The sequence below is a fragment of the Nostoc sp. NMS9 genome (assembly GCF_017114995.1).
Taxonomy (GTDB): domain Bacteria; phylum Cyanobacteriota; class Cyanobacteriia; order Cyanobacteriales; family Nostocaceae; genus Nostoc.
Window position 1 is genome coordinate 57,672 of record NZ_JABXKL010000080.1, and the last position, 57,671, is coordinate 115,342.

Below are 57,671 nucleotides of genomic sequence, written 5' to 3' on the forward strand. Positions count from 1 at the left end.
CGTTTTTTCCGATTGAATAATCCCGACATACTTATTCCTGTTACCAGCAGACTAATCAGTCCCAATCCATTAAAAATCGGATAAATTGCTTCTAAATGTAATATTTCTCCTGTATGAATTCTTAACAGCAAACTAGAAGAAAAACCAGTACTAATTGGCCATTCCTTAACAATAGTTGTCAATATTCCCGTCAATACAGTTAACATTAAAGGTAGACAAATTATGATGCCAATCGTGCGATGATACTTACGAAATGATCGTTTCATAGTCATTTTCTAGAAAGGTTATTGTTTTTATACTAGTGGTTATTAAAGTTAGGCGTTGCTGAATTATGGAAAAATCATGTTTTTCTCCTGCATTTTTGAGTTTTCGATGTATGTTTTTACCTTTGTCAACTTATTCTATAAATAAGTATAGGGTTAAGTGATATATTTATCTAGTAAAGACTAGCCCCATAAATATTGCTATTAATGCTGGCAAGCAGCAGACTATTCACTTTCGTCAATTACAGCTTAATAATGAATCGAGGAGTTTTACAATGAAGCGTTTTCAACTAATGTCGAGCGTTGTGGGTATAAGCTTGTTAGCTTTGGTAGGCTGCAACAGTCCTGAACAACCTACTACCCAAACTACCCCAGCGGTGACTCCTAATGCTAGCGCAGCATCAGCCCCAGCGACAACATCCACTACAGGTAATAGTAGTTTATTAACTATAGTATCCAAAACTAAAGCCGCAGTTACATCTGGCAACTTTGTTGAAGCTAAAAAAGAATTTGACAAATTTGAGGATGCTTGGAAAGAAGTTGAAGACGGTATCAAAGTTAAATCTCCTAAGAATTATGAAACTATAGAGACAAATATGGATCAGGTTACAGGAGAACTTAAAGCTTCTAAACCCCAAAAAGACAAATTATTGACAACATTACAGTCATTAGAAAAAACTATTACTGCTGTTTCAAAATCTTAACTAAATACCCATTGAAATCATTTTGAATGCATCGCGGCTCTCGCTACCCTGAATGTACTCATAGGGTAGGGATAAGAGCAGTAAATTGAGTGTACCACCAAGCTGTATGAGCAAACGTGGTGAGTTTGAGAACCCAAGCAACCAGGATATTAAGGCGCTCGATGTCTTAAGAATCTCCATCGCTGAAGCCTGGAGAGTGTCAAATCTAAGTTCTATTTACTTCAGAACCTCAAATCTCCTAATAGTCTATGCCCGTTTCTCACTTCCTTTTAAAAAAGATCCAGTATCTTGAGAAAAGGTAATTCTTCGGGTGTTGTTATACGTAATACTAAGATATTCTTGCTTTCTTCGCCAAGATTGTCATGGTTCAATTCGATGAACAGCTACGCCGCTTAGTTACAGAAGCCTGTGGACACCAACCTGGAAGCCCTCAGCGTCAGAAGCTGCTCACGCAAATTATTCGCTTGACAGCAAGTAGACTCTGGAGGGAACCTACTCCCTACTATCAAGACGCACTACAACAAACTTGGTTGTATTTCTGTCGCAATGTTTGTGAAGGCTTGACAGGCCAAACCTACGATCCCAATTATGGCACTGTGATCACCTGGCTGAATGCTTACCTAAAACGGAGACTACAAGACTTTTACCTTAACCAGAACCGAGAACAAGCCACAACAGTCTCTCTGAGAATTCGTCAGTCTACATCTGGTGGAACAAGTGAAACTATTGATCCTGTAGATAACCTACCGGCTAGCCCCCAAGCACCTCCGATTTTGGAAGACTTGGAGATATGGACGAAGACAGATTCGGATGGGGAACTGCGCGGTACTTACATTAAAGGGCGTCCAGATGTGAATTGTCAGGTGTTAATTCTCAAACGCTTACCCCCAGAAGTTAGCTGGAAAGATTTATCTGAGGAATTTGGGTTGTCAATTCCGACATTAAGCAGTTTTTATCAACGCCAATGTTTACCGCGTTTGCGTAAGTTTGCAGAATTGGAGGGATTATTATGATCGGTGCTGATAGCGAATAGCTAGGGTTGAGCCAGTGCTGAGTCAGAAGTAGTACTGATGAATTTTCTCACTTTCAGCCGAGGTATTCATTCCTCGGAATTAATTTTATGCCTAAGCCTAGTTAATTTTACTTTTTACTCAGCACTATTTCGGTAGGTTTTTGTTTAAGGTTTACGATCGCCTTTTAACTATACTTTGCTAATCAAGTTTCACTGCGATCGCAACAAATAAGAAGATTGTGGAAGCTCCAAGATTGGTGAGGGATGGGAATGGTAACATTACCCTGTTAGCCTAATAGTTGATCCTATGTGTTTCTGGTTATCACCTACCTCTCGTCATGCTTATGCCTAAAACAACTAGGATTTTTGGCACGAATTCTCTAAAGTTTAAAAGCAGGGGTCGGGAAACGGCAAGGACGCGCTGGCTCACACCCCTAGCTCACTTTTTACGTTTGCCTTTGTACTTCCTGGCCGCTTTGCTATGCATTGTCGGTTCACCAGTGCTAGCAAAAGTTCCTAGCTCAATCAATTCTTCATCCCAACTGCCAATAAACAGTCTGACATCGCTGGCTGTGCCCACTGATGCCGCTTCACTCCTACAGCAGGGCAAAGTTTTATACAGTAATGGCAACTTTGCCAAAGCTGTAGAAGTGTTACAACAGGCTGTCCAAATATATAAGCAGCAAGGGGAGAGCCTTGCACTAGCAGTGACACTGAGTAATCTTTCCCTAGCTTACCAGCAACTCGGTGCATGGAGTCAGGCGCAGCAGGCAATTACAGAAAGCTTAAATTTACTCAAAAGACAGGATAAAAACCAAAATCTGCAAATATTTGCCCAATCACTAGATATTCAAGGTCGTCTGCAATTGGCAATGGGACAGTCTGAGGCGGCTTTGGCAACTTGGCAGCAGACAGAAGAAATTTACAAACAAGCAGATAATCACAGTGGCGTGGTGCGATCGCTAATTAATCAAGCACAAGCGTGGCGCACCCAAGGATTTTACCCGCGAGCGTTCAAAACACTCGATCGAATAAGTCAGACGTTAAAATCTCAACCAGATTCTATAGAAAAGACAGTGAGTTTGCGTTCGCTCGGTGATGCCCTTTTGGTATTGGGCGATTTGAAAAAATCACGCAAAGCCCTAGAAGAAAGTCTGATAATTGCTCAAAATCTACAATCAAGCACTGATATTGGGGCTAGTCTGTTCAGTTTGGGGAATAATGCCCGTAAACAAAACCAAAAGGAACGGGCGATCGCCTATTATCAACAAACAGTCGCAGTATCTCCCTCACCTCTAACAAAAGTTCAAGCACAACTCAATCACCTGGGACTACTGATTAAAGATAAAGAATGGGCAAAGGTTCAAACTCTTTTGCCGTCGATTGAGTCCCGCCTCGACCAAGTCCCCCTCAGCCGTGCGAGTATTTACGCTCAGGTTAACTTTTCGCAAAGTTTGGCAAAAGTCAAGAGTGGTGTATTACAAGCGTCCAGTCAGAGTTTTTACTCAGGATTAAGTATAAAAGACTCAGCAAAATTACTCGCTAGTGCCATCCAGCAATCCCGCAGTTTAGGTGACAAGCGGGCAGAGGCTTATGCTCTGAAGAGTTTAGGCGGCTTGTACGAAGAAACCAAACAGTGGTCAGAAGCGCAAAACCTGACCCGGCAAGGATTAGCTTTGGCACAGAGTAGCAATGCACCAGAAATTACCTATAGCTTGGAGTGGCAGTTAGGTAGATTGCTTTGGGCACAAAAAAATATTAATGGTGCGATCGCCGCTTATGATGCTGCTGTAGATACTCTTGAGTCTCTCCGCAGAGATTTAGTAGTCAATAAAGATGTAGTGAACCAGGATGTGCAATTTGACTTCCGGGACAGTGTAGAACCCGTCTACCGCCAGTCAGTAGAGTTACTGCTGCAATCTCAACAGGGAAAACCAAATGAAAAAATATTGGAGAAAGCACGCCAGCGGATTGAAGCACTCCAACTAGCAGAATTAGACGACTTCTTTCAGGAAGCTTGTCTGCAAGGTCAGAAAGTAGCCCTCGACCGAGTAGTAGACAAAGATAATTCCAAGGCTGCCATCCTTTATCCAATTATTCTTCGTGACGAACTCCAGGTAATTGTCAAAATTCCTAAACAACCTCTGCAAAGTTACAGTACTAAGATTTCCCAAGGGGAAGTAGAGAAACTTTTAATAGAACTGCGAAGAAATCTTGTCGATCCAACTGCTACTAAGATCGTCCAAACCCAATCGCAAAAAGTTTACGGCTGGCTGCTTAAACCCATTGAGTCACAATTGCAACAAAGTCGCGTCGATACCTTAGTCTTCGTCCTAGATGTCCCATTACGCAATTTACCAATGGCAGCTCTCTACGATGGTAAACAATACTTGGTAGAGAAATATGCGATCGCCCTGAGCGTCGGTCTACAACTTCTCGATCCGAAACCGCTGGTAAAACAGCAGCTTAGAGCGCTAACCGCAGGACTGACTCAGCCACCGCCAGGATTTCCCAAGTTTGCACCATTGCTGGCGATCAAATCTGAATTTGACGGTATTGCTAAAGCAGGAGTTTCGACAACCAGCCTATTGGATGGAGATTTTAAGAAAAAGAATTTGGAAAGTGAAATTAATGCTGCTTCATTCAACATAGTACATTTGGCAACCCACGGTCAGTTTAGTTCCCGCCTTGAAGACACTTTTATTTTAGATTTCGATGGTCAGATCAATGTCAAAGATTTTGATACTCTCTTCCGCAGTCAGCGTAAAACCGTAGTAGAATTATTGGTTTTGAGTGCTTGCCAGACAGCAACAGGAGACAGCCGTGCAGCACTCGGTCTAGCAGGAGCATCTGTCCGAGCTGGGGCACGTAGTACCATAGCTTCCCTGTGGCAAATTGATGATGAATCAACAGCGATGTTTGTTAGTGCCTTCTATCGAGAACTCAAGAGTGGCAAAATCACCAAAGCCGAAGCAGTCCACCGCGCCCAGCTACAACTGCTGAAACATCCCAACTACAGAGCGCCAAGCTTTTGGTCTGCCTATGTATTGATTGGTAATTGGTTGTGATTTGGGAGCTAATCTTCGTAATCGATCGCTCAAATTGTACGCTCAAAATTTGGCAAACTATTTGCTAGTTGATAAGCCGCTTTTAGCAGCTTGAAGCTATCTTGAGAAAAGTATAAATACTCAAAAGCTCTATCTCATATATCATTTCAATATACAATCTTTTAATTTTATGGGATATTTTTACCTAATCCCCAGTCCCCAATTCTCTTTTTCCAGTATTCAATTTTGTGGCATAAATTTATTGAATGCGGGTGATATATACATAGCAGCATTGAACCCTAGAAATTGACTTATGAATAACTCCACCTATCAGCTAGATGATTTCGCTTTAATATTGCCGATTTCCCAAACAGCTCGCATAACTGCCCAGCAATTTGCTAACCAGCAACCAAATCCTGAAAAAGCAGAGCAAGTCCGGCTGAATACTTTAGCTGTATGGGTGGTGAATGACTACTTGCAGATGATGGATATTCCTACCGATCTTCAAGCTAGTGACAGTTGGAACCCCATCATGCGCCTTTGTGGGGATGTCGCTGATTTAGAAGTGCCCTCAATTGGCCGTCTGGAGTGTCGCCCCGTCCATCTGCATCAGCAGATATGTTCTATTCCTCCAGAAACTTGGCAAGAACGGGTGGGTTATTTAATAGTTCAATTTGATGAATCACTCGAAGAAGCAAGGCTGCTTGGTTTTATCACTAGTGTGGTAACTGAAACAGTTCCTTTAGCACAACTGCAACCATTGGAAGCGTTTATTGACCACATCTGGCAGTTGCGTCAATCCCCAGTTAATTCATTAGTGAATTTGAGTCAGTGGTTTGCTGGTATATTTGAGACTGGCTGGGAGACTATTGAATCGCTGTGGAACGTGCCGAAACTCAGGCCAACTTATGCCTTTCGCAGTATTGAAACTTTGGAATTAGATGCCCTCAAACAACCAGAATCAATTACTAAACGGGCAAAAGTGATTGATTTAGGTATCCAAATCCACAACCAACCTGTGATGTTGATTGTGGAAATCAGCCCCAAAAAAGATCAACAAACTAGTATTCATCTCCAATTGCACGCCACTGGAAATCAAATCTACTTGCCACCAGGAGTTCATCTCACTGTTATAGATAGTTCAGGAGCAATATTTCTCGACGCTCAATCTAGAAAATCAGACAACTACATTCAGTTGCAGTTTCGTGGTGAACCTACAGAGGAATTTAGTGTTAGAGTAGCCTTGGATAATACCAGTATTACCGAATATTTCCGAATTTGAAATATGTAGCGATCTTCCTTCTTTGTCGGTAATTTATTAAGTGATAATTCATTAATTAAAAATTAAAAATCCAAGCCAGCTTTTGGGGATTTTGAAAAAAATCTGTAGACGCTTGTGAAGCTTGCGATCGGACATTAGAACAGGACACGATCTTGCATGGGGAGATAGCGACGGTTATGGGTAAATTAGTGGCGATCAAATTTGGAGAGGGTAGTTTTGAGCAGGGGTTTGCTGTCACCCTCCAAATTGGTGAAGAACACGAGCGTGCTGCAACAGAAATCACCGGGAGACTACCTTCATTCCCGGAAATGCCGCTCTATTATAGTCATTGGCAGTCTAGTTATCGACAGATAGGCAATCGTTATCGCCTCCATGCTGACCAAATGCAGGTGACGAATGTATCGATGGTTCAAGACTGCGAAAACGCTTCTCATATTTTGCGGGCACGCTTTAATACCTGGCTGCGAGCAGAGGAGTTTCGCCCTTTGAGGGAAAAATGGTTAGAAAGATTATCGTCCAGCGACGAAGTACGGGTGATTCTGCAAACAGAAAATAGCCAATTGCAGCTATTACCCTGGCATCTGTGGGACTTATTAGAACGCTATCCCAAAGCGGAAATTGCCCTTTCTTCACCATCTTACGATCGCATTCCCAAGCCACGCACTCTCAATCAATTAGTCAATATTTTGGCAATTGTGGGCAATAGTAAGGGGATTGATACCCAAGCTGATCAAGCTTTACTGCAACAGTGTAGTAACGCAGAGGTGAGCTTTTTGGTAGAACCACAACGTAAGGACTTGACAGACCATCTCTGGGGAAAAAACTGGGATATTCTTTTCTTTGCCGGACACAGTTCCAGTCAGGGAAATGGAGAAAGTGGACGAATTTACCTGAATAGAACTGATAGTCTTACCATTGGTGAGTTAAAGTACGCTCTTAGGAAAGCTATTGAAAATGGCTTGCAATTAGCTATATTCAACTCCTGTGATGGATTGGGATTGGCGCGAGAATTGGCTGATTTGCAAATTCCTCAAATGATTGTCATGCGCGAACCTGTCCCAGACCAGGTTGCGAAGGAGTTTTTAAAGTATTTTCTCCAAGGCTTTGCCGGTGGCGAGTCTTTATATCAAGCGGTACGCCAAGCGCGGGAACGCTTGCAAGGACTTGAGGATAGATTTCCTTGTGCAACTTGGCTACCAGTAATTTGCCAAAATCCGGCGCAGATACCACCGACTTGGAATGAATTAAGGTCTACAAAATCTGAAGATGAAGATCAAGCAAATTTACCTTTATCTAACAGACGCAGATTTAAAAGAATTTTGTTATTCAGCTTGGCAGTTACAGCTTTGGTTTTTGGCGTGAGATTGCTGGAATTGCTAGAAAATCCAGAGATTCAAGCCTTTGACCTGATGATGCGATCGCGCCCCGCAGAAGGACTCGATCCCCGACTGTTGATCATCACAATTGACGATGAGGATCTGGCGACTCAAAGACAAAATGGGGAGTCCTTGATCGGAGCTTCTATTTCCGAAAAATCTCTCAATAAACTCTTAGCAAAACTGAATCAATACCAACCCCGCGCAATTGGTTTGGATGTCTACCGTGATTTTAAGGCCAAAGAGCCAGATTTAATTACTCGTCTCCAGCAAACTCAGAACTTGGTTGGCGTATGCAAGGGGAGTGATAGCTCAGGAAATATTAAAGGCATTAAGGCGCCACCAGAAATCCCTCCAGCAAATTTGGGATTCAGTGACTTTATTCACGATCGGGATGGAGTTATTCGTCGGCATCTTCTGTTCATGAAGCAAGAGACGACATCATTGTGTTCTACTCCATATTCCTTCAGTTTCCAACTAGCATCCTTTTATCTGCACCCTTTAGGAATTCAAACAAAGTTCACCCCTGAAGGAAATTTGCAGTTGGGTAAGACTATTTTTCCGAATCTGAAGTCTCGTACTGGTGGCTATCAAAATATTGATGCTAATGGCGGTCAAATCTTACTCAACTATCGTTCTTCAAAAGAAATAGCCGAACAGGTAAAGCTAACGCAATTTTTATCTAGTCCAATTAACCCCAACGCCATCAAAGACCGGATTGTTCTGATTGGTGTGACTGCAAAGGGGGATTCTCCAGACACCTGGCCTACACCTTATGGCATTCCTTTAGATGAGCAAATGCCAGGAGTACTGGTACAAGCTCACATGGTCAGCCAGATCCTTGGTGCAGTTCAGGATGGGCGGCCCTTGCTGCGGGCTTGGTCATGGTGGGCGGAGGTCGCCTGGGTTTGGGGCTGGTCTTTGATTGGGGGAGTCCTAGCTTGGCGCAGGCTTTCCTTACCCTGGTTGGCATTGGCAATCGGTGTTACTTCTAGCGTTTTGTATGTACTTTGCTTTGGTCTGTTAATTTCGGGTGCTTGGGTGCCTTTCGTACCGTCGGCTTTATCACTGGTAGCTATGGGGAGTTTGATGTCAATTTATAATAATTCAAAAACAAAAGTGCGGGTGGGGAATGGGGAAGAAGCAAGGGGGCAGGGGGCAGAGGGCAGGGGAGCAGGGGAGAAGTTGCAGTAAGTTTTTTCCCCTCTGCCCCTCTGCACCTTTTTATTGCCGTAACGCACAGCGCAATCACGAGAAGTTTTTTCCCCTCTGCACCTCTGCCTCTTGTGCCCAATCTAAAATCTAAAATCTAAAATCCTATCAGGTCAGGTTTCTATGAATTCAAATTCACAACCGATAAAACTGTTTTTAGTAGTAGCTTTTAGCTGTACAAGTTTATTAGCTAGTCTGACTCCAGTACTGGCGAAACCAACCCCTAATCGCTCTAATGCTAAAACGGTCCTTGCTCAAGCCAAAACCTTTAATCAACCTCCAATTCCAGCTGGCTCCCCTCCTGGAGGTCGCGTTCGTGGTGGAGCGAAGCGTGGGGAACCTGGATGTCCTACACCTAAAATTGACTTGACTGCTTTAGTGCCCTTTACTCAGGAAGCTAACTCAGTGATTAATGTCTGGGGACAAACAACAGTAGAACATCCAAGTTGGTTTTTCTATGTGCCATATAACAAAGATTCACCATATACAGTTGAATTTGTGCTGCAAGATCCAGACGTTAATGAGGTATACAAAAAAGCGATCGCTCTCCCAGATAAGCCAGGAGTCATCCGCGTTTCTTTGCCTACCACTGCACCCGGTTTAGCAATAGACAAACAATACCGTTGGTTTTTCACCATTAACTGTGACAAGCAAAAGAACTCGCCTCCAAGTTTTGTTGAAGGGGTAATAAAACGAGTTAATCTGAGTCAAGCAACAGTCAAAGAAATAGAAACCGCAGAACCTATAAAGCGCTATGCTATCTATGCCCAAAACGGGATATGGTACGAGGCACTGACGACGTTGGCTGAACTGCGTCAAAAAAATCCTCAAGATCCAGCATTGAAAGCAGAGTGGCAAAATTTGTTAGGCAGCATCCGCTTAGATGATGTTGCCGAAGAACCCATTCTTCCAGGAACACCTTAAACTAGGAAAAAATTTTCAGTTAATACCAATTTGAAAAAGAATGCAACAAATAGACCATTTGTAGAGACGCGATTCATCGCGTCTTTACTTTACACAAGGATGTGTTGCAATCATTAATTGAATTGGTATAAGCAAAAATTGATGTAGAGAGGTTACAATACAACATCTCTACAGATGTGTTGTTTAGTTTGCAGCAGCACTTACTAAACCATTGTGCCTGAGCAAAGCGATCGTACTTGGTTCACGACCCCGGAAAGTTTTAAACACCTCCATTGGATGCTTGCCACCACCGAGTGCTAGCACCGTATCCCGATAACGCCGACCTGTAGCTTTTATAGCTTCTTCATTTTCTAGCCCAGCTTCTTCAAAAGCTGCAAAAGCATCAGCACTAAGTACCTCAGCCCATTTGTAACTGTAGTAACCTGCTGCATAACCACCCTCGAAAATGTGCCCAAAAGAACACAACATTGAATCTTCTGGAAGTGGTGGTAAAACAGTAGTAGTCTTGGCTATGCGATGACGCACATCTGCTGGAGTTTCATTGCTACCGGAACGATAGCGGTAGTGTAGTTCTAAATCAAGACTGCTAAGGTGAATTTGCCGTAACATACCAGTACCACTCATATAATTACGCGCCGCTAGCAGTTTTTGATAATAATGCTCTGGTAGGGCTTCTCCAGTTTCGTAATGTTTAGCCATGCCAAACAAAGTGGGTCGCTCATAACACCAGTTTTCCATAAACTGACTGGGTAGTTCCACTGCATCCCATTCTACATTATTAATACCTGCGGCTCCAGCATAGTCAACCTTGGTAAGCATGTGGTGCAATCCATGACCAAACTCGTGGAACAAAGTCTCTACTTCATAGAAAGTCATCAAACTCGGCTTGCCATCTACTGGGGGAGTTTGGTTACATATCAAATAAGCCACAGGCAACTGGATGGCAGCACCATTTTCAGTTTTGGCACGATTGATGCATACATCCATCCAAGCACCACCGCGTTTTTCTGCTGGACGGCTATAGGGGTCTAAGTAGAAGTAAGCGATGGGAGAACCAGTTTCATCGGCTATTTGGAAATAACGGACATCCTCATGCCATACTGGGGCTTTACCATCGGCAGGGGTTACTGTAACACCAAATAGCCGCTTAACAAGTCCAAACAAGCCATCTAGCACTTGGGGAAGGGGAAAATAGGGACGTAATTCTTCAGCCGTAAAGGCAAATTTGGCTTCTCGTTGGCGTTCTGCCCAAAAGCTGATGTCCCAATGTTTTAAATCTTGATATTCTTCTCCATAAGATGCAGCAAAAGCTTGGAGTTCTTTTAAGTCTTTGACAGCAGCATCATAACTGGCCTGGCGTAGTTCTTCTAATAGTGCTTCGACTGCCTCAACATTAGGAGCCATTTTACTTGCAAGGCTCAACTCGGCAAAACTCTTAAAGCCAAGTATATCTGCGAGTTCTTGCCGTAACTCCAAAATACGTACAATTAACGGGTTATTATCTAAATCGCCACTAGAAGCGCGAGTGATATGAGCTTTGTAGAGCTTTTCACGCAAATCTCGACGAGTGCTGTGTTGCATGAAAGGACCGTAGCTGGGGAAGTCTAAAGTAATGCGCCAAGGGCCATTTTCTGGTGTGGCGTTCTCTTCTTTTGCCGCACGTGCAGCTTGGGCAGCTAAACTCACCAAACTTGGTGGTAAACCGTCAATTTCCGCTTTTGTTGTCAGGGTTAAGCTAAAGGCTTTCGTGGCATCAAGTACATGGTTAGAGAATTTGGTAGAAAGTTCTGCCAACTCCATCTGAATGGCGTTAAAACGCTCTCTTACCTCTCCTTTTAAGCCAACACCAGAAAGTTCTGCATCTCGAATGGCGGCTTCTACAATGCGCTGTTGGGCTAATTCTAAAGTTGCCCAACTATCACTGCTACGGAGTGCCTTAAAAGCATTGTAGATGGGTTGGCTTTGACCGAGTTTGTTGATAAATTGTACAACTAGTGGCTGTACGATTTCATGAGCTTCGCGCAGTTCCGGGCTATTTTTAACACCCATTAAATGATTTACCGCCCCCCAACTCCAGGTAAGCCGTTCTGTCAGCTTTTCTAAGGGTTCTACTAAACCACTCCAAGTCGGCTGTACGCTAGCCTCTAAGGTGGCTAGTTGCTGGTCAAGTTCTGCTAGCAACTGATGGAAGGCTGGTACTACTCGTTCTGGTTTAATCTCTGCAAAGGGAGGTAAACCAGTGCCTTGGAGTAAGGGATTATCGGAAATAATGGTACTTGCACTCATGATTTTGTGTGAACTGGGAACGAAAAAAAATCATTGTTGATTTTTATTTATATATCTTCTAATGTAACGATCGCTGTGCTATTTAGTATTGCCATTCTGGCAAAAAGGTAAAAAAAACGATAATTCCTCACAAAAGTATCCCGATATGACCATTTTGTTTAGTTTATGAACACTTGGCATCGGGAACAGAGTGTATTCACCTACCTGAATCTGACTAAAGGCGATCGCAAAAAGACGCGATGGTGTATTATGTCAAACAGTTAACTCGTCCGTCAGCATGGGCGTTACCTTGAAAGCGCAGTTTCAGGCGAAGAATTCCACGTTTTCAAGGTGTGGAAGCATACAAATTAACTGAGCGTCAGCGAGTATCCTTACCAAACCAAAAAAGAAGGCTCCATATTTCCATATTTATGATATTATTTGGCAACTCATCTTTTTACTCGTAAAATCGAAGACAAGATCAAGGTCAGTAGAAAAGAGTCCCTAAATTAATGAATACGTTAATCAGTCAGGGTGGAAAAGCTATCACTAAATTTCAGGTGGTAGACCGGATAAACGATATCGCTTGGCAAGCTCACCAAGGCAGCGTTGCGGCGATTATTCAGCTATTGAACGAAAAGCTAGCCCAGTCTTGTGTCAGAACTAGAGCCATTTTTTCTGATGGTGTCTTACAAATTCTGTGCGAGGCAGCTAAAGTAGAGCAACTAGAGCAATCTCCCCTGGTAGAACAAATCCAGCAAATTCTTGAGTCTATCGCCCCGCGTCACATTCGCCGCGTCAAGATCAACAGTCGGATTGTTCGAGAACAACAATTGCTGTGGTTAAAAGAAATAGATAGCGATCGCGAGAATCAATTGCTTTGGTCACAAGAAATTACATTAATTCAGCCAAATATTGTAAAGCAATTAATTAAAGATTTCACAGAAGCTCAAGCTGAACTAGGAAAACCAAATTATCCTAAAACTCAAGTCTCTCGTCCTTTAGTACTCATTAACAAAGAAAAATACAAAAATAAACCTAAAACAAAGATATTAGCAGCAGCTGGTTTATGCTCACTGTTGTTGCTTAGTTGGGTTGTTTATGCCCAGCTAGGTAATAAACTGAAAAACCTAATACAACCAGAAACTTCCAAATCTTTAGCTACAGAAAATACTAACGATAGGAAAGCCCAAACACCATACCGCGCTCCTAACAATAGCTTTTCTGAGCCATCTGACGATCCATTTCAAATATCTGTGCGAATTGCCAACCAAGCTTCTGCATCTGGCAAAACAGCTACAACGTCAACTCAGTGGTTAGAGATTGCTGCTAAGTGGCAACGGGCTTCAGATTTAATGAGTACTGTACCACAAACCTACAGCCGTTATCAAGAAGCTAAGATTCGTACTCAACTTTATAAAAAATACAGTGAGGCGGCACAGAAAGAAGCCGATAAGAGCAAATCTTAGTTTTTTCTGATTGGAAGACTTCGATTAGTGATTAGTATTCCAATAGTAGGCAATGGATTATTTACTTTACTTATCACGCTTCATCCAAGCGCATAAAACGAATTTCAATGGCTAACGTTTTTCTTAGGGAATAGGAGCAAATTCCCCGCTTGATAATATTAGTTGTACCACCGAATAGGCGCGAAAGGGTTCTGGATAACACATATTTAATTTCTGGATATGTCTATAAAAAAATCGACCTTATTGTGAATAAAGTCGATTGAATCAAGCTGATTCATCCTGTGGTCAATCTAAAATTTAAAATCTAAAAGGTGTATATCCCCTAACTCAGGAGTTCTCCTGTTTCTTGCAGGGAGTGCAAGCGGCGGTAAATACCCTCGTGACGCAAGAGTTCATCGTGGCTACCCACTTCTACAATCTTTCCTTGCTCTAGAACGACAATTTTATCAGCTTCCCTGACTGTGCTTAAACGGTGGGCAATAACGATGGTGGTGCAAGTGCCCTGAATTGATCGCATCGCTAGCTGAATTGAACGCTCAGACTCATAATCTAAACTAGAGGTGGCTTCGTCAAAAATCAGTACGTCTGGTTCCACTAACAACGCCCTAGCAATTCCTAAGCGTTGTCTTTGTCCTCCAGATAACCTGACACCTCGTTCTCCCACAATGGTGTAATAACCTTGGGGTAAGTGCTGCACTACTTCATCGACTCTGGCAATTCTACAGGCTTCCTTAACCTGCTCCAAACTGGCATTCGTTCTGCCATAAGTCAGGTTATCCAAGATAGTACCGTTGAAAACGTCTACTTCTTGGTGAACGATCGCTAGCCTTCGTCTATACTTACCTACATTCAAAGTGCGAATATCTTGACCATCAATCAGAATTTGACCTGCTTGAGGTTCAAAATATCGCAACAGCAATTTCACTAAAGTAGATTTACCAGAACCGGAACGCCCCACTAATGCGACTGTTTGGTATGGCTCAATCAACAAGCTGATATCTTGCAAAACTTGACGGCTGGCATCATATCCAAAACTGACGTGTGACAACTCAACTTTTCCAGTAAATTTATAAGGTGATTCTGTCTGGTTGCTCTCTTCTAAAAGACTAGCTGAATCAGATGCAGTTGGCTCTTGGAGAAATTCGTGAAACCGCAGCATCGGAGAATAACGACGGGCAAAAAGTTCTGCCAAATTGCTAATAGGTTCTAATTCGGCATAAGCCATGCTAGAAAGAGTTAAAGTCATGACAAAATGACCGAGAGAAATTCTACCGTCTACTGTTGCTGCTAGAGTCATACCCAGAATAGTAAATACGCAAAACTGAATTACAGTCCTTTGCCAAGTAGCCAGTTTCGTATAACCTTTGTGGACACGATACTCAACCACCGTTAGTTCGCGATCCAAACGTTGCTTTTGTCGCTTCAGTTCGTTTGCTTCTGTGGCAAATGCTTTCACCGTTTTGATGTTGGTGATCAGTTCAGAATTGCGGCTTTCAGTATTCTCTCCATATTTATCCAGAATAGTTTCGTGCCAAATCAGCTGCTTTAAATCCTTCAAGGTAAAGCTAAGAATAACTACAAAGGAAATCAGATACAAAATTGCAATTCGCCACTCAATTACTAAGATAAAAGCGAAAATTCCCAGCACCCGAACTAGTTTAGGAATCAACTGTCCAGCAATTTCGGGGTATGTAAAAGTGTGGTTAGAAAGACCTCTAGCTATTCTTCCAGCAATGCGTCCAGGGTTATTTTCATCATAAAACTCTAGTGGGAGAGTGAGAATTTTTTCTATGGCTGTTTGGGCTTTCTGCCGACGTAACCTTAAGGTTATACCCCAATGAAACCAATGGGTTAACCAAGGTTGTGTTGGCGCTCTCACCACGGTGACAACGAAAACTAAACCCAGTAATACACTCAAAGATAGAGTTTTAGTAACTGGATAATTAGTGATGTCCGAAAAAGCTGCGATCGCACTTTGAAGTGGTTTATCCAAAGCTTGACCAGACAAAACGTTTAAAATCTGCCCGATCGCATAAGGAACCACCAAATCAATAATTTCGTAAATGCCGGATGCTGCGATACTAAAAACACCCAGCTTCCATTCAGAGCGAAAGTAATTGACAATATCTTGAAATTTGGCCATGATGCACACCGTCCAAGAGCGCGATCGTAAACTTGGAATTTATATACTACAAACGTATTACAAAGTAGTCAAGAGCTAGATGACAAATCACTCTTTGGGAGTAGTTGGTAGTTCTTGAGGGAAAAATTCGAGGCGATAGCGGTAGAGAGCAACTGGTCGAGAATTAGCTTTAAAGTAATCTGGATCTTGGGGTGAAAGATAGACAGCAGTAACTTGATCTGCCTCAATCACTGGATTGGATGTTGAAACTTTATGATAAGCCGTAGTAGATTCTACAGAGTTGAAATAGGGGCGTGAACCGCCTTTAAATAGTTGTTGAAACACTTCTGTAGTGATGAACTTGCCATTAGGGGTAGTTTCTGTGGCGCGTGCAGTCACAATGGAAACTAGTTGGCGACTGCTACGCAAAAACGTAATTTGACGATTAGGTGAATCTGGATCTACTTTGACTAATAACACTGCTTCATCCCCTAAATAAGCTCTTGCCAAATTCAAACTATTAAATGCTCTATCCGCTACTAAGTTTGGGGATTTGTAATCTATCTGAGAAAGTATTTTTAACCTAGCAATAGATGGTTGCTTTTTCACAAATCTTACTACAAAACTCACAGGCTGATTTAGTTGTCGACGATTACCTTCAAACCCTGGTGTTACAATCTCTGGTGCTAAAGGCGCAGCTAAATCTACTAAGGTACTTGTAACTTTCCAATTACCAGCCATCCATTCAGGGTAAACTAAATCACCCGAAGCCGGTTGCACTGAAGTTAGTTTTTCCCATTGGGGAAAATTTGCTAACCTTTGAGACAACTCTCCTGCAAAAGCTTCACCACCCCACAATAGGAAAAAGAACAGCAAGCAAAAACTCCAAATTACCTTCATTACAAGCATTAGCAGTTTTGTATTTAACGTTTATTATTTATCGATTAAAAATTAAGTAATTTTCTGTAAAAAATTAAAACTTTGTAGTGGGATAATTAGCCCTATCCCGAATTATAGTGACAGCATGACATTGGCATTAGGCATGATTGAAGTTTATGGCGTTCCCACTGCTGTGGAAGTGGGAGATGCTATGTGTAAAGCTGCCCGTGTAACCCTTGTTGGTTATGAAAATACTGATTTGGGACGAATTACCGTGTTAATTCGAGGAGTTATAGGCGAGGTGAATGTAGCAGTGACAGCAGGATTAAAGGCGGTGCTGCGAGTTGACGGTGGCGAGGTACTTTCTAATCACATTATTCCCCATCCTCACGAAAATTTAGAATATATTTTACCGATTCATCGCAGCGTTAATATCGAGCAGTTCAGTGCAGATATCCGATTTCCTCCACCCCTATCAGTTTAGCTGTATTAAATTTCTGCTGCTAAAGGTTCCCAAACTTCACCATACTTCTCTTTTAAAGTTTCCCAAGCTTCCACTTGTCCTAGTTCATATTCTCCCGGTTTACCCCATTGTAAAAAGAGGCTTAAAGCAGGCTCCTGTTTATCATCTAAAAACCGGATGGCATAGGTTGTAAAATTACCTCTCTTCGCTTCACCTGTTTCAAATTTCACCTGAGTGATTTTATCCATATTCAAGTGAAACTCAAAGCCTTCGGTGTGCATATTCGCATATTTACCTTTAGGCAATTCTGCATAAAATAACTTTTCTACTTTGCCTCGTGCTTCTAATACAGCAGCGCTGCTAGTAACAATTAAACGCAAAGTTCCCAAAGTCTCGCAAGCTGTTAAAAATTCTTTCAATGTTGTGGTCATTTGTCATTTGTCCTTTGTCATTGATTAAACGATGATTCCTAACTAATGCCCAATGCCCAATGCCCCATGCCCCATTCCCTATTTTTCATATTGTTCATAAGCAGCAACAATACGCTGAACTAGAGGATGGCGCACAACATCTTTTTGGGAAAATTCGCAAAAGGCAATGCCTTCAACGTGTTTTAAAATTTGTAAAGCCACTCCTAAACCCGATTGTTGGTGAAGTGGTAAATCAGTTTGTGTCATGTCGCCTGTAATCACCATCCGCGAACGGAAACCCAAACGAGTCAAAACCATTTTCATCTGAGCGGGTGTAGTATTTTGAGCTTCATCGACAATTATAAAGGCGTTATTGAGAGTGCGTCCCCGCATATAAGCGAGTGGTGCGACTTCAATCACACCGCGTTCCATTAAACTGGGTACTTTTTCTGGGTCGATGAATTCATAAATAGCATCGTAAAGTGGGCGAAGATAGGGATTAACTTTCTGTTGTAAATCTCCAGGCAAAAAACCAAGTTTTTCACCAGCTTCGACGGCAGGGCGAGTTAAAATTAGCTTTTCAACTTGGTTGGCAAGGAGTGCTTGCACGGCGACAACAACAGCGAGATAAGTTTTACCAGTACCAGCAGGGCCAATTCCAAATGTGAGATCGCGTCTGCGGAGTGCGTCGATATATTGGCGCTGGCGGAAGGTTTTGGCACGGACTTGTTCACCCCGGCGACTTTTGGCGAGGACATCTCGCTGTAAATCTTGCAGTTCCCCTTGCCGATCGCTATCTATGGCTTGACGGGCTGTTAAAATATCGGCACTGGAAATAGTATTGCCTTTAATCCAGAGGTCTTCAAGCGATCGCACTAATCGAGAAGCCAGATCAATTTGCCCTTCAGTACCAGAAATCACTAATTCCTGTCCGCGTAGCACTAAAGTAGCTCCTGTTTGCCGAGATAAAATTTTGAGATTTTCTTCTCCATCTCCGCCAAGAGCGATCGCACTGGTAATATTCGGCAGCTGAATTGTTAAGGCACCTGCCATAGTATTTCTTAATTGGTGAGGATCTGTATTTGACAAAGGTTAATTTTTTCTCGCTAACGGCAAAATTATGCTTTTATTACCTACATCTTGAAAAATATTTGCGACAAATTAATCGTCTGTAGGGGGATACAGCTTGCCCATTGGTGTCAACTTAAGGTAAAACTCCTTTAAAACCTCGTTTCCAGCCTCTTGCTGGAAATGCTGCTCTGCCGCGAGTTCGGGAGGCGGCAGCCCCAAGGACGGCATTCCCAGTCGGAGCAGGGGAACGAGACAATATCTAAAAGCTTGTTCTAGGCTAGCTTTCACGTTAAGTTGACATCAATGACAGTTTGCCCTCATCCCCTAACCCCTTCTCCCTATAGGGAGAAGGGGAACTGGAGAATTTACTCCCCTCTCTCATGTTGAAAGAGCAGGGTGGTTTCATACAAGCAGAGAAAAACTAAAACTGGGTTTCAAAGCCTCTCTCCCCGTGGCGGAGAGGAATGGAAGTGAGGGAAAAAACCTGGACACAAAACGAGAAATCAAGACTTATGTATTTTTCTTTTTTCGTATGAAACCACCCTGCCTCTCCCATGTTGAAAGAGGGGCTGGGGGTGAGGGAAAGCTGTACGCTCTTACTGGTGAAGAGTTCAAAAAAAGATTTTTAAATCTTTTTGCTACTTTCCATCTTTATAAAAATTCTGAGCGGAGGTAACAACAACCGCTCAGATTTACTCTCTAGTTTCAACCTAGCGGAGGCGTGGCTTAACAATGGGTTTAGGCCCATCATTTGCACGCGGTTCTCTCTTAGTCGGCGGTGGCGATCGCTCTTCTGTGTCTTCATCAAAAGACATACCCTCGCGGCCCGGCGTGGTGCTGCCGTAGATATCCAGGTATGTTGATTGTCCAGCTGCGGCTGCGGCTGCGGCAATTACTGTGCGAATCGCCTGAATATTGCGTCCCCCTCGACCAAACACTTTTCCTTTATCTGTGCTTTCAAAGGCGATGCGAACCCAAACCCGGTTGAGGGCCTGAGAAATTTCACAATCGACACTTAATGTCTCTGGAGATTCCAAAAACGGCTGCACCAAAAACCGAACCAGCTCAACATAGTTGGGGCTAGCTGTTGGGAGTTTTGTTCCGAAATTATGATGCGGCTGTTGCACTGACCTGCTCAAAAACATTAGCTTTTACTAGAATCCGACGAACGGTGTCAGTGGGTTGAGCGCCTTGTTGTAGTCGCTTGACGATGGCGGGAACGTCTAGTCGCACTTCATCAGTTCTGGGGTTATAAAATCCCAACTCTTCTAAGGGACGGCCATCGCGGCGAGCGAGGTTGTTAATGGCGACAATGCGGTAACTTGCTTCCCGCTTTTTACCGAATCGTTTCAAGCGCAGTTTGATCATGGTTGAAGAATCATTCTCCTAATTGGTAAGTATGCCGAAATGCTAATTTTAGCACTCGTCTAGCCTTTGCTGCTATTAGTCATTAGTCATTAGCAAATTACCAATGCCCAATGCCCAATGACGCCAGTCGCCTCAAGTCGGGAAACCCGCCCACAGCGCTGGCTCCCCAATGCCCAGTAACTAAAGATTGCCAAAGCCTTTTTTCTTTTTATCTTTGGGTTTTTTCTTTTTCGTAGCTGGGGCACCATCATAACCTCGCCATCCGGGGGCTGGGGGACGATTACCAGCACCTGCGAAGGCGTTGCCCATACCCCCACCGCCAAACATTCCCGGCATTCCAGGGAAGCCACCTTGACCCATTTGCTGCATAAGCGATCGCATTTTTTGGAAATCACCCACCAGTTTAGTCACATCTGACTCTCTATAGCCGGAACCAGAAGCAATCCGCCGCCGCCGACTGGGAGAACTAGCTAATAAATCGGGGTCGTGGCGTTCTTGGCGAGTCATGGAGTTAATCATCGCCTCACAGCGCTTTAACTGAGTTTCTCCCTGCTTGAGTTGATCGTCTGAAAGCTTGTTCATCCCTGGAATCATCTTGATCAAGCCTCCCAGAGAACCCATGTTCTTCAGCATCCGCAACTGCTTGAGAAAGTCTGTAAAATCAAACTTCGCTGACAGGATTTTCTCCTGCATTTTCTCAGCATCGGCTAAGTCAAACTCTTCCTGGGCTTTTTCTACCAGGGTTAGCACATCGCCCATACCGAGAATCCGCGATGCCATGCGATCGGGATAAAACGGTTGCAGTGCCTCGACTTTCTCACCCACGCCCACAAACTTGATCGGCGCTCCCGAAATCTTTCGCACCGAAAGCGCAGCACCGCCACGGCTATCACCATCTAACTTGGTGAGAATCGCGCCAGTAATGCCGATCTGTTCATGGAAGGTGCGGGTAAGATTTGCGGCCTCTTGACCAGTCATCGCGTCCACCACCAACAGAGTTTCATGGGGTTGGACGGTTGCTTTGATGTGGGCTAATTCCGCCATCATATCTTCGTCAATTTGCAGGCGTCCAGCAGTATCAATAATTACTGTGTTGACACCTTCTGCCCTAGCGCGTTCTACACCTTGTCGGGCGATTTCTACGGGATCGGCATCGCTTCCTAGTTCAAATACTGGTACGTCAATTTGCTTACCCAACGTCACCAGTTGGTCGATCGCTGCTGGGCGATATACGTCTGTCGCCACCAACAAGCAGCTACGCTCTAATTTTCTCAGATGTAAGGCTAACTTCGCTGTAGCTGTGGTTTTACCAGTACCTTGCAACCCAGCCATGAGAATAATAGTAGGCTGTTCCTCGGCTTCTGCGATGGGAACATTTTCTTCTCCCATCACCTGCACCAGTTCATCATGAACAATTTTGATGAACTGTTGGTCAGGTCGCACGCCGGAAATCACCTCGGCTCCCTGTGCCTTGGCTTCGACTTCGCTAATAAAATCTTTGACTACCTGGAGATTGACATCTGCTTCCAACAGGGCGCGGCGCACTTCGCGCAATGCATCTTGAATGTTGGATTGAGAAATTTTGTCCTGTCCCCGCAGTTTTTTCCAGGCGGATTCTAAACGGTCAGATAATGCATCAAACATAATGTAATTACAGGTAGTTCGCCAATGGAGAATTCTAAACCGCCGATAAATGCGATTTGGAATTTTCGCTAAAGTTTTAACGTGCTATCTACCAGCTTAGTATTTTTCACCGCGACTGTAGCAACCAGATACGGATTGGGGATTGGGGAAGAAGCAGGGGAGCAGGGGAGCAGAGGAGCAGAGGAGAAGTTGCAGTAAGTTTTTCCCTCAGCAAGAACAGCACCCCGCCCCTCTGCCTCTTTTCTATAGTGGGAATTGGGGACTCTGATGATTGAATATTGGCTACTGCTGCGATCGCTAGTTCGTAATATTATCAGTTAGGTAGCTATGGTAGCCAAGATGTCGCAGCGAATCAAAGTATACTCATACTCGATATACCACTCGTCAAATTCATATATTGGTATCGCTCTTGCCGAAAAAGCATTGCAGGGTTTACCTGTTGATATTGAACGACGACCAATCTATATACCGAAGGAACGCGGGATAAAGGTAGCCGACTTACAAGGACGAAGTGAAAGCGCCCTATTATCGTCGTATCACAAAGAAGATTGTCTGCGATGGGCAAAAAAGTACGGTATTGAAATTCGGCTCAAGGAACTTGAAGAATTTGGTAGGTGGATCAAGCGCTGGGAGAAAATGAAGTTTGGTCGTGAAGAACTTCCCGCGAGAGCGTATTACGCTGCTTGTGGAACTGGGAAAGAGCATCTGCTTGATGCCGCCTTCTTTCGAGCGTCGTATATTGACCTACTTGATGTCAACGATGAGTCTGTGATTAAGAAAGTTGCAAATGATGTTGGGCTGAATGGCGATCGCATTCTTGAGTTAATCTACGGGGAAGCAGCTAAACAAGCAGCAATGGCAGCTTTGGCAGAATATGAGCAGTTTGGTTGTCCTGGAGTACCAACCTGGGTAGTGGAAGGTGAAAGATTTTGGGGAAAGGATCGTGTCGATTGGGTAACTGAAAAGGTAAAACAATTATGTAATACTGCCGTGACCAAAACAGTAATAAATGCTGAGTAAAAAAGTGATAATTTTCAGGTTAACTGGTAAAAATCATCACTTTAAGTCTTCGCTTATACTTGGTCTAATATCATGTCCGGTTAAAGACTTATCATTAAGACCGCTCCAGAGGCAGAGGGGCAGAGGTGCAGAGGGGATGGGTTTTTGGGCTTTCTGCATAGAGAAAGGGAATTATAACTAATTAGCCGGACATGATATAACACCTGGACTATTAGAAGCGCACAGCTAACTGTGCGCCCCTATGAATCACCTATATTCCACCCTACAAAAGATATCGGGTTATGAAATCCAGATTATTTAGTAATGATTTAGGTTAATGCCAGCTTCTTTTGCCATTGCTTCTAACCCATTAATTTGTAGGGTTTTAATTGCTTTGGTAGACAACTTTAATCTCACCCAGCGATTTCCAGCTTCCCACCAAACCCGCTTGTTTTGCAGATTAGCGTGCTGAAGGCGTTTAGTACGGCGGTGGGAGTGGGAAACAGCAAAAGCGTTATTTGCCTTCTTACCAGTTAGTTCACAGCGACGGGACATAGCAAGTATCTCCAGATTGTTATTTTAATACAGCCTTTCCATTTTAGGTCTTAGGCAGCAGAAGTAGGGAATGGGGAGTTGAGGGAGATGGGGGAGATGAGGGAGCATGGGAAGAATAACTATTAAACAATTCCCCATGCCCAATGCCCAATGCCCCACTCAGCACTATTTACTTGCTTGTTCCGTCAGCTTGGTGAGTACCTCATTCGATCGCTCGACGAAGGATTTCATTCCCTCAGCGTCAAATCCTTTCTGAGACATCAGCGCTAAATCGTAAACGTGTTGGCAAATCAAGTTGACTAATTGATCTGTAGGCGATTGACCATCACCTTGAATAATACTACCTTGGTTCAGATTTGCCAGATTTTGAATCAGCGGGTGAGCAGTATTCACCAGCAAAATGTGGTCTTCGGGGAACTCTGCTGACTGCTGCTGCATCATGGCGTTCATTTCGCGCAGGCGGCGGAGAATCTCTGGTAAAAGCACGATCGCAGGTGGCGTTCCTTGAGGATCGTCTGATTTCAAAGCTTCGGTACGGATGTTGAGTTTGGGTTTGTTGAGAGATTTCTCAAATAACTCTTTAATCGTCTCACTCCGAGTTTTGTTCGTCTTAGGATCAACAATTTCCGTAGCTTTGTCTTGTTCTAGCAGGGTATTATCTAAATCTGAGTCTACTCGCGTAAACTTGACATCCTGATATTCCCGTTCTAGGAAGTTGATAAAGTGGGTGTCAATGAAGGAGTCCATAAACAGGACTTCCAAACCTTGATTTTTGTGCAGTTCTATGTATGTAGCTTGGGTTGCTCCATCGGTGCTGTAGAAAACCCGGTTTTCGTGGCGTTCTTTGTTACGTTCTAGATACTCTTTCAGCGTAGTATAGGGAGCGCTGGGTGCTGAGTTCTCAGAACTGGGTGAAGGAGTGACATCTTGCCAAGCATCCCCGTCTGAAGACTGGACTTCAACCACTGGCGTTTCAGCAGCAACTTTTTCTGTCAACTTGGCGGTGGTGCGGAAGACGATGATATCTTCGATTTGTTTTTTGAATTTTTCGTCGTTGAGAACGCCGAATTTTACAAAAGTACCAAGGTCTTTCCACGCGCTAATGTATTGTTCACGATTATCGCGGAAAAGTTCTTTGAGGCGATCGCCTACTTTTTTGGCAATGTAGTCACCAATTCTCCGCACGGTGCGATCGCCTTGCAAGGCACTGCGCGATACATTTAGGGGAATATCGGTGCTATCAATTACACCCCGCATCGGCATCAGAAATTGCGGGATAATTTCTTCGCAGTTGTCGCTGACAAAAACTTGATTGCAAAATAGCTTGATCTGTCCTTTCGTAACATCTACATCCGGTTTCATTTTCGGGAAATACAGAATCCCATTGATGATAAAGGGATAGTCAGTATTTAGATGTACCCATAACAAAGGTTCTTCCTGAAAAGGATACAGATAGCGGTAAAACTCTAAATAATCTTCTTGAGTAAGATTACTCGGAGACTCTCGCCACGGTGCTTTTTGCTTATTTACTACTTCGCCATCTAGTTTAATCGGGACTGGCAAAAAGTCACAGTATGTCTTGACAAGATTCTTAATTCGTGCAGATTCGAGAAATTCCTCTTCTTCCCCTTGCAGGCTGAGAGTAATAGTAGTACCGCGAGTTGTTCGGGAAGATTCTTCGAGAGTGAAAGCTGGAGAACCATCACAAGACCAGTGAACCGCCTGCGCCCCTTCTTGGTAAGATAAGGTATCAATTTCTACCTTTTGCGCCACCATGAAGGAAGAGTAGAAACCAAGACCGAAGTGGCCGATTATCGGTTGATCTGATTTGCCTTCATACTTATGAATAAATTCTTCAGCACTAGAGAAGGCAACCTGATTGATATATTTCTTAACTTCATCTGCGGTCATCCCGATACCATTATCGGAGATGGATAGGGTTTTCTTATCTTTGTCAATGGCAAGTTCAATTTCTGGTTCGCCAATGTCTCCAGCATAATCGCCAGCGCGGGATACCATTTTTAGCTTTTGGATGGCGTCTACAGCGTTGGATACCAGTTCCCGCAAGAAGATTTGGTGATCTGAATAGAGCGACTTCTTAATGATCGGGAAAATATTCTCAGTATGAATACTGATAGTGCCTTGTTCTAGCATAATTGGTAGTTTTCGATGTTAGTATCTGAAACGATGATAGTAGGTAATACAACCTAGCCATCTGTTTTCCAGGATAAACCCGGAGAACACAGAAGGGCATGATACCAATTAGGATTTTAAAAGCATAGCTTAGGCGAGCGCTCGTTTTTTGAGCATTGTTTGCCGCCATTTTCTGATTCGGATTCCCCTACTTACGACTCCCCACTCCCCACAGATTGCTGTTTAAGTATTACTAGAATTCTTTTCCAACACCAAAAAATAATGGTATGGATAAGTGGGATCGATAAATTCTTGCTTAACAGTTAACCCAGCTTTGGCAACAGAGTTTAAAATCCGCGTTTTCGGATATCCTTTTAAACCCATTTCCCAGCAGTGTTCGTCACAGACTGGCGTTGTACTCCAGAATTTTGGGACATTGAATAGTAAATGCCTTGGTCTGCCAGAGAAAGAGGTTTTGACCTGAAAGGAGAGGTATTGAGTGCAATAGGGAATCGAAATCACCAAAAATTTCTTGGTTGCAATAGCGAGTTTTCTCAATGCTTCTTCTGACTGTTCGTAGGGGAAGTGTTCCAGAACTTGAAACAGGACAATTGCATCAAATTTATCTTTTGGTAAGGAAAAATTTGTAGTCAAATCCAAAATTATTTCTGGCTTGAGGCTGGGGTCAACATCAGCAGTAGAGACGTTGTATCCATTATTCTTCAAAATGTCTGTTAACAGAGAATTAAAAATCCCAATTTCCAGAACGTTTTTTACCTGATTACCCAGCGAAAAAATTAGACGCAACTGGTGATGGTAACTGATGAGGCGATTTTTTGATAAATATTCTGAATTTCTAATATCTAACGAGCTGATGAGTTGCATAAATAAGCCTACCTAAGCTGAGAGATTAATAAATTTGGTGGGTATACAACTACAGGATTCCCGGAACAATCATCAAAGTAACAGTACCTTGTTTCGTTTGTATACAATACATCTCCTAGAAGGCTACGGTGTACACACATCTTGGTAATGAAGCCCAAACCCTGGATTTACCCGCCTTAATCCCCCCTTGTAAAGGGGGGAAATATCCGGTTCTCCCCTTTGCTAAAGGGGGAAACATCCGGTTCTCCCCCTTAGCAAGGGGGAGTTAGAGGGGGTGAGAAGGACTTGTTTGTATACACACCGTAGCCTAGAAGGAGAGAGGCTTTGAAGGGGGATCTTCGAGGGCAAAATATCACTAACACCAAGCGTATTGGGTTAACGAGTAGGATTCTACGCGCTAAAGTATTTGGCTAACGGGTGATAGGTAATAATCGCAGTGGTAGACTGTTCTGGATAAAGTTGTTCGCTTTCATCCATATACAAGTTAATCCTGTCAGTCTGCAATAACTCCAGTTGCTTGTACTGGTCTTGAATATTTGGACAAGCTGGATACCCAAAACTATACCGCGAGCCACGATAGCGTTGTGCTAATATATCCCGAATATTGTCAGGTTCTTCAGCAGCAAAACCTAACTCCCGGCGAATTCTGGCATGTGTCCATTCAGCTACAGCTTCCGCCACCTGCACCGCCATGCCGTGGAAATACAGATAATCGGTGTATTGATTGGCAGCAAACAGCTTTTGAGCGAACTCTGTGGCAATTTCCCCTACAGTCACCGCTTGCATTGGGAAGACATCAATAATTCCCGACTCCTTCGGTGCAAAGAAATCTGCTATGCATAGCCGCCTTAACGACTTTTGTCTGGGAAACTCGAAAGTTGCAACCTGTTGTGATTGGTTCTCTGAGTCATATATATGTAGAGAATTCCCCTCAGATTGACAAGGGAAATACCCATAAATCACCTGGGGATGTAACAGATTCTCTTCAATAATTCGCTGTTTCCAACTTTCTAAAACTGGGTAGACTTTCTCAGCTAAGAAATCCTGATATTCTTCCTTAGATTGTTCCTTTGGTTTGCGGAATTGCCACTGTCCAGCAATTAAAGCTTGTAAATCCAAATGCCAGAATATTTCCTCAATGGGAATATCACTAGGCTGCAATAACTTCGTTCCCCAAAAAGGCGGTGTGGGACGTTCAATATCTACAGCCACAGCTTCGGAACGTCTCGTATCTACTACTTTTGGTTCAGCAGATGTTTCTTCAGCAGTTGTAGCTTTTGGTTCTTTGTTACCATTTGTCGAAACTTCAGCCGTTTCGACTTCGTTCAAAAATCCCTGCAAATCTTCCCAGTTATTAGTTGCCTTTGCTGGCATTAATTTATCCATGAAGTGCAAGTCAGAAAAGGCATCTTTGCCATAAACAACTTTACCTTTGTAGGTATTTTGGCAATCTTCATACACAAACTTGGGAGTCAGCGCCGCACCACCTAAAATTACAGGGACACTAATTCCTTTTTCGTTGAATACCTCCAAGTTCTCTTTCATGAAGGCGGTGGATTTTACCAGCAAACCACTCATGGCTATACAATCAGCTTTATTCTGTTCGTAAGCATTGATGATGTTTTCGACTGGCTGCTTAATTCCCAGGTTAATCACCTTGTAGCCGTTGTTAGACAAGATGATATCCACCAAGTTTTTACCAATGTCGTGGACATCGCCTTTAACTGTGGCAATGATAAAGGTTCCCTTAGCATTGTTGCCTGATTCTGATTTTTCCATGAACGGTTCTAGAAACGCTACCGCCGCTTTCATGGTTTCCGCAGATTGCAGAACGAAGGGTAGCTGCATTTGTCCAGAACCGAATAATTCCCCGACAACTTTCATCCCATCTAGCAAGAAGGTGTTGATAATTTCTAAGGGGGGATGTTCTTCTAAGGCTTTTTTCAAATGTTCTTCTAAACCTATGCGTTCGCCGTCGATGATATGGCGTTTGAGACGTTCTGGGATGGGGAGACTTTCATCTAAGGAGCGATCGCGTTTTGTTGTCACTCCAGCAAAGGCTGTGGTAAGCTCTCCCAAGGGATCATAAACGCAAACATTACCATCAAATTTCCGTTCATCATAAATCAACTGACGACAGATTTCTTGATGGCGTTCGTCAATCTTTGAGAGCGGTAAAATCTTGTTAGCGCTGACAATGGCTGCATCCATTCCCGCCGTCGTCGCTTCGTGCAAAAAGACTGAGTTTAGAACCATCCGCGAGGCTGGATTCAAACCAAAGGAAATATTGGAAACACCCAAAATCACATGACATCCAGGTAATCCTTCACGAATCCGCCGGATGGATTCAATGGTGGCTTTACCGTTTTCTCGGTCTTCTTCAATCCCGGTAGAAATTGGTAACGCTAGGGTATCAAAGAATATTTCTGTGGGTGGTATGCCAAATTCTACAGCTTGACGGTATGCACGCTCTGCGATCGCAAACTTTTTGTCTGCTGTCCGTGCCATTCCATCTTCATCGATAGTACCAATGACTATACCAGCACCGTACTTCTTCGCCAACTCCAGCACTTTCAAAAAGCGCGGTTCCCCATCTTCGTAGTTGGTGGAATTCAGCAAACACTTACCACCGGCAACCTTTAAACCCGCCTCCATCTTTTCCCATTCTGTGGAATCGAGCATTAAAGGCAGTGTGACATTATTAACAATGCGCGAAACTAATTCGTGCATATCCCGTACACCGTCACGTCCCACATAATCGACGTTGACATCAAGGATATGTGCGCCTTCTTTTACTTGCGCCCTCGCCATTGAAACGAGTCCATCCCAATCTTCGGCATTTAGCAAATCGCGGCACTTCTTGGAACCACTGGCGTTAAGACGTTCGCCAACAATCAAGAAGGAATTATCTTGGTCGTAAGGCTGAGTGGTGTAAATTGATGCTGCCGCTGGTTCTAAGCTAGGTTGTCTAATTTTTGGCTTCAGGTCTTTAGCAAGTTCTGCCAATTGTTGAATGTGTTCTGGACGCGTCCCACAGCAACCCCCGATCACTTGGACACCCAAATCTTCAACAAAATGCATCAATGACATCCGTAATTCCAACGGTGTCAAGCGGTAGTGCGCTTGACCGCCGACGTTTTCAGGTAAACCCGCGTTGGGAATACAGGAAACGATGAAAGGTGAATGTTCTGCCAGATACTTGATATGTGGTTTCATCAAGTCTGGGCCTGTGGCGCAGTTTAGACCGAGAATATCTATTGGGTAATGTTCCAGAATTGTCAGCACAGCGCTGATTTCTGAACCAACCAACATTGTGCCCATGCTTTCCATTGTCACAGACACCATCAACGGCCGGCGATCGCCTTTTTTGGCAAACACTTCTTCAATACCATTCAGCGCCGCCTTAATTTGCAGCACATCTTGGCAAGTCTCCACCAGAAATAAATCCACACCACCATCCCACAGCGCCTCTGCTTGTTGAGCAAAAGTAGCTTTCATGGTGTCAAAGTCAATATGTCCCAAGGTAGGGAGTTTCGTTGTCGGGCCGATGGAACCTGCCACAAACCGGGGTTTTTCTGGCGTGGAAAATTCCGCAGCCACACGCTTGGCCAATTCGGCGGCTGTCTTGCTGAGGTAGTAGGCTTGGTCTGCCAAGTCATATTCTGCCAGCACCAGGGACGTACTACCAAAGGTATCGGTTTCAATCACATCAGCACCAGCAGCGAGAAAGTCGCGGTGAACCTTAGCGACAGCTTCGGGGTTCGTGTGGACTAAGTATTCGTTACAACCTTCATACTGTGGGCCACCGAAGTCTTCAGCAGTCAGGTTTTGGGTTTGGAGGTTGGTTCCCATCGCCCCGTCGAAAACGAGGACTGGGCTATCTGGACTACGCAGGCGTTCAAGGAAAGGATGAGTCATATTTTCCTAGAATAAATGAGGAAATCAAGTGAGTCTTGTGATACTCCACTTACTTTATTATTTTCTCAAATTGTGATATTTTGGGCACCTTTTAATAAAGTCAGTTTTGCTGAAACTCACCATTCGCTTATTTTGACCTGATTTATCAAGGTTGGCGACGACAGAATTATGCAAAAGCGCCCTCATATCATGTCTGCTTGATTGCTTATTAAACCCGAAGAACCCCACCCCGCCAAAGCTACGCTTTGTCTCCCCTCCCCGCAAGCGGGGAGGGGTTGGGGGTGGGGTGTAATGACTGTGGTTAGCATAACTAAATTATGCGGGTATGATATCACTCTAGAGTCGCTGGCTCACAAACAAAGCCATAAAAATGTTGGGTTGAGGAACGAAACGCAACCTACATTGGAGTTATTTTTTAGGCAAAACCTACATAGTATTGACATAGGTGGGGTTTCACTGAATTCTACACATAGTCAGATGAAATACTTTCGCCAAGTTTCCTATCTTAGGATCACAACTTAGAGTTGTCACTCCGTTCAGCTCAAAGATGGAAAAAACACCAGGAGTATAACTTGAGTCCTACTATGGATTTAATTTCTTTGTTCAATCTAAATACATTTATTGAATTATTACTGGGGATTAGTTTGAGCGCGGCGGCTGGCTTTCGAGTATTTGTACCACTGCTAGCATTGAGTGGGGCTTCAGTTTTTGGACATTTAGATTTGCCGACTAACTTTGATTGGCTGGAAACACCTCAAGCTGTAATTGTATTTGCAGTCGCTTGTTTGCTGGAAATTACCGGTTATTACATTCCTTGGTTGGATCATCTGCTGGATATTGTTGCCACACCTGCGGCATTTATCGCCGGGACAATCGTAACAGCATCTGTTGCTCCAGAGATGAATCCACTCGTGCAATGGACGTTAGCTTTAATTGCAGGTGGTGGAACCGCAGGATTAACTAAGGGATTAATGAATACATTGCGGATAAGTTCTACAGGCGTTTCAGGTGGATTAACTAATCCAATTGTGTCAACCATTGAGTTGGTCATCGCAATTGCACTGTCTGTGCTGGCGCTAGCTTTACCAGTGGTAGCAGGAGTGATTGTGATTGGTTTTCTAATAATAGCTATTCAAAGAATCTGGAATTTCTTCTTCAATAAACCATCTTCTCAAATTAATGAAACTGTCTCTCCATCAAGAGAATTGGGATAAGTACTTATGGATTTGTTTTATAGGTGCTTAGGCGTAGCCCGTCGTAGACATCGCAATTATAAAGCGATCGCTATTAGTGTTAGTGCCAAAGTTCAGGAGAATCGTAGGTTGGGTTGAGGAACGAAACACAACATCACCGCGCTGTAAGTTCATCAGCAAATACTTCGTCGTAAATGTCATTCTCAGGACTTACCCAATCCTGATAAGCCTGAGATTCAACAGTAGGATTAACAGATTTTTCCCCATTCTTGAAAGAAAGAGCTAAATCTAGCAATGCTGATAACTGCTCATCATTCAGTTGTTCAATCAAACTTAGAAGTTCTTGACGAATACTCATGGAATTACCGACTGCTAACTATATTCAATGTATGTCATAAGACGATCGCCTGTAGCGTTAATGGTGCGTAGGCGTAGCCCGTTGTAGACATCGCAATTATAAGATGGACAATGTGTATCAGGCTGTCTCACTCGCCTGAGAAGAAAATTTAGTCAGCATCCAACATTTTAGACTTGAAGTAATGGAACATAGTTCAGAGAAGGGATAAAATCTGGAGGTTGCCTTGAGCATTGTACAAACTGCCACCGAAAAAATGCGGTCACTCCCACCAGAGAAGCAACAAGAGGTTTTAGATTTTATTGAGTTTCTACAAAGTAAGTTAGCACAACAAAATATTAACCAAGAACAGCAGGAGCCTATTTCATTTTTGACAGCTGCTCAACAACTTGCTGGTTGTGTTGACGGTGGCCCCGGTGATTTGGCTACGAACAAACAATATCTTGAAGGTTTAGGAAGTGAATGAAGCAGCGAGTCATCATCGATACAGGGCCATTAGTAGCATTTATTAATCGCAGAGAGCATTTTCATGCCTGGGTAATCAACACCTTAGCTACAATTGGGCAACCTTTACTTACTTGTGAAGCTGTAATTGTCGAGACTTGTTTTTTGTTACGGAATATTTACGGTGGTCAAGAAGCGGTGATGTCTTTGCTCAGTGCCGAAAACATCTTAATTCCAATGCGCTTAAGTGAGTCACGTCGCTTCGCTCCGAATTCAAAATTCAAAATTCAAAATTCAAAATTCTTATCCCCATAAATAAATTTAGGGGCTTGAAATAAGGACACATTATTTCTCGTGCTTCGCATCTCGAAATAAATCTTTTTTCTTGTCCATAAATTAATTTAGGGGCTTGTATCATGAGTCTGTTTTGGTCAGCAGCAGAGATTGAAGAATTATTGCGGCGATATCAGTCGGTTCCAATGTCGTTAGCAGATGCGTGTTTGGTGAGGATGGCACAACTGTATCCTGAAAGTGAATTGCTCACATTTGATAGCGATTTTAGGATTTATCGCCAGAATCGTAATCAATTGATTTCTGTGATTATGCCAAAGGATGTGTGAGCAATCGGGGTAAGCTAAAATGCCTAAAGTCACGAGAATGCATTCTTCATGAGCGAATTTTGAATGAGCAAATGCGAACAAGATTGTTGATTCGCTAACGAGTCTTTAATACTCGTGAACGAGTCTTTTAGCTCTGTTAATGTTTTATACTCGTGGACGAGTATTTAAACTCCGTTAATGAGTCTTTTATACTCGTGGACGAGTATTTGAACTCCGTTAATGAGTCTTTTATACTCGTGGACGAGTATTTGAACTCCGTTAATGAGTCTTTTATACTCGTGGACGAGTATTTGAACTCCGTTAATGAGTCTTTTATACTCGTGGACGAGTATTTGAACTCCGTTAATGAGTCTTTTATACTCGCTGACGAGTCTTTTAGCTCCGTTAATGAGTGTTTTATACTCGTGAACGAGTATTTGAACTCCGTTAATGAGTCTTTGATACTCGTGGACGAGTCTTTTATACTCGTGAATAAGTGAATGTTATTGCAAGGGTTGCGATATCTACGACGGGCGTAGATGCAGCACCCTGCTAATTTAAACATTACAGCCGTTTTTACGCAGATAAACACACTAATTCAGTCTCTAAAACTTGGTTACGATATACTACTTTAGTAAATATCACTACAAAGTTGGTGAGGTTTGCAGGTGACAAACGAAGAAGTGTTGCAAATTATTGAACAAGCTGCTAGGGAAAAAGCAACGGAGCTATATCTCAATAACAATCAACTCAGCAGCCTGCCGCTAGAAATCAGCCAACTCTCCAACTTGAAAACGCTATCTCTCTATAACAATCAACTCAACAGCCTACCGCCAGAAATCAGCCAACTCTCCAACTTGACAAGGCTGTACCTCGATAGCAATCAACTTAGTAGCCTGCCGTCAGAAATCAGCCAACTCTCCAACTTGACAACGCTATCTCTCTATAACAATCAACTCAGCAGCCTGCCGCCAGAAATCAGCCAACTCTCCAACTTGACAACGCTATCCCTCTCTAGCAATCAACTTAGCAGCCTGCCGCCAGAAATCAGTCAACTCTCCAACTTGACAACGCTATCCCTCTCTAGCAATCAACTCAGCAGCCTGCCGCCAGAAATCAGCCAACTCTCCAACTTGACAACACTACTGCTCGATAGCAATCAACTCAGCAACCTGCCGCCAGAAATCAGCCAACTCTCCAACTTGACAACGCTATCCCTCTCTAGCAATCAACTCAGCAGCCTGCCGCCAGAAATTAGCCAACTCTCCAACTTGACAACGCTATCCCTCTCTAGCAATCAACTTAGCAGCCTGCCGCCAGAAATCAGTCAACTCTCCAACTTGACAACGCTATCCCTTTCTAGCAATCAACTCAGCAGCCTGCCGCCAGAAATCAGCCAACTCTCCAACTTAACAACGCTATCCCTCTATAACAATCAACTCAGCAGCCTGCCATCAGAAATCAGCCAACTCTCCAACTTTACTGAGCTAAACCTCGATAACAATCAACTCAGCAGTCTGCCGCCAGAAATTAGCCAACTCTCCAGCCTGACAACGCTATCCCTCTTTGATAATCCACAATTAACCTCGCCACCGCCTGAGATTGTCAAGCAAGGAACGCAGGCAATTTTAAACTATCTTCGGAAACGGTTAGAAGGTAGCCAACGGCAGTGGATTTCTAAACTGCTAGTCGTCGGTGAAGGAGGAGTGGGTAAAACATGCTTATTAAGAGCATTACGCGGTAAAGAGTTCGACACCCAGGAATCCACCACTCACGGTATTGAAATTAAATCCCTGCAATTAACCCATCCCACCGAAACCAATGTCACCATGCAGCTGAACACCTGGGACTTTGGCGGACAGGAAATATATCATGCTACCCATCAATTCTTTCTCACCAACCGTTCCCTATTCTTACTCGCCTGGAATGCTCGACTAGGATTTGAGCAAGGTAAACTCTACTATTGGCTGGATACTATCAAAGCCTTAGCCCCAGAATCCCCAATTTTACTCGTCGCCACCCACATCGACGAGCGAGATGCAGACCTTCCCCTGGCTGAGTTACGCCGCAAGTACCCCCAGATTATTGAACACTGTAAAATTAGCTCTAAAATCAGTCTTGGCGTTGAAGAACTGCGGCAAGCAATTGCTGAAGCAGCCGCTAAGTTACCCCTAATGGGCGAAATCTGGCCTACCACCTGGCTAAATGCTGCCAATGCCATCCGCACCCAGCCAAAAAAACAAATCACACCTCAACAATTGTGGGAGATCATGGCTGAGTCCCAAGTTGCTGACATCAGCAAGGAAGTGCTGGCGCGATGGCTGCATGAATTAGGTGAGATTCTTTACTTCCAAGACAACGAAGAACTTAACGATACCGTTATTCTCAAGCCCCAGTGGGTAACTGAATATATCAGCAAAGTGCTGGAAAGCGAAGACGTAATTAACCGCAAGGGCATTTTCACTCGTCAAGAAATGGCTCAACTTTGGCGCGACTTAGAGCCATCCATGCACGACCACTTTTTGCGCCTCATGGAGCGTTTTGACCTTTCCTACCGCACTCAAGAAAAGCGGGAACCCAGTCTAGTTGTGGAACGTTTGCCCCTCGATGCGCCTAATTATGAACAGAAATGGCAGCAAATTAAACAAACAAGTAAGTGCCATGAAATTTCGATGAAATTCCAACTCAATACCATTCCTGCGGGTATTCCCACTTGGTTTATTGCGCGTCAACACCGCTTCACAACTGGCATTCATTGGCGTAACGGTGTCTTATTTGCTTATGAGCAAGAACATTTAGCATTAGTGGAAGCTGTTAAAAGCGATAGATATTTACAATTAACAGTCCGGGGAGCATACCCCCAGAATTTCTTTGCATTACTCAAAGATGGTATCGAACTACTTCTGCGAAGGTTTCCCGGATTAGACATTCAACGCAAAATTCCCTGTCTTGGTCATAATGGTCAACGATGTACCCACGAGTTTGACTATGAACAAGTACAACAGCGATTCCAAAGAAATAAACTAACAATTGAATGCCCAAAAGCTACAGAAGATGAAGATGTATCAGTAATAGAACTCTTGCAGGGATTAGATTGGACAAAAGGAGATGCAATTTTAGACAGCCTGAAAGATTTAAGTAATAAAGTTGATAAAAGTAATGATGAAATGAAAGATAAACTAGATAATCTTCTAAAACTGACGCAACGGGAATTTACCAAAGCCTTCCGCCGCGAACAAGCAATCATAGATTCTCATTGTCCCAATGTCTTTGTGCTGCGTCCTCATGGCTCTAAAGCTTGGCAAAAGAATCTAACTGGACAGAAATTAGATTTACAACTCTATTGCCAAGCACCGGGCTGTTGGCATCCCACCCAAGAAGGCGGTTTATATGAAATAAATGAACCTGCCAAATGGCTGAGGGTAACTGCACCTTATATTGGTAACTTATTCAAAGTCTTGAGATATGCCGCACCGATAATTGGCCCTTGGCTGGGTGTGGTAGATCCCAAAGAATATGAAACACTATTTAAAAACGATTTAGAACTATTTAAAGAACTAGCAGCAAAATTACCTGAACTCAAAGAATCTGAAGATTTAGAATTAGTAGACAAAATTGCTAGAGGTGAAGATTTAGATCCAGAACGCGCTGATGGTGCAGCTTTGCGTGCTTTGCGTCAATTTTTAGAAGAGAAAGATCCCCAGCAGCACTGGGGTGGATTAAAGAACGTTTTGACTCCAGAGGGACATTACCTGTGGCTATGCGAACACCACGCATTAGAGTATAAACGCTAACCATATTAGATTTGAGATTGCGATCTTGAATTGTAGAGAAACAATTCATCAACTATTCCCTAAACCAGTAGCAATAATTTTGAAAGCATTTAAATAGTTCCCAAGACAGAGGAACCATCTAAAACAATTACTTAGGATTCCCATATATACTAATAGCGTATATTTGACTAGAATTAAGGTATTATAGCGATTATTATTTGGATACCATAAGCGGTAGGGGTTTACAGAAGTGCGCCTCTACGACTGACACGCCAGTTTAGCTATAAATTAATATCTACGGTTTTACGGGTATTAGAAAAATGAAGTTTACAGACTGGGTGACTAGGGTGCTACTAATCTGGCTGATGTTCGCCACTCTAATTGTAGTGCTGCTAATTGGACGAGCAACAAAATTACACAACAATCCGACAATATCCCGTACATCCAATCCACAGGTTACAGCTTTCAGTCAATATCCCCAGGCGCAATTCCAATTAGCGAAAGAGCCAGAGAAGAAATTTCAAAATGTTATCAAGTCCCCAGTCAAGACTAACAAACCTGTAGCAAGGTATGTAACCACTCAAGCTTTTGCACAGTACAGACCTAATTATCAAGTTGCTTCGGTTGACCCAAGTAACTATGGAGAACGGTACGTTCAAGATGTTAACGGCGTAACTCTCCACAACCAACCGATTATCGTCCTGCATGAAACTGGTTATTCTGCTTCCAGCGCAGTTAATTTCTTTCAAGTAGCCCATAACGATGAAAGTGTGCAAGCAAGTTACCACGCTTTAGTCAAGTTAGACGGAACAGTAGTTTATCTAGTACCGCCAGAAAAGCGGGCTTTTGGTGCAGCTAACTCAGTATTTGAGAGTTCCGAGGGAGTGGAAACTGTGCAGACTAATCCGAATTTGCCCGCGTCTGTGAATAATTTTGCTTATCACGTTTCTTTGGAAACACCGCCAGATAGTTATGACAGTAGCAGCGAACAAACCCATAGCGGCTATACGGAAGCTCAATATCAGTCTCTTGCTTGGTTAATTGCTCAAAGTCAAGTCCCAGATCATCGCATCACTACACACCATTTAGTAGACCGTTCTGGTAAAAAAGTTGACCCGATAAATTTTGATGGTCATAAATTTCTCAGCTTACTTAATACTTATCGTCAGGTTAGACCAATCTATCGAGTTAGTAAATAATTTATTCAATCTTGTAGGGTAGGCGTCTTGCCATATTTTGCCCTCACCCCCAGCCCCTCTCCCAAGTTTGAGCTACGGTGTATACACAAGTCTGAAATAGTTTACTCACCTGGTTTTTCGCGTCAGTTTTACCCCACCCTAACCCTCCCCTTGGAAAGGGGAGGGAAATAGATTCCTGTTTCCACCCTTTCCAAGGGGGGATTAAGGGGGGTAATTTGACTTGTGTATACACCGTAGCTCCCAAGTGTGGGAGAGGGGAGCAAATTCTCTAGTTCCCCTTCTCCCAGTCTTGGGAGAAGGGGTTAGGGGATGAGGGCTGTCTTTAATTTTGAGTTGTTAACTTGCCCAAGAAGGCGCGATCGCGTCAAAATAAGAGTTAAGACGCTGTAATCTAACTTAACAATGACCATAACGCAGCTTGAGCAAACTCTTTCCCCTCAACCAATACCGCCAAATGAGCTGGGATATGAATATGATTTGGTAATTGTCGGCGGTGGGATTATTGGGTTAACTCTAGCCTCTGCTTTAAAAGATTCTGGTTTGAGTATTTTGCTAATTGAGGCGAAAGTGGCATCAGTGGCGGTAGCGAAGGGACAAGCTTATGCAGTTCATCAGCTTTCGTCGCTAATTTATCAAGGAATTGGTGTTTGGGACAAAATGTTGCCGCAAATCGCCAAGTATTGCCGAGTTCGTCTTTCGGATGCCGATTATCCCGATGTGGTGGAATTTACCACAGATGATATAGATACAGCAGAGTTGGGTTATGTGGCGGAACACCAAGCGCTGTTGGAGCCGTTGCAAGAGTTCGTCCAAGATTGTCCAAATGTGACTTATCTGTGTCCGGCGGAAGTGGTAAATACGCAATACCAGCAGAATATAGTCGCCATTGATATTAAAATTGCCGATCAATTAAAGACAGTCAAGAGCAAATTAGTTGTAGCCGCAGATGGATCGCGATCGCCAATTCGCCAAGCTGCTGGAATCAAAACCTCTGGCTGGAAATATTGGCAATCTTGCATTGTCGCCATTGTCAAACCAGAAAAATCCCACAATAACACCGCTTACGAAAGATTTTGGTCTAGCGGTCCCTTTGCGATTTTACCTTTACCGGGAAACCGTTGCCGCATTGTCTGGACAGCGCCCCATGAAGAAGCAAAAGCTTTGTGTGCCTTAAATGACGAGCAATTTTTGGCAGAACTAAGCCGCCGCTATGGCGATCAAATGGGAAAACTGGAATTACTAGGCGATCGCTTTGTTTTTCAAGTGCAACTCATGCAAAGCAATCGCTACGTTCTCCCCCGACTAGCATTAATTGGTGATGCGGCGCACAATTGCCATCCCGTCGGCGGACAAGGTTTAAATCTGGGTATTCGGGATGCAGCAGCTTTGGCGCAAGTAATTCAAGCAGCGCACAAAGCGGGTAAAGATATTGGTGACATTCAGATTCTCAAAGGTTATGAACGCTGGCGCCAGCTAGAGAATCTGACAATTTTAGGTTTTACCGATTTGTTAGATCGGATGTTTTCTAATAATTTCTTCCCTGTGGTGGTGGTTCGTCGCTTGGGTTTATGGTTCTTGCAGCGAGTACCTATATTAAAAGTATTTATGCTGAAATTGATGATTGGCTTAAAAGGGCGGACTCCAGAATTAGCAAAACGATAAGGCTTGAGAACGCGATCGCTGATATGTTTACTTTATTAAATTTGCAAAAAGTTAGCGATCGCCTGCGGTAATGGCAGAATAATTACAATCAACAAAGCCATTGCCAGTAATCCCCAAACGTCACGTTTGTTATCCAATTCAGTGACATCATTCAGTGCAGGTTCATCAATCAACGGCATAAATAATAAGATAATCGCCCACACCAAAAATTCTTCCCTAACTAAAGAAAGTAACAGCAACAACACACGAGCAATTTGACCAATTACGATCGCAGTTCGTTGTCCAAACATCGCATGGACAATGTGACCTCCATCTAATTGTCCCACAGGCATTAAATTTAACGCTGTGACAATTAGTCCCAGAAAACCTGCTACTGCAACTGGATGCAAGTCAAGGGCTGATTTTGCTGTTAACTGACTTCCCAAAGCTAACTTCGAGAGTAGCGCTAGTAAGATGGAATACTTAGGATTGAGAGCATCAGGATTTAAAAGTCGGGTTTTTTCAGTCAGGGAAACCACGTCAGAATGAGCCAAGCCCCATATTAGTAATGGCAAAGTAACAACAAAACCTGCAATTGGCCCAGCAATACTAATATCAAATAAAGCTTTGCGGTTAGGAATGGGACTACGCATCTGAATAAATGCGCCAAAAGTTCCTAAGAAGAAAGGTACAGGAATAAAGTAAGGCAACGTCGAGCGAATCTTGTAAAATTTAGCTGTCAAATAATGCCCAAGTTCGTGAATGCCTAAAATAGTCATCAGTCCTAATGCATAAGGCAATCCCTTGAATAAAACATCTGGATTAGATAGAAGCTTGAACAAAGATCCAATTTGCCAGATAGGCGGCAGAGTAACACCAGCATTTTGCACTCCCACCAAGGTAGTAGTGATCAAAGTAGCTGCTAGCAGCATCAGCGCTAATCCTGGTCGAGTTAACCGTTCCTGGTTGCGTCGTGGTGTATCTGTCTGTTTCGCAGCTTGAGTATTGGGAACCAGGACAAAGAAAGGTTTGCCATTGAAGCCTTCTTGAAAAATCAGCAAGAAGCGATCGCCAAATTGTGCTTCAATATTAGTTTTAATCTGCTGGTAAGCGTTGCTGGCTTTAGTTCGCAACTGACCCCGGCAAATCACAGATTGTGGTCGATACTCAATATTTTGAACGTAGTATACAGACCAAGGAAAACAATTTCGTAGTTGGGTTTCTTCCGTTGGTTCAATGGGACGCACTATTGGTTCTGGGGTAGGCTGGATAGTCGGCTGTGATTCTGAGGCTTGGGCTTGGGCTTCGGTCTGTGTATCTCTTGGGACTTGACGCCCCCATTGAAACAACACCCAGTACAAGACTGTGCAAACAAATACCGACCAGAGGATCAGCTCTGGCGGTGGAGGTTGTTTCGCCCCGTAGATTAGCGTCCATCCACTCAATAGAAATGCTGGTATCATTAAAACCAGCCACAACAACCATACTGGTGTTCGGGTGATGTGAGCGACGCTGCGCTGCACCATGAGATAAGTAGCTAGCCCCAGCAGGAGGATAAACAGAAACCAAAATGCCATATTCTCTTCAGTAATTTTGACAAAACGCCCCACCAGTAGCTTCAGCACCATAGCATTAACTACAAGGCAGACCTCAAATCCCAATTTTTTTCACAACGGTTAACAGTGCTGATGAACGCTCAAGTTTCAATTATTGAGAATTTCCACACTGTAATCAAATTGTCCACAACTCATCAGTTTCGGTTCTTTGATTATGTGCCCTTTACCTCAACAGCCAAGTCATACAACTAAGCCGCCACGGGCTGTCTTCCCTGACGAAGTTCTCAGCGGAGGTTCTCTGCAATCGGACTTCGCACAAGAGAGCATTTTTGCCTTTCCACCCAATCGGGACACATTAGGGGGAACCTCTTATTTTATTGTAAGAAATGAAGGCAATATCCTCATAGATTGCCCTGCACTAGAAAAAACAAATCAAGATTTTTTGCGATCGCATGGAGGCGTGGGTTGGTTATTTCTCACCCATCGCGGCGCCATTGGCAAGACTGCTGAATTTCAGCAAGCCTTTGGCTGCGAGGTGCTGATCCAAGAGCAAGAAGCTTATTTGTTACCAGGCTTAACCGTAACTACCTTTAGGGAAGAATTTACTCTTGATGCCGCAACACAAGTAATTTGGACATCAGGTCATTCTCCCGGCTCATCTTGTCTCTACTACAGTGAACTTGGGGGTATATTGTTTTCTGGTCGCCATTTACTCCCTAACCAGCATGGTCAAGCAGTACCATTACGGACAGCTAAAACCTTTCACTGGCCAAGGCAAATTCAGAGCCTTCGATTATTGTTAGAACGTTTTACACCAGAAACTCTCCAGTATATTTGTCCAGGAGCTAATACAGGCTTTCTTAGAGGTAAGCGGATCATAGACCGAGCTTATCAACACCTCGCCTCTCTGGATTTACCAGCTTTGCTAAGGATACAACCCCTTTAGAGGTAGCAGGGCTTGTGAACGCCACAAGGGTAAAATTTGGGACTTCCAAATAAAAAAATATCCCATTGCTCTGATGGTAGGGGAGCAGGGAGCTTTCTAGCAGGAGGAGAAAAAGTCGTTTTGATGGGCGTGAAATTGGATAATTTATTTTTTGGAATTCCCTTTTGTCAATATCATTAAAAATAAATCTTTGGGCTTGAGTGATGAAAAAAGGTTGTATAACTCGATGGATGGGCTGAGGTACGAAGCCCATCCTACCGCGCTTGAGTGCAAACGAGATTCTTATCTCTGTTTGCAGCTTGCGGTAAGTTCTACATTGTAGAAAGTCCCTGATTTGGGCTTAATTGAACGCAATTCCTGAATAAAAGCATTAAATGTTGTATTGCTTGTGCCGAAGCCAGCTTCAGCACAAGCAGATAAACCTCCTTCGATAGGAATAGGAGATCCTGCCCTGGGACTATATACAATGAATTTATCGACGGTGCTAGTGCCGACTGCAAACCCGATAACCTGGCGAATTGTTTGCAAAGCAGCATTATCTAAGGGACCACCAATACTGCCAATACTGATATTAACCGCACGATTTTCATCAGCAAAGGCTGGCGCAGTAATCGACAATACTGCCCCGACAATCATGAAACAGGTGAACTTCTTCATTTTTTTCCTCCAAAAAATTGGAAAACTAATAATTAGATTTTGATATAGATGAAGTATATCAGAGACTCTGCCATGTAAGGTTTTCAGCCATATTGTTGTACCTCACTCGTTTTACTTTTATTGCCACTATAGTATTGAGTATTGCCCATTTCGTCAGGTAGCGATCACGTACTAGCCGAATAATTAGTAACATTAAAATATTTTCGTGTGCAATGAAAAGACCTGGATTTATTGAGCGTCATCACCTGTGGACAGAAATCCAAAAAGAAGCATCTGAAAAGATCAAGGCTGTTGTTAAAGAACGGGATCTACTGTTGATTCGTACTGCTTGGTCAGACCAGCATGGCATTGTTCGCAGCAAATCGCTCTTACCGCAGACATTTTTAAGCGCCTTAGAAAACGGTATGCAAATCAGCACAGGGACATTCCTATTTGATACTGGTGGTGCAATAGTATTTAACCCGTTTGTTCCTGGCGGTAGTTTAGATATGCCTTCGATGACAGGTGCGCCAAATCTTGTGGCTGTTCCTGACCCTGATACCTTCAAAATTGTGCCTTGGGCAAAACGTACTGGCTTTATTCTCTGTGACGAGTACTTTCAAAATGGTCAGGTAATGCCCTTTTCCAGTCGCGGTATTTTGCACCAATCATTGGTAGAGTTACATCAAAGAGGATTAGAGCATATTGTCGGCTTAGAAGTTGAGTGGTATCTGGCAAAGTTAGAAGATCCAATGTTAGCGATCGCTAATGTTGGTACTTCTGGAAAACCTGGTGAACCTGCCAAAGTTAGCGCTGTAGAGCATAGTTTCCAATACCTTTTAGAATCACACAATCCAGAGATTCACGACTTACTGCGCGTTTTAGCAGAAAACTTAGTTGAAATGGGATTGCCTTTAAGGAGTGTAGAAAACGAAGGGGGTGCCGGTCAATTTGAATTTACCTTTGACCCGATTCCGGCATTGCAAGCTGCGGATACAATGATGATATTCCGAATGGCGACCAAGCAAATCTGCCGTCAACAAGGTTACATCGCATCATTTATGTGTCGTCCAGGATTGCAAGGTTCTTCTTCCAATGGCTGGCATTTGCACCAATCCCTTGTAGACCGAACCACAGGCGAGAACGCTTTCATGTCTGCAAACACCAAAACCCTAATGTCAGATTTAGGTAAACATTTCGTTGGTGGTCTTCTTAAACACGCCAATGCCGCTTCTGTGTTCACAACCCCGACAATTAACGGCTACAAAAGATTTAGGCCTTATTCCCTAGCTCCTGACCGTGCCGGATGGGGGTTGGAAAACCGAGGGGCAATGATTAGATTACAAGGCGGTTATGATGATCCCACCACCCATATTGAAAACCGAGTTGGAGAACCAGCAGCCAATCCTTACCTGTATATGGCATCGCAATTGATTTCTGGGTTAGATGGTGTAGATCGTAAAGTTGACCCTGGCTCCCCAACAGAGTCACCTTACGCTACAGAAAGTCCGACATTACCCAAAAGTTTGCCAGAGGCGATTTCATATTTGAGCCAAAGCGAACTTTTTTCTCAAAAAATGGGGCAGCAGTTCATCAACTTCATCATTAAGATGAAACAGAGTGAAATTAATCGCTTTTTGCAGTCCGTCGCCGATCAGCCAGCAGAAGACTATTTAAAGCAAGTGACTAACTGGGAGCAAAGAGAATATTTTGAATTATTTTAAAGTGAATAATTCTTGGGAATGTTGCGCTTTTAAAGAGAATTATTAAGGTATTTAAGTGAATCTTTTGACAATTGCCTGAACGTTACTAATTACTTCAGCTTTGTCAACTGTCAAAATTTGACGCTCACCCATAATGATTTTGCCATCAACAATCACAGTATTCACGTCCCCTGAGCGCATACTGTAGACCAAAGTCACTGGGTAGTGCACCACAAGCATGAGCTAAGATGGTTGGCACTTCTAATACACTAGTATTTTGAAGACTGAAAGTATTGCTATTGTGTCAACTTAGCTCTGTGATGGAAAATAACCGTTGTCGGTCTATTTGTTGAAGCTTGATTTTTTCAGCGTAGAAAGCCTGATAATAATATTGATACCGCTCTGGTTCAGCTTCTGGATCGGTTTGTTGCCATAGTTCCAAAAAGTGACGATAGCGTTTTTCAAGCATCACTAAATCCATACAAGCGATCGCAGCTTGAACTACTTGCGGAGTCCGAAGTATTTCTTTTTGGTTTTTTTCATCCACATGAAATAAATGGGAAATTAACCCACTCTCGCTGTCAAATTCTAAGAACTGATCTTGCAGGCGGGAAATTAAATTTGGTAGAGACGCCAAGTTTTTCGTCTCTCCATCACAGGATGAAATTTCTAAAATCTGTTGCCATAAAAATCGGTGGTGGGAAAGGCTAAATTGCAAATCTCGCTCCTCTAGTTCGTCAACAATCATTTGACGCTGTTCGGGACAATGCAAGTAAATTCGCAATAATAAAGCCTCTGCGTGTTCTAAAAGGCTGCGTTCTGTAGGGAGTGGGGAGTTAGGAATGGGGAGTGCGGAAATTTTACTACCTCCCCATGCTTTCTTCGCTGACACAGGCTTAGAATATGTAGCCGCAGCCGGAGCAATTTGAGTTAACAGGTTTTCGACTCGTAGAGGTATAAGTCTGGTATCTCCCAAACTTAGTATTTCTGCACAGTAGGAAACGTAATAGTTGCGTGTATCGCTGTTAGCTATATTTTTAAGTAATTTGACTATTTGCTGAGTTACTTGCTGAAAATCAGTAGCCTGTTTTAAGTCTCGGTCTTGAATAATTTGCTGAATCTGCCAGTCTAGCCAAAGTGGCGCATTTTTTAGCAGTTCTCCATAATCTTCTGGAGTGTGACTATGTAAATATTCATCAGCATCTTTGCCATCGGGTAAATTGAGAATTTTTAGCTGAACTTCGCCCTTGTATGCCAGTTCGGCAATTTCACCGATCGCTCTTTCGGCGGCATTAGTTCCGGCTTTATCAGCATCAAAGTTGAGTACTAATTGTTTCGATTCGGTGTAGCGTAATATTAACCGCACTTGTTCTAAGCTTAAAGCTGTACCGAGTGAGGCAACGGCATTATTAATACCAGCAGCGTGGAGAGCGATCGCATCAAAATATCCCTCCACCACCACCGCTTGATCGAGTCGAGAAATCCCATCTTTGGCTCGATCGAGGGCAAATAAGGTTTTACCTTTACTAAAAAGTTCGGTTTCTGGTGAATTCAGATATTTAGGCTGCTCATCAGTCAGAGTTCTCCCACCAAAGGCAATAACGCGCCCTTGGACATCACGGATGGGAATCATCAAGCGATCGCGAAATGCATCATAATACCCACCCCCTTCCCGGCGTGGTTTAATTAATCCCGCTTTTTCCAGTATTTGCACTGGGTAATGTTTATCTTCCACTAAATAACGATAGAGAGTTTCCCAACCTGCGGGGGCATAACCTAAACCAAATTGCTGTATAGTTTCTTCTTTGAATTGGCGGTTAGATTGCAAATATTGAAGTGCTTTTTGCCCTTGGGATTGTCTGAGGGCGTGTTGATAAAACTGGGCGGACGTTGCCAGAACTTCATATAACTGCTCACGCAAAGATAGCTGACGCTGTAATTCTTGGCGTTGTTCGGGTTCGAGAGTTTGCACAGGTACTTGGTAACGCCGTGCTAAATCCAACACCACGTCAGCAAAAGAACGCTTCCCCAACTCCATGACAAACTTAATGGCATTTCCCCCGGCTTGACAGCCGAAGCAATAGTACATTTGCTTGGTCTGGCTGACGGTGAAACTGGGAGATTTCTCATCATGGAAGGGGCACAAACCGACAAAATCCTTTCCTCGTTTGCGTAAAACTACGTATTCCGAAACGACATCTACAATATCAGCCCGGAGTTTAACTTCTTCAATTGTGTCTGGGTGCAAGCGGGGGATTTGCATGGCTTTGTCATTAGTCATTGGTCATTGGTCATTGGTCATGAACTTTGGAGAAATACCAAAGGACAAATGACTTTAGACTTCTGATCGCTATTATATTCTTGTTGCTAGACCAAGAATGATGTATAGAATTGCTTAGACTTAATTTTATCAGAGGAAATACTGAAAATGGGGCGTATTTTTATATCAGCGGCTCATGGAGGCAAAGAAGCCGGAGGAATAGATCAAGGCGCGATCGCAGGTGGTACAAGTGAAGCAAAAGAAATGATTCTGCTGCGGGATTTGATTGTCACGGAACTCAGAGCGCGGAGTTTGGAAGTTTTAGCGGTTCCTGATGACTTGAGCGCCGCCCAAACTATCACCTGGATCAATTCTCGTGGCCGCCGGATTGATGTCGCTCTAGAAATTGCAGCTAATGCGGCTAACAGCCCTTCTGTGCGTGGAGCTAGCGTTTTCTACATTGCTAATAATAGCGATCGCAAGAGCAATGCTGAACAGTTACTAGTGGGATTGTTGCGCCGCGTACCCCAATTACCGAATCGGGGAGTCAAACCAGATACAGATAGTGGATTGGGTAGTTTAGGATTCTGTCGTCAGACAACGCTGCCAGCTTTGGTGATGCAAGTGGGGTTTCTTAGCAATCCAGAAGATCGGGCTTTGCTGCAAACTCGTCGCCGCGATTTTGCTTTGGGAATTGTCGATGGATTGGTGACTTGGAGTCGTGTAATTGACCCCACTCCTGGAACTCCGACAGAAGCAAATTATCCACCAATTAATATTAATATTAATGGACAAAGTTACACAGAACAAGGGGTTTTAGTTAATGGTAATGCTTACATCCCCATTGATTTAGTAGACCTTCTACGAATTGACCTTTCAAAAGCAGCTAATGTCAATCGGATTACTTATCACAAAATAGTTTATGTCAAAGCCATCGAACTGCGAGATTTTAATGTTGCAGTCAGTTGGGATGCGGCAACGCGTACCGTTAGCTTGCGATCAAATTTGGTGGTTTGCCCTGGTCAATTTTCGCGGGTAATGTCAAACGGTAATACTTCCGAAGTACAGTTACAATTATTCCTCAGAAATAATAATGAAAATGCTTTAGCAAAGTTTCCTGATATCCCAAAGCTTTATCGGGAAGAAGCAGGTATAGAGGGAGTGAACTATGATATTGCCTTTTGCCAAATGTGTGTAGAAACGGGATTTTTACGGTTTGGTGGTGATATTAAACCTGAGCAAAATAACTTTGCAGGCTTAGGTGCGATCGGTGGTGGTTCGGAGGCTGCATCTTTTCCAAGTGCCAGAATTGGAGTCAGGGCACACGTCCAACATTTAAAAGCTTACGCTAGTTTAGAACCTTTGGTACAAGAAGTAGTAGATCCAAGGTTTCGCTTTGTCACACGCGGGATTGCGCCATTAATCGATCAGCTATCAGGGCGGTGGTCAGCAGATTTGGATTATGGTACGAAGATTTCAGCAATGCTCAAACGATTATATGAATCAGCAGGACTTCTTTGAGTAAGGAAAGGAAAATTACTCAGGTTCTGCACAGTGCGATCGCCTATGGTGGGCGGAACGCCATCGCAAACACGATCTGCTTCAGCTGTTTTTTGACAAACCGCTTGCTAATTACTTGATTAGCCGTTGATTCTACAAACTCAGTTGCAATAGCTTCACCATTTCGCCAACGTTCTTCATAGTTGGGGATATATAGCAGATTTCAACGTCGTGAGGTACAGAAATACTCCAGCCGCATATTGCTGTATTGGTTTACTTTTTGGCGGTCAAAATGGTCAAGCATTAACCATTGGCGTAGTTCGTATATCTTTTCAAGATTGTCAGGGGTATCACCTTAGCCCGTAATTTAACTGGACAAGCTTGCTATGTATTTTACCGAGTATTTCTGCTTTGATTCCAGCAGTCTAAAAATATAGTCAATGCATACTACTGTAAATCTATCGGTTTAGGGTATTATACTGACAACTACGATCGCTTCCTTAGCAACTACAAAGTACAAGGAGAAATTTTTATGACATTTACTGCAACACGAATTGAGATTACGCCTAGTGGAGCAGCTTTAGGGGCAGTTGTTACTGGTGTTGATGCCAGTATTGCAGCAGAACCAGAAGTAATTTTGCAACTCAAACAGGCGTGGCGCGATCACCACATCCTCATCTTCAAAAATCAACAATTGACCGACGACCAATTATTAGCCTTTGCAAATTACTTTGGCGACATTCTCCAACAGCCTGCCTATGTCCGTAAAGGAGAAACCGAGCCGTACCTGCCGCCCCTTGTTCTTACTCTTGCAAATGCTGCCTCTGAAGAAAGTTCCGTCAATCTTGCACCCAACTATCGTGAACTTTTACCCCATATCGATCATGACTGGTTGCCTACACCATCTAGTGGTTCATTTTTATATGGGGTAGAACTACCTGAGAATGGCCCTGATACCTATTGGGTGAATTTGATTCAGGCTTACGAAGAACTAGATGATGCTACTAAAAAACAGATTGCTGGCTTGCAGTTACGCCATTTTAATTTCTATGGCAAGTATCGGGATAAGTATCCTGAGCCTGGCTACGCAGCTGGGCGTTCCGTTGAACCCGGTGAACAAGTTGCTACCCATCCTTTGGTTCGCACTCACCCGGATACTGGCAAGAAAGTTCTCTTCTTAAATGCCGCTAGCGAGGTAGATATTGTTGATTACGACCCAGTGGAAGGGGCAAAGCTAATTGAGCGGTTGCGGGAACACATTCAGCAACCCCACTTTATTTATCAACACCACTGGAGTAAGGGCGACCTGCTTTATTGGGACAACCAGGCAACGGCTCACTATCGCCCCGAATTTAATTCCAACGCAACCCGGATTTTGAAGCGGGTTAGCATTCGAGGAAGCCGTCCTTTCTAAAGTTCAGCTAGCTAAAAGTTGTAAATTCTTTCAGATACAAAACTTTACTCCCCCTTTCCTTCTCCACTTTAGAGAGTAGAGGGGGAAAACCTAGTTTTGACACCACCGGATGCGATTTGCTCTAGCCTTCTTGGCAAAGATAGAACCTCTAATCGATTCGGTCAGCTTGCAGAGATTTTGCTCCCACCGTATCAGCATCAAAATGAGATAGAAAGCTATGGTCAGACTGCAAATTGGAAAACACTCAATATCCAGGCGTGATTTACTTTATACTTTTTATGGATTAATGTCTTTTACTGCCTTAGTCAGTTGTGGAACAAATAACGGCAACACAGGCAATAACAGCAGCGCAACCTTGAGTACTAATGCCACTAGTAACAATAAAGGCAGTACCAAGCTGGTTCGACTTGGCTACCAAGTTTCTGGGGATCTAACACACGAAAAAGGCGCGATCGAAAAACGCTTGGCTCCTCAAGGAATAGGTGTTACTTGGTCGCAATTTGTGTCTGGGCCTCCGCTATTGGAAGCCTTAAATGTGGGTAGCATTGACCTTGGGCCTACTGGCGAAACGCCACCCATTTTTGCTCAGGCAGCTGGTACCAATCTGATTTATGTAGTTAATACCCCGCCTGGTACTGGAGAAGGTTCAGCAATTGTTGTGCTAAAGGATTCTCCAATCCAAACATTGGCAGGTCTTAAAGGTAAAAAAGTTGCTTATTCTAGAGGGACGGCTCAGACCTTTTTTGTGGTGAAAGCGTTTCAAGAGGTAGGGCTAAAAATCAGTGATATTGAATCAGTGAATCTACCCATTGCAGATGGAAGAGCAGCGTTTTTGAACAAGACGGTTGATGCCTTTGTAGAAGGCGATCCTAGTCTGATCAAGCTGCAACGGGAAGGCAGTATTCGGGTCTTACGAAACGCGCAAGGAATTAAGACGCCAGGAAGTTATTACCTAGCTTCACGAGATTTTGCAATTAATAATGCTGAACTCTTGAAAGCAATTTTGTCAGAGTACTACCAAGTTGGGCAGTGGGCAAACAAAAACAGGCGGGCTGCTGCTGAAATCCTCGCACCGAAGGTCAAGACTGATGTCGATACTATGGAGTTAACGCTGACGAGAAGAAAATATGACATGAGACCAATTACTGAGGAAGTAATTAGCGCTCAACAAAAGGTTGCGGATCTTCTGTATGAACTGAAACTTGTGCCAAAACAAGTCGATGTTAAAGGAGCAACCTTAACTGCCCAGCAGTATGCAGCAATTACACCAGATGCCGTTAGGAATAAGGCTTAACCTTTGAATCAGCAAGCTTGCTAAAAAACCAGACGCGATGCCTGCGGCGGTAAACTACGCAATTATTCTATAATTAGTGATACTAAATATTAGTGAACCTAATATTTAGTATAACATCATAGAACTCCCCTGATGAAAATTTGGAACGGACAATTAGGCGATCGTGTAAGTAATATCATTTACCAGTATTTACCCGCCTTTCGCTGGCGTAATTTTCGGCTGTTTTTTGGGGGACAGTTACTATCAATGTCTGGGACATTTATGACCCAGCAGTTAACTATTCCTTGGCTGGTATACGATTTGACTCAATCGGCTTGGTTGTTGGGAATTGCAGGGTTTGTGCAATTTTTACCAACATTATTAGTGATTCCCTTTTCGGGCGTATTGTCCGATCGCTGGAGTCGTCGTGACTTGTTAATGTTGGTGCAGATATTGGGAATTAGCGTTTCCCTGACTTTAACGATTCTTACCTTTACGAATTGGATTACGTTTCCCATCCTATTGGTACTGAGTGTTCTTAATGGTTTTCTCAAGGGATTAGATATGCCCGTGCGTCATACAATCGTCACCGAAACCGTAGACGATCGCGCCGATTGGAGTAATGCGATCGCCTTGAATTCAGTGATGTTAAGTTCCTCGCTGGTATTGGGGCCCGCTATGGGCGGGATTTTGATTGCGACGCTAGGGGTGAAATATTGTTTTCTTTACGATACTCTCAGCTATATCCCTGCCATCTTTACTCTGCTAGCAATGCGGCTGAAAGTCAGAGCCACGCAGACCCTGACGAGCCTTAGCGATACTTTGCAGAAATTGCGGGAGGGCTTTGAATATGTCTCCAAGTTCCAGCCGATTAGAGCAATTTTATTAATACTGGCGTTACAAGGTTTAGTCGGAATGTCTCATATCGCGCTCATGCCCATCTTCGCCGCTAAGATTTTAAATGGGGATGCAACTACGATGGCTCAACTCAGCACCTCAGCGCCGATTGGCTCGTTGTTTGCTTGTTTGTATCTGAGCGTTAGGCGAGGGATTACGGGCTTAGAGCGTTTGATTGTAGTCGCTCAAGTCTTGATTGGGATAAGTTTGATTTCCTTCTCACTATCGCGTCAAGTTGGATTATCCATAATCATACTGGTGTTTACAGGCTGCTTTTCCATCCTCCTGATTACCAGTAGTAATATGATTATCCAAACCCTAGTTGCCGAGGATAAGCGCGGACGGGTGATGAGTTTTTATGCCCTAGCAATGGTGGGTATGATGCCCTTTGGGAATCTGTTAGCTGGAACTTTGGCAGATAATTTTGGTGCGACTAATGCCTTGATTGTCTGTGGCAGTCTAAATATCTTAGGTGCACTATGGTTCTATACACAAATGCCATTTGTAAGGCGTTGGATTGATCGCTAAACCCCGACTCCCACTGTTTGCCGTTCTCGTCGCGCGACTTCCGCACGTACTAAAGGAATGACATCACGCCCATAAGCGATCGCATCCTCTAAAGGATCAAAGCCCCGAATCAACAAGGTAGTCACACCTGCATCGTAATAATCAACCAAAGCCTCTGCTACTTGTTCTGGTGTACCCACTAGAGCAGTAGTGTTACCTGCCGCACCAGTAGCTGCTGCGATCGGTGTCCATAGACGCTTATCATAAATCTCATTTTTGGCTGCAAAATCCAGCAGACGTTGCGATCCTACCGCCTGGGGTCTAGCTGGGGCAGCTAATTTTGCACCTCCTCGCAACTCTTGAATTCGCGCTAAAATGCCATGTGCCTTCTCCCAAGCCTCTTGTTCTGTAGCACCAAGAATTGGTCGCAGGGAGACGCTGAAGCGAATGGAACGACCGGGTGGTAAGGCAGCACGTACCTCTGCAATTCGTTCTTTAACTGCGGCAATTGGCTCACCCCACAACGCATAGACATTACTATGTTTGGCTCCTACCTGTACTGCTGGCCCAGATGCACCACCAAAGTAAAGCGGGATGTAGGGCTTTTGCAGCGGCTTGATCGCAGAGAAAGCACCCTTGATGCGATAAAATTCACCTTCGTAATCAAAGGGAGTGTCGCTTGTCCAGACACGACGAACAATTTCTAAATATTCATCGGTGCGACGGTAACGGCTGTCATGATCCAACCAGTCGCCATCTTTCTGCTGGTCAGCATCACTACCACCAGTAATGATATGTATTGCGATCCGACCGTTGGTAAAATGGTCAAGGGTAGCTGCCTTGCGAGCTGCCAAAGTTGGTGCGACAAAACCCGGACGATGAGCAATTAAAAAGCCCAATCGCTCGGTTGCTGAAGCAGCGAAACTAGCAACAGTCAAACCATCAGGGCTACTAGAACTATAGCCAATCAATACTTTGTCAAAGCCTCCTTCTTCATGGGCTTTGGCAAATTCACGAACATAAGCTGTATCAATGATGTCATCGCCCAGACCGCCTGATGCACTATTTAATTCCGAAGTCGGTTTTGTCCGAATCAATCCAATAAATTCAATTGGCATAATAAATTCTCCTGAAAATGTTGGGGAGTGGGGGGCAGGGAGCAGGGGAGACAAGGGGACAAGGTTACTTAAGTCAAAACTCACAACAAGTCTTTCCCCTTGTCCCCAATTCTACTTGTCCCCAAGTCCTCTTTCCCATACCCAATGCCCAATGCCCGATTCCCTAATCAATCAAACAAGTCTGGTTGGTCGTGGGTAATTTCATCCCACAAATATTGGAATCCACCCCAGCCTGCTTGGTGAGTACCACCGCGTTGTTGGATCTTTAAGGCTATGTCATGGTCAATCAGGATGGGTTTTCCTACGGCTTCTGCTAGCAATTGCGCTTTAGCGGTATCCTCTAACCTGATGTACCACCAAGCGGCTTCATCCACACTGTGTCCCACGGTCAATATTCCGTGGTTGCGTAAAATCGCAGCTTTGCGATCGCCTAGTGCCTGAGCAATGCGTTTTCCTTCGCTTGTCTCTAAGACAATGCCTGTAAAATCATCAAATAGAGCATGATCTTGGTAAAAAGCACAGGCATCTTGGGTAATCGGATCGAGCAACCGACCTAAAGATGACCAAGTTTTACCATAGAAGGAATGGGCATGAGCCGCTGCGATGACATCGGGGCGGGCTTCGTGGATTTGAGAGTGAATGGCAAACGCTGCTTGACTAACTTTGCCTTCACCTTGGACTACCTGACCTTCACTATTTACTAGTATCAGGTCTGATACCCGAATGCGACTGAAATGTATCCCAAAGGGATTTACCCAAAAATGATCGGTAAGTTCGGGATCGCGGGCAGTGATGTGTCCTGCCAATCCTTGAGCAAAACCCAAACGCGCAAATACCCGAAAGGCTGCTGCCAAGCGTTCTTGACGATGGCGACGCTCTGATTCAATGGAAACGAAGGTCGGTGGTTGAAAGGGATTGCTGGGGCGGATGAGAGAAGTTTGCACCATAATTTTCAACTCCTACGTATGGATTGGGTAGACCTAGAGTGCTGCCTCACTGCTGCTGAAAGCCTCAAGGTTTATCGATAAACACTGCTTTACCATTAAATTAGCGATAACAATAAAGGATTATGGCTCGGTGGGCGATGCCTACGGCGGTAAACTACGCAGTTTTCATCGCTGCAAATACGTATTGTTCAATCATGTCCAGTGGACAATGCTACAAATAACTTTTGGCTGATAACCGTAAATACGTTACTAATTACCTGATATCAGCTTTTCAACTACCTAGTGACAACAAATTTCTAACTAGAGTAGTGATACTATCAAATAAAATACGGTAAGTCAATCGAATTTTAGTTGTTTAATCTACAATGAAGTTACCACAGTTCATTTAAATAAGCAAGTTCAATATGGAGTTTTGCTACAAAATATACTTGAAGAGAGTGTTATTTCTTTACTCGTATAGAGACTGTCGCGATTTGTTAAGTTGTGGAGCGATCGCACCAAAGGTAGTCTTATCCAGTACAATCTTCTCACCTTCAGAACTGTTGAAATCAGCGATCGCATCAATACCAACAATAGTGGTGGTAAACTCAGCATTGCTGTTGGTGTCACCGTGCCAAAAAACACATTAAAAGCTTTTCACTCTTACCTCGTGCCTTCTACACATAAAGCTATCTATCTACAATTAAAAGCGGTACTTTAGCAACTTCAGCTAATATTTCAGCATATTCCAGTAAAATGTGTCTGACTTGATTTAGTTCTGCTCTTAATTGTTGATTTCTATCCCACAATTTTTCATGTTCAACAGGGGAGATATCTTTTGTTTTTTTGCTTTCGTAATCTAATAGTAAAGGATGCCATTTAGCTAAAACAGGGCGTAAAACTGTGTTGATAACTGCTATTGCTAAGTAACCAAAAGATATTTGGTTTCCATCTTTAAATCGAGCGATGGAAGCACCATGTTTTTTCAATATTTCTCTAGTAGTGGCGAAAACTGAATAAAGAGAAGACAAGGCTTCTCGCAGCAAACCTTCATCAGGTTTAAGCTCTACAATAGATATACGTGTTATTAATTCTACATAAAGTTCCCAAGCCGCCTTCTCATCGTTTTCATCAGGCTGCCAGGAACTTTCTATTTCGCCTATAAAAGGTAGCTTAATTTTAACCTTGATCTCTTTACTAACAGGCATAATATATTTAACTCCTTAAGCTATATGAAAGTAAATTTACCCAATAAACTTGCTTTTAGCCATTGCCCCATTACCTCTGCCACAACTTGCCTCATCTTCAGCCCCCGTAGGACGCAAGCTGCATGGAATCGTTTGCAGAATTATTCATACTCATAATCATAGTTGTAAGAAAAGGGATAAGGTGATTCTTTAATAATTGAATCTATATCCTCTTTATCAACAAAATCGTATCGAACCATATAGTTGGAAACTATCTCTTCAATTACTTGTTCAAAAATGGGAACTGTTTTATTTGGTTCTGTTTTTTTTAATTCATCGATATACTGATACAGTATACCTATTCCTTCATTAAAACTACTATAAAAGTTTTTTCTAATATCTGAATGGCGTTGATCTGAGTAATAAATTCTTAGAGCATTATAGCTATCAAATCTCATCATTAAAAGATAGTCATAATCAAAGTTAAGTCTCAGATCACCATAAGAAAAGTCACTAACTGCAATTCTGTCTGTCTTTTTTCCAACCCAAATAAATTGAATTCCCATATCTCTTTTATAATAATTTAAATTATTTTTGACTTCAAGTATTTTACGTTCTAAGCTATTATCATAATCCTTAAAAAATATAAGATGATACGCATCACCAGATATTTCTCCAGGAAAAAGTCTCTTCAAATCTCTTTTAAACAAGTCTTCAAACTCTAAACATTTTGGATTCCATCTTTTAATATAAAATTTTTTATCACCATTTTTGTCTTCAAAAATATCTTCAAACTCTAGCTTTTTTAGTTCATTTAAATATGAAATTATTTCTTTATAATTGATTTTGTCTAATAAATTAATATCGATTTTTTTGAATCTTAACTCTGAATGATCGAGTAATGCTTCAATATAATTTTTCTGAGAATTCAAATCATAAACAAGAATGCCAAAATCTTGATCTAAATATGTTTTAACTACCTCTGAGCTACCATTACTAAACTTTTCTAAAAAATTTGTATATGAACGAAGCGAACAAATAAAAACTCGACCATCTTTACCATAACTATTGTGGCTAGCTTGTAGTATGTATCGATACTTACTAGCTGTTCTTATAGAAGAGAAAACGAATAACCTAATAGTGTTCTTAGGTTGTTTAGCAATATAATCTTTTGCTAATAGCTTGTTTTTTGAATCTGTCCAAAAAGTTGACACAGATTCACTGCTGATTGCATACACTTCATTTGCATTTTCAAACATAGAACGCGCTCTAACTAGAAAATTTTTCTCGATTCCCACGTCAATTTTATACTCTTGTTCTTGGTCTTTTACTTTTTTTATCTCTTTATAAGCCTCATCAAGAATTCTTCTGATTAAATCAGCTCTAAATTTTAATAAATTACGTAAATCTTTGATTGAATTTTTAATTAAACTTAGCTCCTGGGGAATTAATTGAAAATCCTTTTTAGATTTCCCTTCAAAATACTCTCTTAACTGCATTCTAAGCTCATCTATCGTAGAGTATTTAAACCGCAAACTGTCAGCCAAAAAATACAGATAAGACGGGATATTTATCTGATCATCCTCTCTCTTTGCCATAATAAAAATTTGCTTTGAGCGTTCATGTGCTCTAATTAATTCACTTACAACTTCATTGGAACTAAGTGAATTAATTGATACTAGTAAACAATCAGCTTCATCGAGTTTCATTGATATTATTTCATGAATATTTTGAGATGGTTTAATAGCTTCTACATCAATAATAACTTCAACATTTTTAATATTTTCTAGGTAAGAAGTAAGAGCAGCCCTTAAATTTTGATCTGTTTCCCATTTATAACTAATAAATACTTTAATTTTTTCTATTGTCATATTTTCTAAAAAAAGATACTATTTTTATTGATTTACTCACAAAAATAGTAGCATAAAATTCTTTTTTAGGCATATACTTAAAAGAATTTGCTAAGAAGCTGTTTGAAAAGTCGGTAAGTTTGTAAAAAAGCTCTCTCGGTATACGCTGTGAATAGATATATAGACAGCACCGAGAGAGCAACGTGAGTAAAGCATACCCCAGCAATCTGACTCGTGCACAATATGAATTTCTCAGTGAAATGATTCCAGAACTCAAAAGAGGTGGTCGCAAGCGTGAAGTCAATATGTGGGAAGTCCTCAATGCGATCTTCTATGTCCATCTGCACAATTTTCTCTTAAGAAGTTGTTTTAAAAGTATTTTTGGTAACATCAAAGCCTCACAAACCTAACCCCCATTCCCTGATAGGAAATGGGGGTTTCAAAGCCTTACATATCTCGCTTATATTCTTCTAACAATTGCGGAATATGATCGTACCCATCCACACCAATAACCGCAATAATTTTTGGGCGATGTTGCTGTAAGAACTTTTGGAAAGCTTCTGCCCCGATTTGCCCTTGTAAAATTGTCAGTAAACCTGCTGCTTGACGCCACTCATTAGAAGCAATTTGCTCTAAAAGATACATTCCCAAGCAGCCCGTGTAAACAGTTTTTTCGGAATTTTGCAGATGGTA

General features: G+C 43.0%; 47 protein-coding genes and 1 pseudogene (2 of these 48 cut by a window edge). 23 read left to right on the forward strand and 25 right to left on the reverse strand.

What is annotated here, in order from left to right:
• Positions 1 to 266, reverse strand: partial view of a peptidase gene (locus HWQ40_RS24575; protein WP_292783001.1) — the 5' portion only. The gene continues 19 nt to the left of window position 1, outside the view; only the first 266 of its 285 coding nucleotides appear in the window; its start codon is at positions 264 to 266; its stop codon lies off the left edge, out of view.
• A gap of 272 nt (positions 267 to 538) precedes the next feature.
• Here HWQ40_RS24575 and HWQ40_RS24580 point away from each other — a divergent pair, with 272 nt between their 5' ends.
• The 6 genes from HWQ40_RS24580 (at position 539) to HWQ40_RS24605 (ending at position 9,820) form a co-directional block, all read left to right on the forward strand.
• On the forward strand, positions 539 to 967 hold the full coding sequence (locus HWQ40_RS24580; RefSeq protein ID WP_292783003.1) for a DUF4363 domain-containing protein: 429 nt from the start codon (positions 539 to 541) through the stop codon (positions 965 to 967).
• Positions 968 to 1,329: 362 nt separating this feature from the next.
• Complete coding sequence (locus HWQ40_RS24585) at positions 1,330 to 1,980, forward strand: sigma-70 family RNA polymerase sigma factor (RefSeq protein WP_292783006.1); 651 nt, start codon at positions 1,330 to 1,332, stop codon at positions 1,978 to 1,980.
• A 337-nt stretch (positions 1,981 to 2,317) separates the two neighbouring features.
• On the forward strand, positions 2,318 to 5,047 hold the full coding sequence (locus HWQ40_RS24590; RefSeq protein WP_292783009.1) for a CHAT domain-containing protein: 2,730 nt from the start codon (positions 2,318 to 2,320) through the stop codon (positions 5,045 to 5,047).
• A gap of 292 nt (positions 5,048 to 5,339) precedes the next feature.
• The gene (locus HWQ40_RS24595; RefSeq protein ID WP_292783012.1) at positions 5,340 to 6,308 is read left to right on the forward strand and encodes a DUF1822 family protein; all 969 of its coding nucleotides are present in this window, start codon (positions 5,340 to 5,342) and stop codon (positions 6,306 to 6,308) included.
• A 176-nt stretch (positions 6,309 to 6,484) separates the two neighbouring features.
• A complete protein-coding gene (locus HWQ40_RS24600; protein ID WP_292783015.1) occupies positions 6,485 to 8,878 on the forward strand; it encodes a CHASE2 domain-containing protein in 2,394 nt (797 codons plus the stop codon).
• 141 nt (positions 8,879 to 9,019) lie between these two features.
• Positions 9,020 to 9,820, forward strand: a complete 801-nt coding sequence (locus HWQ40_RS24605; protein ID WP_292783017.1) for a DUF928 domain-containing protein — start codon at positions 9,020 to 9,022, stop codon at positions 9,818 to 9,820.
• 183 nt (positions 9,821 to 10,003) lie between these two features.
• On the opposite strand, the gene HWQ40_RS24610 is transcribed toward HWQ40_RS24605, so the two are convergent.
• Positions 10,004 to 12,106 carry a M3 family metallopeptidase gene (locus HWQ40_RS24610; RefSeq protein ID WP_292783020.1) on the reverse strand — a complete coding sequence of 701 codons (2,103 nt, stop codon included), beginning with the start codon at positions 12,104 to 12,106 and terminating at the stop codon, positions 10,004 to 10,006.
• 491 nt (positions 12,107 to 12,597) lie between these two features.
• Between HWQ40_RS24610 and HWQ40_RS24615 the strand changes: the two genes are divergently transcribed.
• A complete protein-coding gene (locus tag HWQ40_RS24615; RefSeq protein ID WP_292783023.1) occupies positions 12,598 to 13,554 on the forward strand; it encodes a hypothetical protein in 957 nt (318 codons plus the stop codon).
• Positions 13,555 to 13,876: 322 nt separating this feature from the next.
• Here HWQ40_RS24615 and HWQ40_RS24620 read toward each other — a convergent pair whose 3' ends face one another.
• Both HWQ40_RS24620 and HWQ40_RS24625 read right to left on the reverse strand, forming a co-directional pair.
• Positions 13,877 to 15,697: an ABC transporter ATP-binding protein gene (locus tag HWQ40_RS24620; protein ID WP_292783025.1), complete on the reverse strand. Its 1,821-nt coding sequence runs from the start codon at positions 15,695 to 15,697 to the stop codon at positions 13,877 to 13,879.
• An 87-nt stretch (positions 15,698 to 15,784) separates the two neighbouring features.
• Positions 15,785 to 16,585: a DUF6816 family protein gene (locus tag HWQ40_RS24625; protein ID WP_292783028.1), complete on the reverse strand. Its 801-nt coding sequence runs from the start codon at positions 16,583 to 16,585 to the stop codon at positions 15,785 to 15,787.
• Between the two features lie 115 nt (positions 16,586 to 16,700).
• On the opposite strand from HWQ40_RS24625, the gene HWQ40_RS24630 reads away from it, so the two are divergent.
• Positions 16,701 to 17,039: a carbon dioxide-concentrating mechanism protein CcmK gene (locus HWQ40_RS24630; protein WP_292783031.1), complete on the forward strand. Its 339-nt coding sequence runs from the start codon at positions 16,701 to 16,703 to the stop codon at positions 17,037 to 17,039.
• Between the two features lie 5 nt (positions 17,040 to 17,044).
• Here the strand turns inward: HWQ40_RS24630 and HWQ40_RS24635 are convergent, their stop codons facing one another.
• The 6 genes from HWQ40_RS24635 to ffh all read right to left on the reverse strand — a co-directional run bounded on the left by HWQ40_RS24635 (position 17,045) and on the right by ffh (position 21,511).
• Positions 17,045 to 17,449 (reverse strand): ChuX/HutX family heme-like substrate-binding protein, encoded by a 405-nt coding sequence (locus HWQ40_RS24635; RefSeq protein ID WP_292783033.1) that lies wholly within the window; start codon positions 17,447 to 17,449, stop codon positions 17,045 to 17,047.
• 78 nt (positions 17,450 to 17,527) lie between these two features.
• A complete protein-coding gene (locus tag HWQ40_RS24640) occupies positions 17,528 to 18,481 on the reverse strand; it encodes a PhoH family protein (protein WP_292783035.1) in 954 nt (317 codons plus the stop codon).
• A 108-nt stretch (positions 18,482 to 18,589) separates the two neighbouring features.
• Positions 18,590 to 18,787, reverse strand: coding sequence for a hypothetical protein (locus tag HWQ40_RS24645; RefSeq protein WP_292783037.1), 198 nt, complete (start codon positions 18,785 to 18,787; stop codon positions 18,590 to 18,592).
• A 422-nt stretch (positions 18,788 to 19,209) separates the two neighbouring features.
• Positions 19,210 to 19,644 carry a KH domain-containing protein gene (locus HWQ40_RS24650; protein WP_104906786.1) on the reverse strand — a complete coding sequence of 145 codons (435 nt, stop codon included), beginning with the start codon at positions 19,642 to 19,644 and terminating at the stop codon, positions 19,210 to 19,212.
• Positions 19,607 to 19,867: a 30S ribosomal protein S16 gene (rpsP, locus tag HWQ40_RS24655; protein ID WP_292783039.1), complete on the reverse strand. Its 261-nt coding sequence runs from the start codon at positions 19,865 to 19,867 to the stop codon at positions 19,607 to 19,609. The genes HWQ40_RS24650 and rpsP overlap by 38 nt, the downstream gene beginning before the upstream one ends.
• Before the next feature lie 180 nt (positions 19,868 to 20,047).
• Positions 20,048 to 21,511, reverse strand: coding sequence for a signal recognition particle protein (ffh, locus tag HWQ40_RS24660; RefSeq protein ID WP_292783041.1), 1,464 nt, complete (start codon positions 21,509 to 21,511; stop codon positions 20,048 to 20,050).
• Positions 21,512 to 21,838: 327 nt separating this feature from the next.
• Here ffh and HWQ40_RS24665 point away from each other — a divergent pair, with 327 nt between their 5' ends.
• Positions 21,839 to 22,531: a DsbA family protein gene (locus tag HWQ40_RS24665; RefSeq protein ID WP_292783044.1), complete on the forward strand. Its 693-nt coding sequence runs from the start codon at positions 21,839 to 21,841 to the stop codon at positions 22,529 to 22,531.
• Positions 22,532 to 22,828: 297 nt separating this feature from the next.
• Here the strand turns inward: HWQ40_RS24665 and rpmB are convergent, their stop codons facing one another.
• The 4 genes from rpmB to metH all read right to left on the reverse strand — a co-directional run bounded on the left by rpmB (position 22,829) and on the right by metH (position 30,001).
• On the reverse strand, positions 22,829 to 23,065 hold the full coding sequence (gene rpmB, locus HWQ40_RS24670; protein WP_094350731.1) for a 50S ribosomal protein L28: 237 nt from the start codon (positions 23,063 to 23,065) through the stop codon (positions 22,829 to 22,831).
• A gap of 165 nt (positions 23,066 to 23,230) precedes the next feature.
• On the reverse strand, positions 23,231 to 25,219 hold the full coding sequence (gene htpG, locus HWQ40_RS24675; protein ID WP_292783047.1) for a molecular chaperone HtpG: 1,989 nt from the start codon (positions 25,217 to 25,219) through the stop codon (positions 23,231 to 23,233).
• Positions 25,220 to 25,441: 222 nt separating this feature from the next.
• Positions 25,442 to 26,083, reverse strand: a complete 642-nt coding sequence (locus HWQ40_RS24680) for a methyltransferase domain-containing protein (protein ID WP_292783050.1) — start codon at positions 26,081 to 26,083, stop codon at positions 25,442 to 25,444.
• Positions 26,084 to 26,473: 390 nt separating this feature from the next.
• Positions 26,474 to 30,001 (reverse strand): methionine synthase, encoded by a 3,528-nt coding sequence (metH, locus tag HWQ40_RS24685; protein WP_292783052.1) that lies wholly within the window; start codon positions 29,999 to 30,001, stop codon positions 26,474 to 26,476.
• A gap of 584 nt (positions 30,002 to 30,585) precedes the next feature.
• Between metH and HWQ40_RS24690 the strand changes: the two genes are divergently transcribed.
• The gene (locus HWQ40_RS24690) at positions 30,586 to 31,215 is read left to right on the forward strand and encodes a DUF4126 domain-containing protein (RefSeq protein WP_292783055.1); all 630 of its coding nucleotides are present in this window, start codon (positions 30,586 to 30,588) and stop codon (positions 31,213 to 31,215) included.
• Between the two features lie 27 nt (positions 31,216 to 31,242).
• Here the strand turns inward: HWQ40_RS24690 and HWQ40_RS24695 are convergent, their stop codons facing one another.
• Together HWQ40_RS24695 and HWQ40_RS24700 are read right to left on the reverse strand one after the other, a co-directional pair.
• The gene (locus HWQ40_RS24695; RefSeq protein WP_292783057.1) at positions 31,243 to 31,368 is read right to left on the reverse strand and encodes a hypothetical protein; all 126 of its coding nucleotides are present in this window, start codon (positions 31,366 to 31,368) and stop codon (positions 31,243 to 31,245) included.
• Complete coding sequence (locus tag HWQ40_RS24700) at positions 31,349 to 31,552, reverse strand: hypothetical protein (RefSeq protein WP_292783060.1); 204 nt, start codon at positions 31,550 to 31,552, stop codon at positions 31,349 to 31,351. The genes HWQ40_RS24695 and HWQ40_RS24700 overlap by 20 nt, the downstream gene beginning before the upstream one ends.
• A 223-nt stretch (positions 31,553 to 31,775) precedes the next feature.
• Between HWQ40_RS24700 and HWQ40_RS24705 the strand changes: the two genes are divergently transcribed.
• The 6 genes from HWQ40_RS24705 (at position 31,776) to HWQ40_RS24730 (ending at position 39,226) form a co-directional block, all read left to right on the forward strand.
• Positions 31,776 to 32,015, forward strand: coding sequence for a DUF2281 domain-containing protein (locus tag HWQ40_RS24705; protein WP_292783063.1), 240 nt, complete (start codon positions 31,776 to 31,778; stop codon positions 32,013 to 32,015).
• Positions 32,012 to 32,308, forward strand: coding sequence for a hypothetical protein (locus HWQ40_RS24710; protein ID WP_292783065.1), 297 nt, complete (start codon positions 32,012 to 32,014; stop codon positions 32,306 to 32,308). Before HWQ40_RS24705 ends, HWQ40_RS24710 begins: the two co-directional genes overlap by 4 nt.
• Positions 32,309 to 32,409: 101 nt before the next feature.
• Complete coding sequence (locus HWQ40_RS24715; protein WP_292783067.1) at positions 32,410 to 32,613, forward strand: hypothetical protein; 204 nt, start codon at positions 32,410 to 32,412, stop codon at positions 32,611 to 32,613.
• 647 nt (positions 32,614 to 33,260) lie between these two features.
• Positions 33,261 to 36,386, forward strand: a complete 3,126-nt coding sequence (locus tag HWQ40_RS24720) for a COR domain-containing protein (protein ID WP_292783069.1) — start codon at positions 33,261 to 33,263, stop codon at positions 36,384 to 36,386.
• 299 nt (positions 36,387 to 36,685) lie between these two features.
• Positions 36,686 to 37,564 (forward strand): peptidoglycan recognition family protein, encoded by an 879-nt coding sequence (locus HWQ40_RS24725; RefSeq protein WP_292783071.1) that lies wholly within the window; start codon positions 36,686 to 36,688, stop codon positions 37,562 to 37,564.
• A 402-nt stretch (positions 37,565 to 37,966) separates the two neighbouring features.
• Positions 37,967 to 39,226 (forward strand): FAD-dependent hydroxylase, encoded by a 1,260-nt coding sequence (locus HWQ40_RS24730; RefSeq protein ID WP_292783074.1) that lies wholly within the window; start codon positions 37,967 to 37,969, stop codon positions 39,224 to 39,226.
• 35 nt (positions 39,227 to 39,261) lie between these two features.
• On the opposite strand, the gene HWQ40_RS24735 is transcribed toward HWQ40_RS24730, so the two are convergent.
• On the reverse strand, positions 39,262 to 40,782 hold the full coding sequence (locus tag HWQ40_RS24735; RefSeq protein ID WP_292783537.1) for a site-2 protease family protein: 1,521 nt from the start codon (positions 40,780 to 40,782) through the stop codon (positions 39,262 to 39,264).
• Positions 40,783 to 40,975: 193 nt separating this feature from the next.
• Between HWQ40_RS24735 and HWQ40_RS24740 the strand changes: the two genes are divergently transcribed.
• Positions 40,976 to 41,707 (forward strand): MBL fold metallo-hydrolase, encoded by a 732-nt coding sequence (locus HWQ40_RS24740; protein WP_292783077.1) that lies wholly within the window; start codon positions 40,976 to 40,978, stop codon positions 41,705 to 41,707.
• Positions 41,708 to 41,989: 282 nt separating this feature from the next.
• On the opposite strand, the gene HWQ40_RS24745 is transcribed toward HWQ40_RS24740, so the two are convergent.
• Positions 41,990 to 42,364: a hypothetical protein gene (locus HWQ40_RS24745; RefSeq protein ID WP_292783079.1), complete on the reverse strand. Its 375-nt coding sequence runs from the start codon at positions 42,362 to 42,364 to the stop codon at positions 41,990 to 41,992.
• Between the two features lie 212 nt (positions 42,365 to 42,576).
• On the opposite strand from HWQ40_RS24745, the gene HWQ40_RS24750 reads away from it, so the two are divergent.
• Positions 42,577 to 44,067, forward strand: a complete 1,491-nt coding sequence (locus tag HWQ40_RS24750) for a glutamine synthetase family protein (RefSeq protein ID WP_292783081.1) — start codon at positions 42,577 to 42,579, stop codon at positions 44,065 to 44,067.
• A gap of 283 nt (positions 44,068 to 44,350) precedes the next feature.
• Here HWQ40_RS24750 and dnaG read toward each other — a convergent pair whose 3' ends face one another.
• The gene (dnaG, locus tag HWQ40_RS24755) at positions 44,351 to 46,309 is read right to left on the reverse strand and encodes a DNA primase (protein ID WP_292783539.1); all 1,959 of its coding nucleotides are present in this window, start codon (positions 46,307 to 46,309) and stop codon (positions 44,351 to 44,353) included.
• Between the two features lie 165 nt (positions 46,310 to 46,474).
• Here dnaG and HWQ40_RS24760 point away from each other — a divergent pair, with 165 nt between their 5' ends.
• The 4 genes from HWQ40_RS24760 to HWQ40_RS24775 all read left to right on the forward strand — a co-directional run bounded on the left by HWQ40_RS24760 (position 46,475) and on the right by HWQ40_RS24775 (position 51,918).
• A complete protein-coding gene (locus tag HWQ40_RS24760; RefSeq protein ID WP_292783084.1) occupies positions 46,475 to 47,827 on the forward strand; it encodes an N-acetylmuramoyl-L-alanine amidase in 1,353 nt (450 codons plus the stop codon).
• Positions 47,828 to 48,338: 511 nt separating this feature from the next.
• Positions 48,339 to 49,220, forward strand: a complete 882-nt coding sequence (locus tag HWQ40_RS24765) for a TauD/TfdA family dioxygenase (RefSeq protein ID WP_292783088.1) — start codon at positions 48,339 to 48,341, stop codon at positions 49,218 to 49,220.
• Between the two features lie 217 nt (positions 49,221 to 49,437).
• Positions 49,438 to 50,514: an aliphatic sulfonate ABC transporter substrate-binding protein gene (locus HWQ40_RS24770; RefSeq protein WP_292783091.1), complete on the forward strand. Its 1,077-nt coding sequence runs from the start codon at positions 49,438 to 49,440 to the stop codon at positions 50,512 to 50,514.
• Positions 50,515 to 50,646: 132 nt separating this feature from the next.
• Positions 50,647 to 51,918: an MFS transporter gene (locus HWQ40_RS24775; protein WP_292783094.1), complete on the forward strand. Its 1,272-nt coding sequence runs from the start codon at positions 50,647 to 50,649 to the stop codon at positions 51,916 to 51,918.
• Here the strand turns inward: HWQ40_RS24775 and HWQ40_RS24780 are convergent.
• From HWQ40_RS24780 to HWQ40_RS24800, 5 genes are all read right to left on the reverse strand, one after another.
• On the reverse strand, positions 51,915 to 53,015 hold the full coding sequence (locus tag HWQ40_RS24780) for an LLM class flavin-dependent oxidoreductase (RefSeq protein WP_292783096.1): 1,101 nt from the start codon (positions 53,013 to 53,015) through the stop codon (positions 51,915 to 51,917). The genes HWQ40_RS24775 and HWQ40_RS24780 overlap by 4 nt on opposite strands.
• A 167-nt stretch (positions 53,016 to 53,182) precedes the next feature.
• On the reverse strand, positions 53,183 to 53,962 hold the full coding sequence (locus HWQ40_RS24785; protein ID WP_292783098.1) for a class II aldolase/adducin family protein: 780 nt from the start codon (positions 53,960 to 53,962) through the stop codon (positions 53,183 to 53,185).
• A gap of 399 nt (positions 53,963 to 54,361) precedes the next feature.
• Positions 54,362 to 54,586, reverse strand: coding sequence for a hypothetical protein (locus HWQ40_RS24790; protein ID WP_292783100.1), 225 nt, complete (start codon positions 54,584 to 54,586; stop codon positions 54,362 to 54,364).
• 44 nt (positions 54,587 to 54,630) lie between these two features.
• Positions 54,631 to 55,149: a hypothetical protein gene (locus HWQ40_RS24795; protein WP_292783102.1), complete on the reverse strand. Its 519-nt coding sequence runs from the start codon at positions 55,147 to 55,149 to the stop codon at positions 54,631 to 54,633.
• 140 nt (positions 55,150 to 55,289) lie between these two features.
• Positions 55,290 to 56,999, reverse strand: coding sequence for a toll/interleukin-1 receptor domain-containing protein (locus tag HWQ40_RS24800; protein WP_292783105.1), 1,710 nt, complete (start codon positions 56,997 to 56,999; stop codon positions 55,290 to 55,292).
• A 182-nt stretch (positions 57,000 to 57,181) separates the two neighbouring features.
• On the opposite strand from HWQ40_RS24800, the pseudogene HWQ40_RS24805 reads away from it, so the two are divergent.
• Positions 57,182 to 57,316, forward strand: a pseudogene (locus HWQ40_RS24805) (transposase); the annotation flags it as partial.
• A 109-nt stretch (positions 57,317 to 57,425) separates the two neighbouring features.
• Here the strand turns inward: HWQ40_RS24805 and HWQ40_RS24810 are convergent.
• A protein-coding gene (locus HWQ40_RS24810; RefSeq protein WP_292783108.1) for a tetratricopeptide repeat protein crosses the window boundary here: on the reverse strand, positions 57,426 to 57,671 show its end. 1,599 nt of this gene lie beyond the right edge of the window; 246 of the gene's 1,845 nt are visible here — the last part of the coding sequence; the start codon falls outside the window, past its right edge; its stop codon occupies positions 57,426 to 57,428.

What these genes read in the sequence shown, in the direction of transcription:
- HWQ40_RS24580 (WP_292783003.1), top strand. Translation starts at nt 539, where the DNA reads ATGAAGCGTTTTCAACTAATGTCGAGCGTTGTGGGTATAAGCTTGTTA.
- HWQ40_RS24585 (WP_292783006.1), top strand. Translation starts at nt 1,330, where the DNA reads ATGGTTCAATTCGATGAACAGCTACGCCGCTTAGTTACAGAAGCCTGT.
- HWQ40_RS24590 (WP_292783009.1), top strand. Translation starts at nt 2,318, where the DNA reads ATGCTTATGCCTAAAACAACTAGGATTTTTGGCACGAATTCTCTAAAG.
- HWQ40_RS24595 (WP_292783012.1), top strand. Translation starts at nt 5,340, where the DNA reads ATGAATAACTCCACCTATCAGCTAGATGATTTCGCTTTAATATTGCCG.
- HWQ40_RS24600 (WP_292783015.1), top strand. Translation starts at nt 6,485, where the DNA reads ATGGGTAAATTAGTGGCGATCAAATTTGGAGAGGGTAGTTTTGAGCAG.
- HWQ40_RS24605 (WP_292783017.1), top strand. Translation starts at nt 9,020, where the DNA reads ATGAATTCAAATTCACAACCGATAAAACTGTTTTTAGTAGTAGCTTTT.
- HWQ40_RS24610 (WP_292783020.1), bottom strand. Translation starts at nt 12,106, where the DNA reads ATGAGTGCAAGTACCATTATTTCCGATAATCCCTTACTCCAAGGCACT.
- HWQ40_RS24615 (WP_292783023.1), top strand. Translation starts at nt 12,598, where the DNA reads ATGAATACGTTAATCAGTCAGGGTGGAAAAGCTATCACTAAATTTCAG.
- HWQ40_RS24620 (WP_292783025.1), bottom strand. Translation starts at nt 15,697, where the DNA reads ATGGCCAAATTTCAAGATATTGTCAATTACTTTCGCTCTGAATGGAAG.
- HWQ40_RS24625 (WP_292783028.1), bottom strand. Translation starts at nt 16,585, where the DNA reads ATGCTTGTAATGAAGGTAATTTGGAGTTTTTGCTTGCTGTTCTTTTTC.
- HWQ40_RS24630 (WP_292783031.1), top strand. Translation starts at nt 16,701, where the DNA reads ATGACATTGGCATTAGGCATGATTGAAGTTTATGGCGTTCCCACTGCT.
- HWQ40_RS24635 (WP_292783033.1), bottom strand. Translation starts at nt 17,449, where the DNA reads ATGACCACAACATTGAAAGAATTTTTAACAGCTTGCGAGACTTTGGGA.
- HWQ40_RS24640 (WP_292783035.1), bottom strand. Translation starts at nt 18,481, where the DNA reads ATGGCAGGTGCCTTAACAATTCAGCTGCCGAATATTACCAGTGCGATC.
- HWQ40_RS24650 (WP_104906786.1), bottom strand. Translation starts at nt 19,644, where the DNA reads ATGTTTTTGAGCAGGTCAGTGCAACAGCCGCATCATAATTTCGGAACA.
- rpsP (WP_292783039.1), bottom strand. Translation starts at nt 19,867, where the DNA reads ATGATCAAACTGCGCTTGAAACGATTCGGTAAAAAGCGGGAAGCAAGT.
- ffh (WP_292783041.1), bottom strand. Translation starts at nt 21,511, where the DNA reads ATGTTTGATGCATTATCTGACCGTTTAGAATCCGCCTGGAAAAAACTG.
- HWQ40_RS24665 (WP_292783044.1), top strand. Translation starts at nt 21,839, where the DNA reads ATGGTAGCCAAGATGTCGCAGCGAATCAAAGTATACTCATACTCGATA.
- rpmB (WP_094350731.1), bottom strand. Translation starts at nt 23,065, where the DNA reads ATGTCCCGTCGCTGTGAACTAACTGGTAAGAAGGCAAATAACGCTTTT.
- htpG (WP_292783047.1), bottom strand. Translation starts at nt 25,219, where the DNA reads ATGCTAGAACAAGGCACTATCAGTATTCATACTGAGAATATTTTCCCG.
- HWQ40_RS24680 (WP_292783050.1), bottom strand. Translation starts at nt 26,083, where the DNA reads ATGCAACTCATCAGCTCGTTAGATATTAGAAATTCAGAATATTTATCA.
- metH (WP_292783052.1), bottom strand. Translation starts at nt 30,001, where the DNA reads ATGACTCATCCTTTCCTTGAACGCCTGCGTAGTCCAGATAGCCCAGTC.
- HWQ40_RS24690 (WP_292783055.1), top strand. Translation starts at nt 30,586, where the DNA reads ATGGATTTAATTTCTTTGTTCAATCTAAATACATTTATTGAATTATTA.
- HWQ40_RS24695 (WP_292783057.1), bottom strand. Translation starts at nt 31,368, where the DNA reads ATGAACTTACAGCGCGGTGATGTTGTGTTTCGTTCCTCAACCCAACCT.
- HWQ40_RS24700 (WP_292783060.1), bottom strand. Translation starts at nt 31,552, where the DNA reads ATGAGTATTCGTCAAGAACTTCTAAGTTTGATTGAACAACTGAATGAT.
- HWQ40_RS24710 (WP_292783065.1), top strand. Translation starts at nt 32,012, where the DNA reads ATGAAGCAGCGAGTCATCATCGATACAGGGCCATTAGTAGCATTTATT.
- HWQ40_RS24715 (WP_292783067.1), top strand. Translation starts at nt 32,410, where the DNA reads ATGAGTCTGTTTTGGTCAGCAGCAGAGATTGAAGAATTATTGCGGCGA.
- HWQ40_RS24725 (WP_292783071.1), top strand. Translation starts at nt 36,686, where the DNA reads ATGAAGTTTACAGACTGGGTGACTAGGGTGCTACTAATCTGGCTGATG.
- HWQ40_RS24730 (WP_292783074.1), top strand. Translation starts at nt 37,967, where the DNA reads ATGACCATAACGCAGCTTGAGCAAACTCTTTCCCCTCAACCAATACCG.
- HWQ40_RS24735 (WP_292783537.1), bottom strand. Translation starts at nt 40,782, where the DNA reads ATGGCATTTTGGTTTCTGTTTATCCTCCTGCTGGGGCTAGCTACTTAT.
- HWQ40_RS24740 (WP_292783077.1), top strand. Translation starts at nt 40,976, where the DNA reads ATGTGCCCTTTACCTCAACAGCCAAGTCATACAACTAAGCCGCCACGG.
- HWQ40_RS24745 (WP_292783079.1), bottom strand. Translation starts at nt 42,364, where the DNA reads ATGAAGAAGTTCACCTGTTTCATGATTGTCGGGGCAGTATTGTCGATT.
- HWQ40_RS24750 (WP_292783081.1), top strand. Translation starts at nt 42,577, where the DNA reads ATGAAAAGACCTGGATTTATTGAGCGTCATCACCTGTGGACAGAAATC.
- dnaG (WP_292783539.1), bottom strand. Translation starts at nt 46,309, where the DNA reads ATGCAAATCCCCCGCTTGCACCCAGACACAATTGAAGAAGTTAAACTC.
- HWQ40_RS24760 (WP_292783084.1), top strand. Translation starts at nt 46,475, where the DNA reads ATGGGGCGTATTTTTATATCAGCGGCTCATGGAGGCAAAGAAGCCGGA.
- HWQ40_RS24765 (WP_292783088.1), top strand. Translation starts at nt 48,339, where the DNA reads ATGACATTTACTGCAACACGAATTGAGATTACGCCTAGTGGAGCAGCT.
- HWQ40_RS24770 (WP_292783091.1), top strand. Translation starts at nt 49,438, where the DNA reads ATGGTCAGACTGCAAATTGGAAAACACTCAATATCCAGGCGTGATTTA.
- HWQ40_RS24775 (WP_292783094.1), top strand. Translation starts at nt 50,647, where the DNA reads ATGAAAATTTGGAACGGACAATTAGGCGATCGTGTAAGTAATATCATT.
- HWQ40_RS24780 (WP_292783096.1), bottom strand. Translation starts at nt 53,015, where the DNA reads ATGCCAATTGAATTTATTGGATTGATTCGGACAAAACCGACTTCGGAA.
- HWQ40_RS24785 (WP_292783098.1), bottom strand. Translation starts at nt 53,962, where the DNA reads ATGGTGCAAACTTCTCTCATCCGCCCCAGCAATCCCTTTCAACCACCG.
- HWQ40_RS24795 (WP_292783102.1), bottom strand. Translation starts at nt 55,149, where the DNA reads ATGCCTGTTAGTAAAGAGATCAAGGTTAAAATTAAGCTACCTTTTATA.
- HWQ40_RS24800 (WP_292783105.1), bottom strand. Translation starts at nt 56,999, where the DNA reads ATGACAATAGAAAAAATTAAAGTATTTATTAGTTATAAATGGGAAACA.